Source organism: Martinezella lusitana (assembly GCF_900094565.1).
In the GTDB taxonomy this organism is placed as follows: domain Bacteria; phylum Pseudomonadota; class Alphaproteobacteria; order Rhizobiales; family Rhizobiaceae; genus Rhizobium; species Rhizobium lusitanum.
The window spans coordinates 1-46,389 of the sequence record NZ_FMAF01000039.1 but is presented as its reverse complement, the minus strand read 5'-3'; the positions used below and the strand labels follow the sequence as shown (position 1 = coordinate 46,389).

Here is a 46,389-nt window from a genome sequence, read left to right as displayed (position 1 = left end):
CGAAGGGCCGATCCGGCTCTATCGCTCTCGGTTGTGATTTTCTCCCTGTCCTCCTTGAAAAGACCGACAATCCGAGTGGCAGCTTCAGATGCTTGGTTGGCGGTGTCGGCTACACCTGTCAGGAAGAAGTCTAGCCAAGCCTCCCAGTTTCCATGTTCACGGACCTCTTGTAGTAATCGATAATATTCCCTTCGATGGGCCTTGAGGTAAAGACTGAGGTATAGCAGTGGTTTGCGTAGAACGCCGTTCATGCAAAGGTACAAGGTCACAAGCAAGCGACCTATACGGCCATTGCCATCGAGAAATGGATGGATCGTTTCGAACTGGACATGTAGTAGGCCGGCTTTGATCAATGCCGGTAACCGGGATCGATCATCGTGCATAAAGCGCTCGAACGCATCCAGGCAGCTCGCCATTTCCGTCACGGGTGGCGGCACAAAGAGCGCATTACCGGGTCGTGTGCCTCCAATCCAATTCTGTGAGCGCCGAAATTCTCCGGGATCTTTGGTGCCCCCCCGCCCGCTTTGAAGCAGTCGTGCGTGCATCTCTCGGATCAGGCGCAATGACATTGGCAGCGTTTCCAAACGCTCCAAACCGTACATCATCGCATCAACGTAGTTGGAAACCTCACGAATATCATCGACCGGTTGCCCCGCTTGAGCTTCGGTTTCAAATCGCAAAAGATCCGAAAGCGTCGACTGTGTCCCCTCAATCTGCGAGGAAAGAACTGCTTCTTTTCTCACATACATGTAAAGGAACAGCTCCTGGCGCGGGAGCAGCATTGTGATACCATCCAGACGGCCGAGCGCACGCTCGGCCACACTGAGGCGCTCCAGTAGCGAAAGCACATCGATGGGTGGCTCGGGCGGCAATGGCGGAGGCACAAACGCCCGCACTGTCTCGCTTGCTGCTGATGTTTTGACAAAATGGCCGAGGCGCGGGTTAGGACTGGAAACAGACATATGCTTAGTATGATTTCCATCCACTATTTAAGCAAGTGGCACTTTTTTTAAATAACAAACGACCTTAGATAAGCGCCCTTAATTAGTGGAGATCGTCCTCTCGACCTCAAGAGCAGACGCCAGATTCCGTGCCCACCATGCAATCTTGCTGACGATCGATATAGCCAACGTTGAAATGCCGCCTTCGCCATGCATATTTTGTTAATAGTCCGCTCCAATTTCCGCTCGCCCTCGGCATTGGTGCCTGGTGATGGAAGTGTCGAAATCCAAGGCATGTTGGCCCCGGCACCAGAGAATTTGCCTTCGGCTTTGATATTTGAGCAAAGCTAATGCTTAGCGTCCTCGGTCCTAGGACAACGGACGGAGATAAACAGTCAAGATATACAACATATAGTTGTCAAAATGAAGCTGATCAGCCTGCAAGATCAAAAACTCGCAAAGGGGACAGTCAGTTATCTATGATGGCGGCAATTGCGGCTTCTTGATCCGGATTCCATAGCCATCGCCGTCTTCCAGAATGAATTCTATACCAGCATCTTCCAACACCTGCCTTATGCCGTCCACAGTGCCATTTCGTAATTGTTCTCCTCGTTCCAACCGACTTATTGTCTGGGTTGAAACATTTGCTGCCTGCGCAAGTTCTCGAACTCCCCAGCCTAATGCTATACGGGCTAGTTTGCACTGAATGGCGTTCATTTCACAACCCTGTTGTGATTTATCTTGCTCAGTTGCACCGGCAACTGTACCCTCCTAAGCTGCTGTCGGCTGGCCTTGGTGTTTGCACCACCTCGGCCAGCCTAACCACAATCTAGCTATCTGGAGCTTGGATCATGGCTGATTCTGAGAATAGCAGAACTTTGCCTGCAGTTGCCTGCGGAAAAATAAAGTCATCCACCGGACGGCGTGGAAACATCCCGTACACCATCGACCGAAGAAATCTCCTCTCCGTCGCTTCACGCTTACTGAACTCTCGCATCGAAGATCCTGACGGTCCGCGAACAGAGCCAGGCCCGACGCCCGTCAGAGAAATGTGGCCTCGCTGGTATGCGCGCCACCAGCAGCGCGTGAGAGCCACCCGTCTTAGAGAAAAACTGGAAAAGCAATTGCTCGAAGAGGCCGGTGGTCTCCCGGTCGCGATGCTGCGGAATGTCGGAAACGATGGCACCGTCGAGGTTCACTCTTTTGCCGACATCAATCGAATGGCCTCTCAGCTCGATGCCGAACACCTGTCTCAGGCCCGAGCCGAGCTTCGATGGCGCCGGAAACGATGGAAAGAAGCGGATCGGCGTTTGGGATACAGTGCCGCAGTCGCTCTGGAACGGGAGCTCGTGGAACAAGCCGGTATATCCGGACGTGTCATGTGGATCACACGGCCCTCGTCGCTGACCGAAGTCACCGCGAAGCTCCATTGCCTCATCGTCATGCACGATCCCAGCCTGAAGTTCGAAGATGCACCGTGGCCCGAGTTGCGGACGATGCTGAAGGATCTTATCCGCGTTGCGGAGAAGCACCGGCAGAAACCATGCAATGGACCTGCATATCCTGGTAAAGCAGCAGGCGTACGTGGCATTCTAAATTTGGCGATGCAGTACCAAGACGCAGCCAACAAGCTTGGCCAGGGCTCGTCCAAGCCCAACGAGGCACCACGGCGTCTTCTGGCGCTTCATGCGATGGAGCTTTATCTGAATGCATTCTTGCTCGCCAAAGGTGTGGACCCCGCAACGATCCGCGGTTTTCGGCACGACCTCGGCGAGCGGGCGCGTTTGGCGTCTGAAGCTGGCCTTGTCCTGCGCAAGCGTACGATGGCGCACCTGGCAACGCTCTCTGAAAGCACCGAGTATCACGTCATCAGCCATGTCCCAGAGCTCATGTCCACGCTGTCACAGGTGAACCGAATGATGGCGACTGTCGATGAGCTCTCACGGAAAGTGCGAAAGGCGTTGCGGGCATCGTCGTGATTACGCCTTACCCAGCCGGCGCTAGCTGGGTTTACCTCACGCCTGCAACATTTGGGTTGCTCTTGATGGGGATCGAACCAGCGTCGCTCCGACGGATAGAGTTGTTTCAATCACTTAGATGCCCGGCAAAGAGTTTGGCTATGAGAGCGATCTCCACCCGTGAACTCGCGGCGGCAAGCGTTCGGTGGCGCCATAAACGCTAGGCTCTTACGAAAGCGCCAATTCAAATCCGGCAAGACCGAGAGCCTCATCGGAGAACGATGGGCGTCCGCAGATGGTGTTAGCAACCTTGGTCCATGTACGAAGCTCGCCGTGGCAGGACGTTTGCCACGGTGAGTGAGGCGAGCACTCACTGCTGAATGCTTCTGATGGGATCTTTTGGGGCGGGATTGAAGCCGACCAGATCGGTGGTGAGCTTGGCATAGGTGCCATCCGCAATCATGTCGGCGAGAGCCTTGTTGACGGCCTTGACCAGCTCCGGCTTGCCCTTTTTGACCGCAAAGCCCTTCTGGATATGGCTGACGAATTGAGGAAGAACATGAAGCGGCATGTTCGCTGACTTGATCATGTAACCGGCACCGATCGCATCGGTGATTTCGGCATCGATATTGCCGTTGACTAGATCCTGGATACCATCCGTCTCGGCCTTGTAATCCTTCACATTGGCGCCCCTGTCCTGGGCGAGCTTGGTAAAGGTCGAGGAGGCCAGCGCGCCGACGGTCTTGCCCTTCAGATCGTCCGGGGTCTTGATGGAGGAGTTGTTCGGAACGACGACGACACCCCCGGATTCCAGCCAGCCGTCGGCAAAGACGACCTGTTTCTGACGCGGGGGCGTGATGTCCATGGCATCGCTTGTTATGTCGTATTGATCTGCCTGAAGCCCGATCAGCAGCGATTCCCATTTGATGATGACGGGTGTGTATTCGAGGCCGAGGCGTTTGGCGACTTCCTTCATCACGCGGATCTCAAGCCCGTCCAGGCTTCCATCGGCTGCGCGCATGCTGAAAGGCGGGAAGGTGCCTTCGGTTGCGACGAGCAGCTTGCCGGGCTGCAGCAGTTCGAGGCCGGCGGCGGAGGCCGGCGCCTGGCTGGTGGCAAAGGCAGCGGCGACGGCAAAAGCAAAGGCGATTATCTGACGTTTCATGTCTGTTCCCTTTTCATTTTTGTTCGAGATGCCCTGTCGCCGAAGCGGCAGGAGTTCAGTTTCTTCGGGCAGGACGCGCGAGGAATAGGGTCAATCGGTTCAGCTGTGCACCGCGTAGCGGCGCTCCAGCCAGGCTGCGAGCTGCGTGAAGATCGTCGTCAGGAGCAGATAGATCACGGCGACGGCGATATAGAAGTCGAACGGACGGAAGGTCATTGCGATCAGCGTCTGCGCATAAAGCGTCAGTTCGACGACGGTAATGGTCGACAAGAGCGAGGTGTTCTTCAGCGTCGAGATCGCCTCGTTCGTCAGCGACGGGAGCACGATGCGGAACACCTGCGGCAGGATGATGCTGCGCATCGTGGCTGCGTGGCTGAAGCCGATCGCAAGGGCCGATTCCATCTGCCCGCGCGGGATCGCCGACAGGCCGCTGCGGATGATTTCCGCGACATAGGCGCCGCTGTTGATGCCGAGCGCCAGAACGCCTGCCGTAAACGGCGAAAGCCTGATGCCAATCTGCGGAAAGCCGAAATAGACGATGAAGACCTGGATGATCGTCGGCGTGCCCCGAATGAACCAGATGTAGAAGGCAGCGACAGCGCGGACCCCGCGCCAACTAGACCTCTGGCCGAGGGCCGCAAGGAGGCCCGAAATCCAGCTGACGACGATGGTGAGGATCGTCAGCCAGAGCACGGTCCAGGACGCCACCAAGAAGCCGGGGCCGTACAGGCTGACATCCGTCAGAAAATTCGTCGGCATGATCATGCTCCCTAGGCAGTCTTGGCTGCCGCGGCGCCATAGGCCAGCCCGTCGTGCAGAATACGGTGGAGGAATTGCCGCAACCGGTCGCTCTGGGGGTTGCGTAAGATCTCGGGCGCGCCAGATTCGGCCATCACGCCCTTGTCGAAGAACAGAACGCGTGAAGATACGTCGCGGGCAAAAGCAATCTCGTGCGTCACCAGCAACATGGTCATGCCTTCCGATGCGAGCGAGGCCATCAGAACCAGCACTTCATGGACGAGCTCGGGATCGAGCGCCGAGGTCACCTCATCGAACAGCATCAGCCGGGGCTTCATGGCAAGCGCCCGTACGATCGCCACGCGCTGCTGTTGTCCGCCGGAAAGCCGGGTCGGATAACTGTCGCGCTTTTCATAGAGGCCGATGCGCGACAGAAGCGCCCCGGCCTCTTCGATCGCCTGCGCCTTCGGCAGCTTCAGCAGTTTCATGGGCGCATGGATGACATTCTCCAGAACCGTCATGTGCGGCCAGAGGTTATAGCTCTGGAAGACCATACCGACCCGCTTCCGAAGCGACTGCATCTGCGCCGGCGTCGGCAGAAAGCGGGATTCCGCGTGAAAATCGAAGGACAGCTCCTCGAATTTCAGGAAGCCGGACTGCGGCATTTCGAGGCCGTTGATTGAGCGCAGGAAGGTACTCTTGCCGGAACCGCTGGCGCCGATGATCGACACCACCTCGCCGGGCTGGACTTCAAGCGAGACACCCTTCAGGACTTCGTTTTCGCCAAAACTCTTCCTGATGTCCTTGAGAGCCAGAAGCGGCGGGGTCATGCGGAGACCTCCGGATAATCCGTGACAAACCGGATTGTCACGTCCTGCGGCGTGCGGTCATCGCCGTTAATCACGGTGATATCCTGCGGGCAGGCCGACAGCACCAGAACCAGGTCCATCTCAGCACGAAGCGCCACGAAATCGCCTGCCTTCGATGCCGGCGCGTGGCGCTCCAGGCTCCCGTCGGCATGAACCGGGACGTTCATGAAGAGATTGAGCGAGGCGGGCGTGAACGGCAGATCCTCAGCCTTTTCCGAGAGCGCCTCGTGAAAATTGTCGGAGCAGCTACGGTGATAGCCATCGCAGCCGAGCTGTTGATAGAGTTCCGCATTGCAGGGGCAGAGCAAGGTGTCGTGACGCAGCGAAGCGCTGTCGTCGATCAGCGTCATCATCGGCCGCCGGCGATTACTGACGACAGCCATCCCCTTTTCGAAATAGATGCTGCTGTTCACCGAGCGGGTGTGATCCATGGAGGTGAACTCGCCGGCGTCGGCGACTCCCAAGGCCCAGGTGTCCACCACCTGATTTCCATAGAGGTTGGTGATGACGGCCACCTGCCCCGCTTTCATCTGATACCCGCGGCCGTGGCTCGCGGGCACCGTGTCTGAACTTACAGTCATTCTTTCCGTATCCGTTGATGCCCAAGCCAGTCGATGCCTTGGCGCCCAGACGAGTTTTCGGCCTCGAGTGCCGCGTTCATCAAAAAATCCTATTCAGTATACCACTGGAATTCAAGCTTTAATTTCAGTTATTTATGGCAATATAATAATCAATATCGGCTGCAATTTCTCAGCAGATGATGATTTTTTAATCAGAATCACTTTTGTGAGCAGGCGCAGATGCATCTACGTTGACCTCGGAACACGATTGGTGTACCGAAATTTTCGTCCAATACGGGAACCCGAAATGACCGATCCGCCGACCCCGTGACGATCCATCTTCCCTCTCGGATGCGGCAATTGTTTCCGCTTCGATCGAGGCCTTCAGGAGACGAGAATGACCCGCTATTTTCCGCAGGAAGAATATGAGAACCGCTGGGAAAAGGTTCTCCAGGAAATGCGGTTGCGCGGGTTTGAGACCGCCGTCGTTTTCGGCCGCGGCGGCGGCACCACGGACAATTGCGGCGACGTCCTTTATCTCTCTAACCATTATGCCATCAGCGGCGGCCTGGACTCGCTGATCTGGTCGGCACGCTCCTTCTCGGGAATCATCTTCCAGCAGGGCAGAGAGCCGCAGCTTCACATCGATGAGCCCGAGGTCCGCACCGATCTCGTTTTTATTTCCGATGCGCGCTGTTCCAATCATCCGTTCCGCAGCGTCGCAAAGGCGCTGAACGAAAGGGGAATCACCGGGCGCGTGGCGCTGGTCGGCACGCAATTCATTCCCGTGAAGTTCTACCAGCAGCTTCTTGAGGAAGCACCGGATATTCAATGGATCCCGGCCGACGACCTCGTCCGGTCGGTGCGGCGGATCAAGAGCCCCCGCGAGCAGGATTGCTACCGCATCGGCGGTGAAACCGCGACGGTCGGCCTGAACCGCCTGATGGAAGGGCTGATCAGCGGCCTTTCCGAGCGGGAAGCCGCCGGCGAGGCCGCCCGGGAAGTGGTACGGCGTGGCGGAAGGCTGCAGATGATAGGCACCAATCATGGGGAAACGCTCGGCTTCGACCAGCGCTTTCCGCTGACGGGATACAGCGCCGATAAGCCGAAGCCCGGCGATATCGTCACCGGAACGCTCCACGGGGCGTTCTACCAGGGCTACTATCTCGATCCCGGCCGGACTGGCGTTCGGGGCAAGCCGACGGCCGACCAGAAGCGGCTGATCGAAGCGGCCGCCGACATCGTGCATCGGCTTTCCGATATGGTGCGCCCCGGAGCGAAGCTTCTGGACGTTGCCGCAGAGGGGGATCGGCTGACGGCGGCCTTCGGAGGTTCGGTATCGCCGATCATGAAGAACTTTCCCTTCTACGGCCACGGCATCGGGCTTGGCTTCGAGCAGCCGCGCATTTCCACCGTGATGTCGCTTCCGGAAGATACCGTCGAAGAGAACATGGTGTTCGGCGTCGAAGCCTTCCTCTCCCTCGATGGCGTGGGAGCGGCCTTCTACGAAGATATTCTCATCATCGGCAAGGATGGCAACGAGCTTCTGACACGCTCCCCCAGCCAGTGGTGGTGAATTGCGGGCGAATGCCTGCGTGAAATCGCAATAGTAGAAAGCCGGCGGCCGACAGCCGCCGGTTTTCAGTTAGTGCGCGAAGACGCCGTCGAAATCCTTGAAGCCCTTGACCTCGATCGGATTGCCGCTCGGGTCGAAGAAGAACATCGTGCGCTGCTCGCCCGGCTCGCCCTCGAACCGCACGACCGGCGGAATGTCGAACGCGATGCCTGCGTCCTGCAGACGCTTCGACAGGGCAAACCAGTCGTCCAGCGGCAGGACGACGCCGAGATGCGGCATCATTACCATATGATCGCCGACCTTGCCGGTGCGGGCGACTTCGAAAGGCTTGCCGAGATGCAGCGAGATCTGGTGGCCGAAGAAATCGAAGTCCACCCAGGTATCGGTCGACCGTCCCTCTTCACAACCGAGAACGCCGCCATAAAACTGACGGGACTGGTCAAGATCGGTCACATGATAGGCGAGATGGAAAAGCGAACGCATGTTAGTCCTTTGCGATATCAGGTTTGAGAGATTGGAAACAGATTTCATCGGACGATCAGATCACGAGGCAGGTCGGATAGCAGTTCGGTGCCATTCTCGGTTACGATGACCGTCTCGGAAGCGCCGACGGTCCAGACGCCGTAGCTGCGCAGGGTCGCCGGCAAATGGAACACCATCCCGGGCTCGATGATGCGCTCGACCCCGGAAAATAGGCTGAGTATGCCGCCCTCGCCCCAATCCGGCGCAAAGGCGATGCCCATGGAATAGCCGATGCGCTTGCGGAAGGCCGCCGTGTAGCCCGCCGCATCGATCACTCGCTGGGCGGCCTCGTGCGGCACAGAGCAGGGAATGCCCGGCCTGATCTCGCGGAGAGCCGTGTCGAGCGCCATAAGCGAACAATCCATCATCCGCCGGGCTTCGACCGCCGGCTCACCTATCCAGACCGTGCGCATCAGCGCGGCATGATAGCGGGCATGGCTTCCAGCCAGTTCGAGAAAGACGGGGTCGCCGTCTTCGAGCCGACGACGGCGCCATGTCATGTGGGGCAGACCGCTGCGCCGCCCCGAGGATACCAGCGGTTCCATCGCCATCACCTCGGACCCGGCCTTTGTCGCAGCATCCAGCATGGCGGCAGCGATGGCGTTCTCATCCGTGCCGGCCCGGCAAGCTGAAATGCCGGCGATAAGCCCTTTCTGAGCATAGCTGGCGGCCAGTCTGATGGCCGCAAGTTCGGCAGGCGACTTCACCACTCTGAGCGGAGGAAGAATGGCGGAGCCATCAGGCATGGCTTCGACGCCGGTCTGCGCAGCGATCCGTTGTGCAAGCATCGGCGAAAGGAACCAGCCTGCAAGCTCGATTGCGGGCCGCGCGATCCCCCGTTCCTGCAAAAGCTGTGCGAGGGCGGAGGCCGGATCCTCTCCATCCTGGTATGCAACAATGTCGTCAATCCAGGTGTTGGCGATCGATCCGGCCAGTTCCAACTGCCGGACCAGCATCGTCAGCTCGCCCTCCACCGGCATGATCAGCGCCTGAAAGGCAAAATAACCCGCTGTCTGACGGCCGGTCAGCCAATAAATATTTTCAGGGATGGTGACGATGAGCGCTTCGTATCCGGCCAGCCCGATGGCTGCGCGGGCACGGTTCTGCCGCTGCTTGAACTCGTCCTCAGGGAAAGCCGCCTCGTAGCCTTTGAATTCGGCAAACTCATGCATCTGGCATTACTCAACTTCGGCATTAGCGTCTCATGATCGAGACGAAAACGGACAACCGTCCGGAATGGATAAATGCGAAAAGCGGTGCCTCCATCGGGAAAGCGCATCGCAGTTTCGCAACGAACGCTCTAGGGCCGGGCGAGCCACCCCAGAAACCGGCTGCGTACGCTGTCGAAATGCGCTTCCATCGCAGCGACGGCGGCGGCGGGATCTCGCGCTTCGATGGCGTCGATCACCGCGATATGTTCAGCGGCCTGCTCTGCAAAGCGATCATGGGTGCGGGTGATAGTGCATCGGCGGGCGATGCTGCGCATCTCCCTCAGCATGGCGGGCAGAAGATGCAGATCCGCCGCTTCAGCAACGGCTTCGTGGAAAGCGTCGTCGTCCATCCAGAAACTATCGAAAGCCACATCTTTTCCTTCGACATAGGCCTGCATGATCTGCCGAGATTGATTGAGCGCGGTCGTCATCGGCCGTTCCGCCGCTCGGGCGGCAGCGGCCCCTTCCATCAGCCGGCGGACCTGGACGATCTCCAGCAGTTGCTCCACGGTCACGGGCAGGACCATCAACGTGCCGTTGGTGAGCCGCGAGACGACGCCCTCTTTCTGAAGCCGCGAAATGGCGGCGCGAAGCGGTGTGCGGGAAATGCCGGATTCGATTGCGAGCGTCCGCTCGGTCAGTAGATCGCCGGTCTTGATCGTGCCTTCCAGAATGCGCTGCTTTAGGTCCTTATAGGCCTGCTGGGCCAAGGTCTCGCTCATGTTACCACCTTCACCTTCTCGACCACGTGCGATGGAGGACCCGCACGGCCTGCACGAGATCAGCCGGGCTCATCGCCTCGTCCGGATTATGGCTTCCGTTCCAGTTGCGCAGAAACACCATGACCGATTCCCAGCCAGCCTGAGCGAAGGCGGCAGCGTCGTGCCCCCCGCCCGACAGCATGAATCGCGGCTTCAGATCGAAGGCGGCCGCGGTAGCGGCTATGTCGTGGCCAAGCTTGGAGGACAACCGTGTCGGCTGGCTGCGCGACTGCGCGCCGGTGACAACACGCACGCCCCTCGCCTTCTCGACTTTCGCAATCTCGTCCCGGAACATTCCGTCGACGCGTTCGAGAATGGCCATATCGTCGCTGCGGATATCGATGCAGAAATCGACACGGCCCGGAACCTTGGCAAAGGCATGTTCGGCTGTCGCCGCATCGACGCGGCCGAAGGTGACCGCAAGGTCATGCCCCTCGTCTAGAACTGCACCCCAGGCCTTGTCCATAGCGACGATGAGATCGGCTAAGGCAAAGACGGCATCCGATCTGGCGGCGCGTGGCGCTCCGCCGGAATGGGCCCATATACCCTCGATACGCGCATCCCGATAACGCAAGCCACCGCGCACGCCATGAACAATCCCGAAGGCTTCGCCCGCTTTGTCGAGCACCGGCCCCTGTTCGATGTGCAGCTCGACGAAGCGGGCAGCCGCAAGTCCTGGATTGCGCAGCACGGCATCGGGATCGCCGCCCAGTTCGAGCATGTGATCGGCAAGAGTGCGGCCGCTGTCGGCGCGCTTGGCCTGCATTTCCGGTGCCGTCAGGCGACCGAGCGCTGCCCGTGAGCCGACATAGGAGACGGGAAACCACACGCTTTCCTCGGCCCTGGTCACGGTCACGACGATATCGGTCGGCGGCGCTTCGCCGCTCTTTACGAAGGCGGTTGCCAAGGCCATGGCGCCGACCACACCGGCCGCTCCGTCGTAGGCGCCGCCCATCGGAACCGTATCCAGATGCGAGCCGATGTGAAGCGCAGGCGCGTTCCGATCCAGACCCGGCAGGCGGGCAAAGAGATTGAGCGCCGCGTCGCGTGTGATCTCAAGGCCCAGCGCCTCGGCCTCTTCGATAATAACGCGATGCGCATCGCTTTCTAAACTGCTGTAGGACGGTCGAGTATATCCGGGACCCGGGGCGGAAATGGCATTGATCTTTTCCAGCAACCGCTCGACGGTTTCCCTGATCAGCGTCTCGGTCATGCGGCTATCTCTGCGGGGTTGTTAAGTGCGGTGGCCGGGCGCTCGCCGGATAGAGCAGTCAGCACGTTTCTGGCCGAGCCAACCGCGACGCGGCGCAAGGCCTCTTCGGTCGCGCCGCCGAGATGCGGCGTGAAAATCACCCGATCGGACGCGGCCAGCGGTCCTCGCGGGGCGTCGTCGCTGTAAACATCGAGACCTGCCGCGGAAATCCGGCCGACCTCGATGGCGGCGGCAAGCGCCGCTTCGTCGACCAGGCCTGCGCGCGCGGTGTTGACGAGGATCGCTCCGTGCTTAACAACGGAAAGCGCCTCTTCGCCGATCAGGTGCCGGGTCTCAGGACGCAGCGGCGTATGCAGCGAGACTAGATCGGCCCGCGACAGGCCGGCGCCGAGGCTGCCGGCCCGTTCGAAGCCTTGAAGGTCGGATATGCGCGGCGAATACACGAGTACTCGCATATTGAGCGCGGCCTTGAGCATATGCGCAAGGCCGGCGCCCGTGGCGCCGAAGCCGATGATGAGGGCGGTCTTGCCCGAAAGCTCGGAGAAGGTCTCGCGTTCGCGAAGGCCGTGAAGGCCGGCACGCTCGCTGCGATCGGCGGCGGAAATACGACGGGCAGCAGCAAGCGCCAGTGCCAGCGCCAGCTCAGAGACGGAGCGTGCATTGGCGCCCGGCGTATTGCAGACGAGGACACCTTTCCTCGATGCCGCATCCTTGTCAACGGCATCGTGGCCGGCGCCATGCACGACGATGACACGAAGGCAATCGCTGGCCTCAATTGCCGCGCCGGACAAGCCAGCATCGCGAGTGATCGCGGCATCGCAGCCAACGATCATCCGCGCAACGGTCTCCGTATCCGGCTTCGGGCACAGGACCGGCTCGACGCCGGCTTGGCTGAGCAGGTCCAGCCCGTCGGCATGAACCGGCTGAACGATGAGGCATCTCATTCGGCCGTCCTTTCGGGAGATAGCGCCAACCTTTCCAGAATGGCATCGCGCGCACGGGTGATGTGTTCGGCCATCAGGATACCAGCTCTCCCCGCATCGCCGGCTCGTACGGCGTCGAGCATTTCCAGATGTTCCTCGCAGCTTTTCAGAAAGCGATGCGGCAGGTTGCTGTGGTCGAACATGCAGGTGCGGCGGCGTAGATCGGCGATGGTGCTGACCATCACCTCGCTGCGGCTCGAAAGCGCAAACGTTCGATGCAGGTCGTCGTCCACCCGGCGCTGCTCGTCCTCTTCGCCCGGACCGTGGCGCTGCAGATGGCGAACCCGTTTCTCCAGCTCATCGAGCAAGGTAACGGGAACCGACGTCGCCTGCCTGATGCAGTAGGATTCCAGCACACCGCGCAGAAAAAAGATTTCCTCTACCTCGGCGGCAGTCAGCGTCCGCACCTTCAGAAAGCGGCCATCCTGTTCGGCAAGGCCCTCGGCCTCGATCCGCTTGATCGCCTCGCGCACCGGTGTGCGCGACATGTCCAGGGTCTCGCCCAGCTTTGCTTCCTGCAGCGCATCGCCGGGCATCAAGGTGCCGGACAGGATCATCTCGATGATCTTTCCATAGGCCTGTTGAGCAAGCGGCTGGTTCAATGCAGTATCTCTCCCCGTTGATTGTCGTTTCTCGGCTTTGCCACCAGGTTTGCAAGGATACCCCGTAAAGCTTGCCGTTCGCCGATCAGCAGTTCCTCAGCCCGTTCCTGTGAAACCCGGGCAAAGCGGATCGCCCGTCCGCTCACCACTTGCGCCAATCGAGGCAGGTCGACGGACGCTACTGTGGCGATCTTCGGATAGCCGCCGGCGGTCTGCCGCTCTGCCATCAGAACAAGCAGCCGTCCTGAGGCCGGCACCTGAATGGAGCCGGGGCGGGTGCCATCAGAAACGATGTCGTGTCCGGCGACTGCCCGGATCGGCGACCCGTCGAGCATCTGCGCCATCCGGTCGCGGCGAGCAGAAACGGTGAAAGGCGTCCCCAGAAGCGTCTCCTTGACGTCCGCGGAGAAATAATCGTCTTGAGGACCGTAAATGACCTGAATGGGTCGCGCGCTTCGTCGCCATGGCTGCCGCAGGGCGAGATTAGCCGATGCGGTTGCCTCGCCGAGCGGCAGGTGGTCGCCGGCCTGCAGTCGACGTCCCTCGTGACCACCGAGCCCCGTGCCGAGATGCGTGGAGCGCGAACCCAACACCGGCGTCACATCCACGCCACCCGAGAGCGCGAGATATCCCCAGACACAGTCCCGCAAGGCGCCGATCGCCAGCGTCATCCCCGGCAATAGATCGTAACTCTCCCAAGGATAGACTTTCGTTCCATCGAGCCGTATGTCGACGTCACCGCCGGTCACGGCAAAGCGTACCGGTTGAGTGACCGTAAAACTTCCGCCAACGCCTGCAAATTCCAGCGCCGCAGACATCGGCTCGTTGCCGACAAGAGCGTTGGCAATCCGGAAAGACGGCATATCCATCGGGCCCGAACCGGATACGCCGGCATGCTGAAGGCCCCTTCGGCCCAGATCCTGAACCGTTGCCATCGCCCCTATCTGCTGGATATTCAGGAAGATCATTTCAACACCGCCTCCCGGTCCATCTCTCCGGCGCCCATCGAACGGGCAACGATCGCGGCCTCGTCTTCGCTGACGGGGCGGAAACTTACCCTGTCGCCGGCCCGAAGCAGGAACGGCTTGGGCCGCGCCGGATCGAAAAGCCGCAGCGGCGTCCGGCCGATGAACCGCCAGCCGCTTGGGCCCGGAACGGAATTGATGCTTGCCTGCTTGCCGCCGATACCGATCGCGCTCGCCTCGATTCTCTGCCGGGGCGCAGCAAGACGCGGCGTGTGCAGTATCTCCGGCAGCCCGCCGAGATAGGCAAAGCCGGGTGCAAACCCGATCATATAAACTCGATATTCCACCGACGAATGAAGCTCGATCAACTGAGAGGTCGTCAGATCTTTCATGGCCGCGAGCGCTTCCAGATCCATCCCGACCGCTCCGCCATAAACGACCGGGATGTCGAAATGTCTCGAATGGCTGTCGCCGACTGCGAGGTCCTCCAGCCGGTGCTGCAGGCTGATTGCAAGATTGCGCCCGCGAATGATCTCCGGATCATAGACGACCATCAGCGAGCGGTAGGTCGGCACAAGCTCTTCGACGCCGTCGATGGGCGTATCCGTCAGGCTCTGCGCCAGCGCGATGACCTGCCCACTGATCACCTCGTCGATAATGTCTGAAAGCTCGACGCACAAGGCGCTGTCGCCGCAAGCAAGAATGCGCGGAAACATTTTGGCCATTGCGCGTCGATCCCTTTCATCCGTTACAAGCGGGTGCGATTCTCACCTGGTTTTGGCTATTGCTATTTCAGTATACCAACTGTATGTCAACTAAAACTGCTGTCAACTTGACGCTGCGGGACGGCACAGAAATTGTCTTATTGCCGGAAAGCAAGCTTACCCCGCAAGGAGTTCTTTCGGATGGTAACCATCGATCTCAATTGCGACATGGGGGAAAGCTTCGGCGCCTATACAATCGGCGACGACGAGGCGATGCTGGAGCTGATCTCTACCGCGAATATTGCCTGCGGTTTCCACGCAGGCGACCCCGTGGTGATGCGCAATACGATCCTGGCCGCCAAGGCCAAAGGCGTGGCGATCGGCGCACATCCGTCGTTCATGGATCTCTATGGTTTTGGCCGCCGGCGCATTTCCGGCGAGCGCCCGGAAGACCTGGAAGCACAGATCATCTATCAGATCGCAGCTATGCAAGGCATGGCGTCGGCTCTTTCCTGGCCAATGACTCATGTCAAGACCCATGGATCGCTCGGCAATATGGCGGCTGTCGATCCCGAGCTGGCCGCGGTCTGCGTTCGCGCCATCAAGACGGTCGATCCGACGCTTGTGTTCATCACCCTACCCTATTCGGAAACGATGAAGGCTGCCGAAAGGGCCGGCCTTCGCGTTGCCTGCGAAGTCTATGCCGACCGGACCTACGACGACAATGGCATGCTGACCTCTCGCCAGATGGAGGGATCGGTCATTCACGATCCACAGCAGAGCGTCGATCAGACCTTGTCGATGATCCGGGAGGGCTTCATCCCGACCGTAGGTGGAAGTAAGCTGCCAGTCGATGCGGCAACGATCTGCGTCCATGGAGACAACCCCGCCTCCGTTGCGACGGCACGCGCCTTGCGCACGGCGCTCGCCGCACACGGCATCGCCGTCGCTCCCTTTGCAAAGCCTGTTTCTGACTGAGGACAACCTATTGACCCGCACAGTTTATCTGAATGGCGCCTGGCTTCCCGAAACCGAAGCGAAAGTTTCCGTTTTTGACCGTGGCTTCCTGTTCGCCGATGCAATCTATGAAGTGACGGCGGTGATCGGCGGTAAACTGATAGATTACTATGGGCACGCGGCTCGACTACAGCGGTCGCTGTCGGAACTCGGCATTGCCTGCCCGCTTTCCGAAGAGGCGCTGCTCGACGTCCACCGGGACATCGTCCTCCGCAACCATCTGGACGAGGGCCTGATCTACCTGCAGATCAGCCGCGGCGCCGACGATCGTGATTTTGCATATCCGGTGAAGGCAGAGCCGACGCTGGTGCTGTTTACCCAGGCGAAGCCGGTGCTGAACAATCCTCGCAGCCAAACCGGCCTGTCGATCGCCACCGTACCGGACTGGCGCTGGGAGCGCCGGGACATCAAGACAGTCCAGTTGCTCTATCCGTCGATGGCGAAAATGGAAGCCATAAGGCGCGGTGCAGACGATGCATGGCTCGTTGAGGACGGGTTCATCACCGAAGGCAGCGCAGCGACCGCCCATATCGTGAAGGCGGATGGCACCCTGGTGACGCGCGGCCTGTCCAATGCACTGCTGCACGGAATCACTCGGGCAAGCATTATCGATCTCGCTCGTGGTGCCGGAATGACCGTCGAGGAACGTCCATTCTCTGTCGAGGAAGCCCAGGAGGCTGCGGAAGCCTTCATCACCTCCGCCACCAATTTCGCAACTTCAGTGATCAAGATCGATGATGTCGTCATCGGCGACGGTAAACCGGGACCCATCGCCGGGAAATTGCGAAGGCTTTACAGCGAGACACGGCTTGCCTCGGCGATCTGAAAGATCAAAGCGATCATGCAACAATTAATGGCTACGTTCAAATCTCTGTTTGCGTGCGTGTTTTTGCTGCACAGGGACTGCCACCCATAATTGTATTCAGTCCTGCAGCTATGTACGAGATATCTGTGAGGTCATACCGTCAGAGATATTTCGTAATGGTTTTGAATTCGCCGATCGACTGCCGCTTGTCCCGCGAAAGTGGCCCCACGGTCTCCTCGAGACAATGATCAAGATGATCCTGGATGAGCGTCCGTTTTGCGTTGACGATCGCTTTCTCAACAGCCGATAGCTGCCCGAGGGGTCTACCAGGCAAAACCTATCCATGTATTTGATCTTGAAGATATTCAGGCAGCACACGTGCTAATGGAAACAAATGAGGCGGGCGGAAAGGTCGTCGTGCGCATTTGAAGTTGAACAATAGCGCGTTTGACGATGCATCAGATCGTCCTTGCTTATGCGCGCGAGCCTCAAAGCCCGCGCGAAACGGGCTGAGCGTTCGATTTGGCGATGTTTTGCCTCCGGATAGCTTGACCTAGGTCTCAGGTCCGCTGCACGAAATCCGCAATCAGGCGCGAGATCATCTCCGGCGCATCTTCGAAGCAGTAATGGCCAACGCCTGGGAGACGCTCGATGGGTGCTGACGGGAACAGCGCGGAGAAGAGCGGCAGGAAATGCTCCGCATGCAGTGTTCTGTCCGCTTCGCCCCATATGGCGAGAGCTGGTTTGCCACGGATGATGCGCTCGGCGGCCGGATCGGGTATCTCGAATTGGTGGGAGCCGGTCGCAAAGCCCTTGGCCCAGCCAAGTGCGCCAAGACACTCGGCCGCCGTGGCAAAGGGGGCAATATAGGCATTGAGCCAGGAGTCGGTGATGACGGTATTGTTTTCGAAGCCGTTGAGCTTGAGCGTGCTGAGGATGTTATAGCCGAGATTGTTGAGTACCGGCTCCAGCGTGCCGTCGGCCTCGGCCTTGATGATCCATTGAAACCATGGGGACAAGGCGGCGTTTGCCATCACCTGATCGCCAAGATCCGGCTGACCAAACGGTGTCGGGCCGTTTGCCGAGATGATGCGGCGGATGCGGTGTGGATGACGAGCCGCAAAGCCCATGCCGACCGGGCCGCCGAAATCGTGCATGACGAGTGTGATGTCGGTGAGGCCGAGCGCGAGCACGAAGGTCTCCAGATTGGCGATGTGGTCCTGCAGCCAATAGCTGCGCCCTTCAGGCGTCTCGCTTTTGCCAAAACCCATGTGGTCGGGAACAACGACGCGGTGCGTCTGGTTCAGCGTCGAGATCAGATGGCGAAAGAGATAGCCCCAGGTCGGCTCTCCATGCAGGCAGAGGATAACCTCGCCGCCGCGTGGTCCCTCGTCCACGTAATGCATGCGAAAACCCGGAGCATCGGTGAAATGCGGAGCGAAGGGGAATGTGCCGGCGAAGGTTGCGTCAGAGGGAATCACGCTGCTCTCCTATTGCGGTTGCAGTTTAAAACCACAAGATAGATATCTCTTGTGGTTTTAGTTTGCAACCGTTATATGGAACGGATGCCCAGGATGCCCGTTTGCGCTCTCGAAACGGCATCGCCAGAGATGCGAAAGCAATTAAGGAAGGATCGGATGGCTAAGAGAATAAGCCACAAGGGTTCCTTGTGCGGGGTCGCGCGGCCGCTGGATGCGATCGGCGACTGGTGGTCGCTGCTGATCATCCGTGACGCCTTCGATGGGCTACGCCGGTTCGGCGAATTTCAGAAGAGTCTCGGCCTTGCCAAGAACATCCTGTCCGCCCGGCTGCGCAGTCTCGTCGCCCACGGCATTCTCGACACCGTGCCCGCCTCCGATGGCAGTCCCTATCAGGAATATGTGCTGACACAGAAGGGGCGCGGCCTGTTTCCCCTCTTGGTCGCGCTTCGCCAATGGGGCGAGGATTTCTTTTTCGGGCCTAATGAGCCGCACGTGATGCTGGTCGACAAGGCAAAACATCTGCCGGTACGGCGGCTGGAGCTGCGGGCACAAGATGGGCGCATGCTTATGGCGGAGGATACGGAGGTCATTCCGCCAGCGCAGGTGGACTAGCATCTTTTTGATTTGCTTCAAGCGTCGGGAAGGCAAAGGTCGCACAAAGTGGGCGGAGGGTGGCGTCGCCTGTCCGATATGATTCACGACCAGGGACCCGATTTTGTGCTGGAACAGCGCGTCGCTGTGCGTCCAGCATCGCTACATCGGAAGGATTGAAGCATGGCAAGCGGACATCCTGCTAGGCCACTATACCCTATTCGCCCGCTCCAGCCTATCGATACCCGAGCGAGCCCAAGATATTGCATTGTCACTATGAACTTTCTCACCTGATTGTGGATCAACAAGCAAACCGCCTGTTAAGGACGCAAGCGTGCCGGCTGCAGCAAAGGCGGCGATCAACTCCCTGAACTGATTACGAAGCGCGCAAAAAAGGACTGATTGATCCGCTTTCCCATTCTCACCGACTTCAGCTAACTCTTCCTGTGAGGCCGAGGTATAATAATACTCAAAGCCAGCTGTGAATCCGTCCACTTTAACCGGGAGAAAGCCAGTCATTGCGCGAGGATCGAAATCTTGGGAAAGCTCGATTGGAAATGAAAATGACGCTTGGGCTATGCGCGTTTGCCACGCTGAGGGTGTCGGCATTTCAATGTCACGTAGATACACAATAAGATCGTAACTCATCGTCGCCTCAACGAAGCCAAAACGGCTTACCTTCCAGCGTATCATACTCCGCCAGCGGCTTATTTTGATCGCGAGCGAGGCCCGGTAGATCTGCGATCACGATGCGAACGGGCTCGTATGAGTAGTTTGGGTAATTCTTGAATGCCTCGTAGTTCAATCGCGATGATTGAACGCAGTATGTGAAGTGTTCGAAATATTTCTCGAATAGATCCGCTAAAGTCGGTAGCTTCGGATTTAAGAAAGTCTTTTCTCGATTGCCAACAAGGTCGGGATCCCACGCTATTCCAGATGCTGTCGGCACTGCTGCAAAGATCGATTGAACTTGCTTCATAAGCGCGCTGGCTTGATCCAAATCCTCAAGACGAAGATAACGGCGATACAAGCGATCCGTCAACAACGCCCAATCTTGCTCTGGATGGGCGGCCTCGACATGAATCCTCAAACAATCAAAGAACAAAGAGACATCCGATATCGGGCCGAGCTCCCGTATAGAGCTTCCGCCTGCTAAGCCAATCGTTCTCATTTCGTTTTAAACCTAATTGCGTTTGGACTGATTATACCATTCGTTCTTTCAACTATAGCCTGTCTAATTGCAAGCTCCTGTTCCGGCGTTACGGTTTGACCACGGGTATCGATGACGAGCTGCTGCTGCATCCCCTGGGGTAGGTTGACCGAACGTTGAACTGCCTGCTTTGCAACATTGTTGATAAGGCCATCCGAATTTGTTGTGATATTGAAGTTCTTCACTTCAAACGCAGCGCTGCCATCGTCGGCGATGAAGTCCGGCCGAACGCTACCGGACGTTCCGTAAGGAACTTGCTGACCATTGATATAGCTAACCTGTGGCGTATAGCCCTCTCCTAGATCATCACCAACATCAAGTTCCGACTGGCGCGGTGTTGGCCGAATTGTTGGGCCGCCCTTGAGGTTGCCGTAAGGACCTACGTCGTCCGCGAGAGAGCCTTGTATCCCCTTTCCAATTGGTCCGTACATTTGCAGAATGCGGTCTGCCTCACTTTCGGATTCCTCCTCCTCGCCCGCTGCCTGCCCCATCTGAATGACAAGGACCTTGTCTTCCTCACTGGTAACAATGAGCTTGGATCCGGGGCCGACAATGCCAAGAATCTTTTGTGCAAGATCGGACGAAACTGCGCCGTATGCTGCGTCGACACCCGAGCAAGCGGTGCCGGCGCCTTGCTGCGCGCAGCTGATCAACGCCGCGCGTAGCTGAGGGTCCTTGAGGTTTAACAGGATGTTGCGCGCCGTCTGGCCGTCACCCGACGACATCTGTCGATCGGCGACCATCTTGTCGAGTGCGTCACCAATCGCCTGCAGGACGGTCTTGCCGGCGCTAACAGCTGCGCTGAGGCTTTGTACCGAGACGTAAGGCTCGAGATCGATATGCTTGTCTTTGGTGATCACGTTCTGCTTGGTGGGATCGGTGTTGATCTCAGTCACCGGCCGGGTCTGACCGCGCTGCTCGAGCGAAGCCTGTTGGTCGGGATTGCGAACGGTAATATTGCCGGCCGCGCCACCGCTCGAGATCGTCGCCTTGACGGACTGCTCGACGTCATCGAGCTGGTATTTGCCGCTGGCGCTCGAATTGTTCCGCGTCTTGCCGTTGGCGTCCGCGCCGGAATAAAGGTCGATGTTGGCATTGACCTCATAGCCCTGATATTTCTGCGTGCCGACGAAATCGGACCAGGTCAGCGTGCCGGTGTCGAGATTGACCTGGCCGTCAGTCGAGATCAGGCCGGATGCGGCAAGATTGGTGTTGCCGCCGACGGTGATATTCTGATCGCCCGTGGAGTAGAGGCCGGCAGGCGTATCGATCCAGTTGGTCGAGCCCTTGCCTGAGCCGAAGCCCGGCTGCACACCGCCGAGCGTCAGCCCTCCAAGTGCCGTACCGACATTGCCGGCTGTCAGCAGATCCTGTCCGGCAGTGCTGCCGACCGTCGGCCCGGTAAACGAGAAGCCGAGCGAGGACGAACTGTTTGACTGGCTGCCGGTATTCGGCGTCGAGACGATATTGAGATTGCCGCCAACCTTGCCGTTGATCGTGTCGGCGGAAAAGACGGTGTTGTTGAGGGTCGTGTCGCCCTTCGAGATGAAGGTGATGTTGTCCGTGGCGCTTACGGTCGAGATCACCTGTGTCGTCGACGAACTAGAAGACTTCGATTGGCCGGCCGAGACACTGGCCGTCGGCGTGATGCCGGTGGCCCCGCCCATACCGACGCCGACCGACACGCCGATGCTGGCGCCCGCAGACTGGCTGCTGGACGAAGCATTGGATGTCGCCTGGGCACCGGCCATGTCGATATTGTTCGCGGAGATCAGCACGCTGCCGTTCATCGGATCGTCGGCATGGTCCGGATTGGCAGTTGCGGAGATTTGTAGGCCTCGGCTGGTGAAGTCTCCATTTGTCGAGATATCAACCGAGCTGCCCGAGATCGTCGGCAGCACTGGTGTCGAGGTCGAAACCGAGGTCTCGTTCTTGGAATAGCTGAAGCCGGCGGTCAAAGAGACCGAAGCGAGATTGCCAGCATTGATGCCATTCTTGAGGCTGGAGAGCGCATCGTAGGCCTGCATGCCGGCAAAGGCGACATTGGCCGCCGAATAGCCGTCCGTGACTTTGCCGAGTTTGGAGGCGAGGTTCTCTATACTCTGGCCAGCGCCGACGAAGCTTGAGGAAACACCGACACTGACGCCAGCAAAGAAGCTGGTGGCGACCTCATCAAAATTGGTAATGTCATTGCCGGAGAGAATGTTGACGCCGTTCTGCCCGAAGATGGTGACGCCACCGCCTGCGGTGATCTGACCGGCCTGGTCGTTGAAGGTGTTGCCGGCGGTCAGGTTGATGTCTCCACCCGCCTTGATCGTCGACACCGCATTGGTGTCGGCGCTTTGATTGACCTGATCGGTGAAGCGCCCTACCCCGATGCCGATCGAGGCACCGCCACCGTTGGTCGAGACCTGGATACCGAAGCCGGAGCGCTTGTCGCTCTTCGAGGTGTCGTCGCTCTCATGGCCTGGCAGGATGTTGATATCGCCGGTTGCCTTGCCCGTGACATCACCGTTTGTCGCCGAGATCGAGGACCCAATGATGTTGAGATCGCCCTTGGTGGCATTGAGCGTAATGTTGCCGTTGGCGGCAGAAAGCGTCGAGCCGATATTGTCGCTCGAACTTTCGCTGATCGTCTTGTCATGGCTGCCATAGATCGAGATGAACCCACCGCCGGAACCGACGCCGATGCCCGACTTCTTTGTCTGCTTATCGCTCTCGTGTTCTTCCTCGGCCCCCATGACGGTGACGGTTGAGCCGGAAAGGCTGAGACCATTGCCCGCTGCTATTTCCGAACCCGAGACCACAGCCTCGCCACCGGCGTTGACAGTGATATTGCCGGACGCGGAAATCGAGGAGCCGACCGTATCTTCGTCGTAGGTGTGCGTGTGGGTCTTCGAAGACGACAGGAAGCCGCTCTTTTTGCTGTCGGAGGTGGTCTCGTCCGTATCCTTGCCGGAGGCGATGACGATGTTGCCGGCCGCCTGGAGATTGGCGTTCGCTGTATGCGTCGCATCGCCAGCCGTGACGTCGGAGGCCGAGATCGTGACGTTGCCACTGCTGGAAGCGATGTCGACGCCGGTCTGGCCGGAGATCGACGAACCTTCAGCCGTCGTTGTCGCGTCGGTTGACTTTTTCGAGCCGGACTTGCTGGAAGAGGAAGCGCTGTTGGTTGCTTCACCGATGGTGACGTCGCCCTTGGCAATCAGATTGGCCGTGCCACCCATCGCGTTAACGTCGGAACCGATGACGCTGATGTTGCCGGTGTCGGCCTGGACCGTCACATTGCCGTTCTGCGAGGTAATCGAGGACGCGTTGCTGGTGACCGAGGTCGAGGATGACTGGCCGCCCTTGTAGCCATTGGCAGCACCGGCAATCGTCTTCGATTGGCTCGTGGTCTGATCCTGCGAGGCCGTGATGGCGATATTGCCGTTCGTCGAGACGATGCCGAGATTACCGCCGGCCACAAGCGACGAGCCGCCGATCAGCACTCCCTGGCTGCCGGATATGAGGGTGGTGCCACCTGATGTGAGCGACGAGCCCTGCTGGATCTGGCTGGTCGTGGTCGTGATCGTGCCGCCCTGAGACAGGTTCAGACGGTCCTTACCAAGAACGGTATTGTCGACGCCGGCCGAGATGATGCTGACGGAACCGTTCGAGGACAGAACCGATAGGTCACCGCCGACCTTGGCGGAGCTAGCGATGATGTTGACGCCGCTTGCGCCGGCGATGCTGAGATTGCCGCCGGTGGTTACGGTGGTCCCAACAAGCGTCTGAACCCCGCCATTGTCCTGTTTGACGGCACCGATCGTGACGGTCTGGCCGGAAAGCTGGGCGCTACCGCCGGCGGCCACTTTCGTCCCGCTCAGCATCAGACTACCCGCGCCGGCATCCATCTTCAGGTTGCCGCCGGCCGTGACACCGCCATTGGCGGCAACCACGGTCTGGCCGCCGATGCTCATCGTCTGGGCGGCCAGCGTGATGCCGTTTTCGGCATTGAGGTTCATGTTGCCGCCGGCAAGGAAGGCCCCGCCATTCGCCTTGATGTCGGTGGCGTTGATGGTCATGCCGTCGGCCGCGGCGATCGCGCCGGAATTGTCGACGGAGCCAGCGTCGATGCTGACGGTATTGCCTGACATGGTGGCCGCGGACGTGGTTTTGGCCCGATCGGCGGCGGAGAGATAGACGACGGGCACCAGCACCGATGCGCCATCAACGACCTCGGCCTGGTAGATCACCATCGACTCGGTAAGATTGGCCGCCTGCTCGGGAGTAAGCGCCTGGCCGAGGGCAAGACCATGCGCCTCGGCGTATGCCACGCCATTGTCGAGCAGCGACTTCATCTGATCGGTGGCGTTATCGCCTGGAACGAAGGAGCCGGCACCAAGGCCGTTGCCGACCAGCTGCCGCATCTGCTCGTCGACGAGCTGATTGTCGAAATAGGCGTCGCCCAGGAAGGGAACCTTGGTCTCGGGCGTATAGCCGATCCGGTCGATAAAATAGCCGGAACCATAGAACTTCGACACGTCGAGGAAGGCTGCTCGTGTCTCGAACAGGAAGACCTGTCCCGGAACCGTGCCGCCAACACCTCCGGATTGCGGCTTGGCAACCGCTGCGAGCTGAGCACCGTTCGTCTGCAGGATCTGGGTAAGATTACCACTATTGCCGATAGCAGCGGTGAGCTTGCCCATCAGGCTATTGGGGTTGATCGAAGCGCTGCCAGCCGTCAGGGTGTTCGAACCGATCGAGGGGCCGGTCGCCGCCGTCACGCCGTTGCCACCGACCGAGGCGCCGGCGGCGGCCGTCAGGCTGCCGCCACTGATCGAGGCACCGCCAGCCGTCAGGTTGCTGCCGTTGACTGAAGCGCCGCCAGCCACGGTCAGACTATTGCCGCCGATCGACGTCGCGCCGGCGATCGCCAGGCTATTACCATTGATGGCCGGCCCGGAACCGATCGTCGGGCCGCCGCTTGTCAGCGTCGGGCCGCTGCCAGCTGTCGCACCGCTATTGGCGACCACGCCCGTAAGAGCAGCATTGACATTGAACAGGGCACCGCCGGCCGTCATGCTGTTCAAGGCACCAAGCGGATTGTTCGTAGTCGCTGCAGCGTCAATCACCACTTGCCCTGCGATCGAGCCGTTGGAAGCGACGTTGTTGACCGCGCCGGCGGAAACATTGAGTGCGCCCCGCGCCTGGATGACACCCGACAGGACGCCAATGGCCTGGACACTTACCGTCGTCCCGGCCGCCAGATCTTTTGATGGGTCACGTGTGCCGTTGGGGTTGTCCGAATAGGTGAGCGCGGGGTCGCCGCCGCCGATGCAGGGGCGATTGGGACCGCTGCAATCCGGACCGCCCTGCGTCGTGTCGGAAGAAACAACATCCGGGTAATATTGGCAGGGAGTGGAGCTGTCGCAGACGGTCTGGGTGATGCGGTTCAGGGTCGCGCCGTCATTGGTCAGCGTGCCCGCCACCGTAAGCAGCATATTGCCGTCCGACTTGATCGAGCTGTAGGCGTTCCTCAGGTTGGTTGCGTCGATGGTCAGGTCCCTGCCCGCACGGATCTTCGCGGAGGCGCCGGCACCACTGATCAGTTGATCCTCCGAGACGATCTGGGTGACCAGCTGGTCGATGGTCTCCGTCCAACCGTAGGTCGGCTCATGCTGTCCCGAACCGGTTCCACAGCGCGTCTGGCACTCGTAGGTCCTGGTGATGAGATCGTAGGCGCTGAGGACGGCGTTGGAGATCTGCACATTGCGCTGGATCGCCGGTGCCGAGGTCTTGGTGTTGATCAGCGTGTTGGTCAAGATCGACATGCTGCCGCCGGACTGTATGAGCCCGGCGGAATTGACGACAGCGCCATTGCGCTGACCGCCGCCCGGTCCGGCCATGGTAAGGCCGGTGCCGGAAAGGATGGCACCCTGATCGTTGGTGAGTATGCCGCCGACGAAGAGGTTGGCGTTGTTGCCGGCGAAGACGAGGCCGGAAGGGCTGTTGTAGAAATCGCCTGATATGTTGAAGGTAAGGCTGTTGCCGGCAGCGAGCTGACCGGTATTGGCAAGCGACGGCAGGCTGAGCGTCAGGTCATGCGCGGCAAGTAATGCGGTATTGGCGTTTGTCGTCAAACCTGCGGCGGAGATCGAGATATCGCCGGAACCACCCGCATTGGTAACAGTGCTGACTTGCGCGTTGGAGAGATCGGCACTGCCGGAGAGGTTGAGCGCCAGGCCGCCGAAGACGAGATTGCTGCCCGACAGGTTGGCCAAGGATGCGTTGACGATCAGCGTGCCGCCGCCCGCTATGCGGCTGCCTCTGGTGCCGGACAGATCCAGCGCACCGGTGTTAAGCGTCAGATTGCCGCCGACGCGGGTAGTGCTCGTGTAAGCAATGGCGCCAGGCGCCGTGAGCGTGGCGTTGCCAAGGCTCTGCAGGCTGGAATAGCCGATGTTCTGCGTTGCACTTGCAGCAAGATTGCCGCCTGACAGCAACGAGTTGGCGTTGATGCTGCCGTTCGAGGCGGCAAGCGTCATCGTGCCCGAGCGCTGCAGCATCAGGCTTCCGCCAGCCGCGGCATTGGTGGCGGCAAAGTCGACGCCGGAAACCAGCGTATCGATCGTCATCGACCGGGCATTGAGATTGATATTGCCGGTCCCCAGCGATTGGCCGGTGAGCGTGATGGCGTTTCCCGCGGCCAGGGCCAGGTCGCCATGGGCGACGGCATTGGCGCTGATATTGTTCGCCGCATTGGCCGTGATGGTCCCGGCAGCAAGGAGGCTGTTGAAAGAGATGTCGCCTGCGGTAGCCGCGAGCGTGAGATTGCCGGCCGAGCCTAGGATGACATTACCGGCTCCCGATTGGTCCATCGCCGCAAAATCGACACCGGCCGCGATAACGTTGCCGCTGACGGCAGATCCGGTCATCGAGACGTTGCTGGCGCCCAGCAGTTGGCCGTTGATCCTGACTGCACCGGGACTGGTGGAAGAGCCGATCGCGACCGCACCGTGCCCCGTGATGTTGCCGCCCGTAAAGGCACTCGCGGCCACATTAAGGTTGCCGGCGACGATCAGCATGCTGGCCGACGCACTTCCGGCGTTAATGGTCAGATCGCCGCTTGGTCCGAGAGCGATGGCGCCGTTTGACGATCGCGCAGTGGTCGCGAAATCGACGCCGGTGACTGCCTGGCCCAGTTGGACGCTCGAACCGGAGAGCAAGACATCGCCGGCACTGAGGAGCTGGCCCGTGACGTTGACGCTGTTGCCGCCCGCAAGGGTAATGTCGCCATGCCCGGTCACAGCGTTGGCCGCAATCGCAGACCCGCTGGCGGCGATGGCGCCGGCTGATAGCATGGTCTGGGCGGTGATGCCCGCAGACGCTGTCAGATTTATGTCGCCGGCGGTTCCGAGCACTATACCGCCGCCGCGGGCACTGGTGGCAGCGAAATCGACACCGGAAATCAAGATGGGCGCATTGATGCTGCCGCCGCTAAATGTGAGATCGCCCGCAGAAATCACCTGATTGGTGGCTGCGAGACTGCCGAAAATATCGACTTTGCCATGACTGGTGATGCTGGCAGCCGCCAGATTTGTGGCTCTTGCCGCGAGATCGCCAGCAGAAAGGATCGTGCCAACCGTGATATTGCCGGAGGCCGTCAGATTCATGGCTCCCGACGAAGCCAGCACGATATTGCCGCCGGCCGCATTGGTGGCTGCAAAGTCGATGCCGGAGATCAGCGTGGGCGCGCTGATGCTGCCGCCCTTGATCGCGAGGTCGCCTGCGGCCAGGATCTGGTTGCTGACATCGACGTTACCGACAACACCGACTTTGCCATGGCTGGTAATGCTGCTTGCCTGCAGATTGCCGGCATTCGCCGTGAAATCGCCAGCCGACAGGATCGTGCCGGCCGCGGCATTATCCACAACGGTAAGGTTCATGGCGCCGGACGGACCGAGGACGATGTTACCCCGTGCCCTGCTGGTCGCCGTGAAGTCGACCCCGGAGACTAGGAGACCGGTGTTGAGGCTGTTGGCGTTGATCGTGAGTTCACTGGCCGACAATATTTGGCCACTCACATTCACGCGGCCGCTTGCGGCCGTACCGCTTGCCTTCAGATTGGTTTTGCCATGGCTGGTGATGCTGCTTGCCGTCAGATCCGTCGCCTGAGCGGTAAGATCGCCGGCCGACAGAAGCGTGCCGACGGTGAGGCCACCCGTCGAGGTGAGCGAGATATCGCCAGTTGATGTTTGCACGATGTTGCCGTTGGCGACAGCCGTTGCGGCGAAGTCGACACCGGAGACGATCGCCCCGGCCGCGATGCTCGGGCCTGAAGCGCTGACGGTTCCACCGCCAAGGATTTGGCCATTGACTGTTGTCGCACCAGCAAGCGCGATATCCTTGTGGCCGGTGACGGTATCGGCCGTCACGGTGGCGGCATTGACGTCGATGTCGCCGGCAGCTTGTATCGTCGATGCAGAGAACCCGCCGCTGAGCTGGGTCGTCAAATCCCCAGTCTGGCCGAGAACGATATTGTCTCCTGCCCTGTTGGTCGCATCGAAATCGATACCGGCGACGATCGTCTGCGCCTCCAGGCTCTGGCCAGTGATCAGGATGTTGCCCGCGCCGAGAACCTGGCCGGCAATGCTTGTGGCACCATTGAGCGTGATATCGCCACGCGCTGTGGCGGCATCCGCAGTCACGGTCGCACCGCTGGCCGAAAAACTGCCGGCCGAGAGCAATGTGCCAGTATTGATACCACCGGTCGAAGCGAGCGTTAGACTGCCGCTTGTCGTCTGTACGATGTTCCCATTGGCGGCTGCCGTTGCGGCGAAATCAACGCCCGAGACAATAGTTCCAGCCTTGATGCTCGAGCCGGAGATGCCAACATTACCGCCACCGAGGATCTGGTGATTAACGGTCGTTATCCCGGAAAGCGTGATGTCCTCATGACCAGTAACGGTATCGGCCGTCACAGTCGCGGCATTGACATTGACGGCACCGGCGGCTTGTATCGTCGATGCAGAGAACCCGCCGCTGAGCTGGGCCGTCAGTTCGCCAGTCGTGCCAACAACGATATTGCTCCCTGCCCTGTTGGTAGCATCGAAGTCGATACCGGCGCCAACCGTTTGTGCCGACAGGCTCTGGCCAGTAATCAGCACATTGCCGGCGCCAAGGATCTGGCCAGCAATGCTGGTGGCGCCATTGAGCGTCACATCGCCATGGGCTGTAACGGCATCCGCATTCACGGTCGAGCCGCCGGCCGACAGCGCACCGGCCGAGAGCAGAGTGCCAGCATTGATAGCGCCGGTCGAAGCCAGCGTCAGATTTCCGCTTGTCGTCTGAACAATATTCCCATTGGCAGCTGCCGTTGCTGCGAAATCAACGCCCGAGACGATAGTCCCAGCCTGGATGCTCGTGCCGGAGATGCCAATATTGCCGCCGCCAAGCACTTGGTTGGCGATATTCACACCTCCGACTGCCGTGCCGGAAAGGCTAATATCCTTGTGGCCGGTAATCGAGGCTGCTGTGACGGACGCGCCGCCGACGTCGATGGCGCCCGCCGCCTGTATGGTCGGTGCCGCAACGGCGCCATTGACGGCCACGGTCAAATCGCCGGTCTGACCAAGGACGATATTGCCGCCGGCGGCATTGGTGGCATCGAAGTCAATGCCGGAGACAAGCATCTGCGCTGACAGGCTCTGGCCGGTAATCGATATGTTGCCCGATCCGAGGATCTGGCCGGCAACGCTGGTCGCACCATCCAGCGTCACATCACCGTGCGCGGTGACGCCGTCGGCCGCGATGGTCGAGCCGGAGGCGTTCAGTTTGCCAGCTGAGAGCAGTGTGCCGGCATTGATCGAGCCGGTCGACGCAAGCGTCAAGTCGCCGCTTGCCGTCAGAACGATGTTGCCGTTGGCAGCAGCAGTTCTGGCGAAATCGACACCGGAAACCACAGTGCCGACCTTGATGCCTGGACCGGAGATGGCGATGTTACCACCGCCAAGGACTTGACTGGTGACGGTGGTTGAGCCGGACAAGGTGATGTTGCCATGGCCGGTGACGGCATTGGCATTGATGATCGCCCCGCCGGCATTGATGCTGCCGGCGGCCTGCATCGTCGGCGTCGCCAAGGTACCGCCGACCGAAATCGCGAGATTGCCAGACTGGCCAAGGACAATATTGCCTCCTGCCCTGTTGGTCGCATCGAGGTCGATACCAGCCACGACGGTTTGGGCGGAAAGGCTCTGGCCGGTGATCGATACGTTGCCGGAACCCAGGATCTGGTCTGTCACGCTGATCGCGCCGCCGAGCGTCACGTCGCCATGCGCCGTGACGCCATCAGCGGTGACCGCCGAACCGGAGGCGTGCAGATTGCCAGCCGATAGCAGTGTGGCAGCACTGATGGCGCCTGGCGACGTCAAGGAAATATCGCCGCTCGCCGTTTGGACGATATGTCCATTGGCGGCCGCTGTCCGGGTGAAATCGACGCCGGAGATAATCGCGCCGGCCTTGATGGCAGAACCGGAGAGATTGATGTTGCCGCCACCCAGCACCTGGTTAGTGATGTCAACCGGACCGCTGGTGTCCGCAACGGTGATGTCCTTGTGGCCGGTAATCGCATCGCTGGTGACCGCCGCGGCGCGGATATCGGTGGTGCCTGCAGCTTGAATCGTCGGTGCTGTCACAACGCCGCTGGTCGCGACCGTCAGGTCACCGGTTTGACCCAGAACGATATTGCCGCCGGCGGCGTTGGTGCCGCTAAAGTCGATGCCAGCGACCAAAGTCTGTACCGACAAGCTCTGGCCGCTGATCAGTACATTTCCCGAGCTCAGGATCTGGCTATTGACGTTGATCGCTCCCGCAAGCGTCATGTCCCCATGTGCTGTCATAGCAATGGCGGTGACCGTGGTTCCTGCAGCGCCGAGACGGCCGGCCGAGAGCAGCGTACCGGCATTGATATTACCGGTCGAAGCAAGTGTCAGATCGCCGCTTGTCGTCTGAACAATCTGTCCGTTGGCCGCAGCCGTCCGGGCGAAATCGATGCCGGAGATAATGGCGCTGGCGTTAATGGCGGAACCCACGAGATTGATGTTGCCACCACCCAGCACCTGGTTGGTCACGTTAACGGGACCGCTTACGGCCGAAACGGTGATGTCCTTGTGACCGGTCATCGCGTCGCTGGCGACCGATGCGGCGCGGATATCGACGGTGCCAGCAGCCTGGACCGTCGGCACTGTCACAACGCCGCTTGTTGCGACCTTCAGATCACCGGTTTGACCAAGGACGATATTGCCACCGGCAGCATTGGTGGCGCCGAAGTCGAGACCTGCCACAATAGTCTGTGCGGATAAGCTCTGCCCACTGACCAGTACATTGCCGGCGCCCAGAATCTGGCCGCTGACACCGATGACGCCGCCGAGCGTCATGTCGTGATGAGCGGAGATATTGCCGGCGGTGATCGTTGCGCCGTTCGCAATGAGATCGCTCGATGACAGCAATGTTCCGGCGCTGATGGCGCCAGCAGCCGTCAAGGTCAGATTGCCGGTTCCCGCTATCGTCGGGCCAAGGGTGATGCGCCCGCCCGCCGCATCGGTGGCGGCGATATCGACGCCAGAGACAATAGCATCGGCCGCAATGCTCGAGCCGATGATGCCGACATTGCCGCCACCGAGGATCTGGCTCGTGACCTTTACGCCGCCGCTTCCGGCCGTCGCGCTGGTGGCGCCGGAAAGCGTGATGTCCTTCTGGCCGGTGATCGTGTCGACGGTGATGGTCTGGCCGGTGGCGTTGATCGCGCCGGCCGCAAGCACGGTGCCTGCCTGGATGGCGCCAGCGCTGTCGTTGATCGTCAGATCGCCGCTGCCCGCCAGCACGATATTGCCGCCGGCAGCCTTGGTGGCGGCGAAGTCGACGCCCGAGGCAATCAGACCGACGCTGACACCATAAGCGTTGCCATTGATGGTAGTATTGCCGGAGCTGAGTAATTGATTGGCGACGTTGACGCCGCCGACAACGCCGACAGCGCCGTGGCTGGTGATGTTATTGGCCTGCAACAGGGCGGCGTTGACCGTCAGGTCACCTGCCGACAGCAATTTGTCGGCAACGATATTGCCCGCCGTGGCGGTCAAGCCGAGCGTGCCGGACGGACCGAGAACAATGCTGCCGCCGTTCGCATTGGTGGCCGCAAAGTCGACGCCAGCGGCGATGGCGCTGGCCTGAAGGGCAGACCCCGAGATCAAGACATTGCTTGCAGCGAGAATTTGGCCGCTGACATCAACACGACCACTCGCCGTATTGACCGCAAGCGCGCCATGGGAGGTGACGCTGCTAGCCGCGAGCGATGCAGCGGCGATTTTCAGACCGTTGGTCGATTGGATATTGCCGGCCGTGACATTGCCTGTCGCGCTCGCATTGAGGCTTCCAGCCGACACGAGATTGCCGGTCGCGATATTGCCGGCGGTCGCCGTTAGGCCGAGATCACCGCCGGCTGTACCGAGCACCACATTGCCCCTCGGATCAGCACTGGTGGCGGCGATATCGATGCCGGAGATGACCTTGCCGGCTGAAATCGACCGGCCGGCGGCGCTGACGTTACCCTGCGCCTGCACGTTGCCGGCAACGGCAATATCGAGAGCGGCGTTCACGGCAATATTCTGGCTGCTCTGCAACGAGGCGGCCGAGATCGCGCCGGAGGTCGCGGTGAGATTGAGGCTGCCTGCGCTGGTGGTCACGCCGGCAATCGCGATATCCCCCACAGTCGTCGAAAGCGACGCCCCACCACTGCCAGCCGTAACGCTTCCGGCAACAATACCGCCGTCCGAACTCATCTGTACGGTCGTAGCGCTGTTGACATCGCCTGACACGCTCAAGAGGCCAGCGCCACTCGAAAGAACAATGTCGCTATCGGCTGCGACCGTCTGCAGCGTGACACCCTGGTCAGCTTGAATGGCAACCTTCGCCTTCGAAGTCACCTTAGCAGCTGTCACCGTCTGTTTCGACTTGATGCTGACGCCCTGGTTCCCCGACACATTGCCGATCGAGATCTTGCCATCGGCCGATAGCGACAGCTCATCGGCATTGGCGGCCATGTCACCGCTCATTTTGACGCCGGCACCTTTTTCCGTGACGACGACCTTGATGCGGTCCGCTTGCATGGCGCCGAGTGCGGTGCCGTCGATGGCATATTCCGGCGTGCCTGACGTTGCCGTCAGCGCCGTCGACTCACCAGTGGCGTAATTATACTGGCTGGCGCCACCCGTAAGCCGGATGGTCTTGCCGTAGACCGGCGCATTGACATGGATCTGGCGCGAGACGACATCGAACAGATCGACGGCGCCGGGAGCAGCCGCAAAGTTGCCGCCGGTACCTTCGAAGGTGACGTCGCCGCCATTGACGGTGAAGCCGGTAAGGCTACCGTCGGCGCCGATATTCGGCACGCCAGTCGTGAGCGTCGCATGCGGCGTGTTGATGAAGCCGCAGCCGTTGCAGGTTACACCGTTTTGGTTCGCTATAATGACATCGGCCCTGCCCCCAAACACTTCCGTCGGCCCATTCAGCGCCGAGCGGTTGCCTGATGTGACCTCATTGAGAATGACGGAAGCCGGGTTCGAGGCATTGAGGTTCGGATTGCCCGGTGTCACTCCGCCGAGGTTCGAGGTGCCTTGCTCGCCCTTGAAGTTGTTGAGGATCAGACCCTGGGTGCCGACATTGAAATTATCGTATTTGTTGTGTGACAGGCCGGCGGCGTTCGGCGTGACGATATCGATGAGCGGAACGCCATTCGGGGCAGCGCCGACGCTTGGCTGGTTGGCGGCAGGCGCCGATCCGGCGGCGGAGACGGATTGCGCGTTGGCAATTGCGGGCTGAAGAAAGAGAAGCAAGCTTAGAGTGACGGCAAGCGACTGCCGCCCAAGGCGCAGAAGCTGGCTTCGCAGATCAAATGCGACCTCCCCGTCCTTGGCTGCAAGTCGTGATCCAACCAATGCGATCTTCTTGCTCATCACACGCCTTCACTGTGACTGCGCGGCAAGCTGAACTTGCCGCAATTGAAACTAAGCTTGCTGATCGATCGCGACATCCATGGCCACGTGATCAACGCGATTTCCGCTTCTGGCTCATCCGGTCTTTATGACCGGCATCGGCCGTTCACTCTGAATCCTCTCGGAAAGCCGACTTGACGGCCGGCATCCCGCTATTTCTTCGTCTGCAACCACTGTTTGACCTGCTGAGTGAAGGCGTTCGACAGCCGTTGCGCCAGAATGTCGTCGGGCCCTGCGGCCGAAGCTGCATTGACGGCCATGGCCACAAATATGCCGAGCCCCTCCCCGCGCATGCCACTGTTACCCGCCGCAATGGGCTGCTCGGCAATGAGATGCCCTGTCTTGGCGTCTTCCAGCCGAACCATCCCCGCAATCCGGCTGTCGCTGTGAATAAGAACACGTCCAGCCTTCGTGGCCAGATCGACCACATGGAGGCTGACGACCAACCGCGCTCGCGTTGGACCACCGGGTAACCCGATCAGCTCCTTCTCCATGGTCCCTTTCAACACGCGTACGACCGTGGCCAATTGTGGATCGGGTTTACCTTCCGTGAAAAGGCCTGTCATTTTGACATCAGGTGCTGTCTCGATGCGGATTTCGCGCACGGAGGTCTTTTGAAGAGCGGCCACAAGCCGTGGATCCGTTGTGACGCAGGATGCGAGCAAGATCATGAGAACAAGGGCGATACCGCCGGAGAGATATCGCATCAGCTGAGCCCCTAAGGCACCGGTTGCAGATAGCAAGCGCAGTTCCATCGTCATCTCCTCAGCCCCCTCTTGCGGCCGGCGCGGTCTTCACGCCGCCGTCGAGCTTCTTGTAGAGTTCGCCCAATTGGGATTTTGGCGTCGCGCACCCTCGCGAACGGGCAATATCCGTCAGTACCTGATTGCGATTGCGCAAGGCGTCGATCTCGATCTTCTCCGGCGATTTAGGATCCATGAAAAACAGGGCCGGCCAGAACAGAAGAACACCCGTGGCGCCGAGGATGACGTTCTTGCCCTGGGCCTGCGAACGCTCCTTGACGGTCGAGAGTATCTGGCGTTCGTTCGCCGCAAATTCGCGATTGATGCCGCTGCACTGCAGTCCGGTATCACCCGCGGTGGTCGATGCGATCGGATGCGCCTCGCGGCCACCGCAACCCGACAGTATGATTGAACAGCTCAAAAGCACTGCTGTGGATAGCGCGAGAGCTTTTCGGTCTTTCATCATTGCGAAACTCATGGTTTTACCCCGTTACACCTTTACCAACGTATTGAAGTACTTACGAAAAGAAGCCCGGAGTCGCGCCGGCTGACCGTGCCGCCGAGAACATCGGAATAACCCATATCGAAATTGACATTGCCGCCGGCGAGCTTGGCGCCGACCGTCCAGCCAAGCATGTCGCCGCCTGCGATCTGGTAGCGGGCCTGGCGTGCGATCCGCCCGTAGTCGAGACCGACATAGGGCCTGAACTCTCCAAGCATCTTCGCCAGTCCGGCATTGTCAGCAAAAGGCTGTGTCCGCCAGACGAGATCGTTGCGGATGAAGAAGCCGTTATTGCCGTAAAGCATGGTCTCGCGCGTGCCGCGCACCGAGGAATAACCGCCGGCCGAGATCTGCTCCGCTCCGAACAGATTGTCGGGCGAATATTGGCCCGTCACGAGCGAGTTGATCTCGAAGTGCTGCTCTGCGATTTGGAACGGCTTCGTGACCGTGATCGTACCCGTGAACTTCGAGAAGCGAGGATCGGCATCCCCCGCCCCGGGATCTCCTGGCGCAACTGCGTCAAAGAGATTGAGCCCCTGGCTGTAGGAGAAATCGAAGACCCAGAGGCCACCGAGCATACGGCGCGAATGCGAGAGGCCGAGATCGCCGACCGTGTATTTGCGGCTGCCGACCTCGATCCTGTTGCCGAGCAGGAAGTTGTTGGTTTCCTTGTAGGTCAGCCCACTGTTGAAGGTGGTGATCGAATCCTTGTCGCGAAGGATTACGCGATCCGCACCGATGCCGACCTGCTTGCTGTCGCCCGACGTCTGCAGCGTGCCGAAATTGCCGGGCACGGAGCTATTGTATTCATACCAGGAGCCGTTCGCCGAGAAGGTCCAATAGCCGTAGGGCACGCTGACATTGCCGGAATAGCTGTTGCTCTTGCCATGGCCGTCATCGCGCCAGGGATAGTCCGGGCCGGTATGTTCGTAGCTGAAATTCCACTGGTCGTTGATGCCGAAAAGATTGTCGTAGCCGGCATTGAGCGACGACTTGGAGTATCCCGTCTGCTCCTGACCGAGATTGCTGTTGCCGAACGAGAGGTGCCAGGGGTGGCTGGGCTTGTTCTCGATATTGAGGATCGAGGTGCCGTCCGTCTTGCCCGGCAGCATCGCCGTCTTGGCATTGTTGGAGGTGAGACGATTGATCTGGTCGAGACCCTGCTCGATATCGCGCAGATTGGTGATCTCGCCCTTCATGCCGGGAAAAGCCGTGGCAAGCACGCCGGAGCCCGCCGCACCGAAGCCCGAAACTGGCTTGCCGTTGATGTAGATGTCAGCAAGCGTGCCTTCGACGGCAACGAGGCGCAGCACTTTGGTCCTGGCGATATCCTGCGCCGGCACATAGACGCGGGAGCTCACAAAACCTTTGTCGAGATAGAGATGCGTCAAGTCGCGCAGCAGCACATTGATCTCACCGACGCCGACGCAGCGGTTCGCGTAAGCCGCCGTGACCTTGTCGATCGCGCCGGCGGAAAACTGCCTGACGCCTTCGACCTCGATGCGGGTAATTGCAAAGCAGGGACCGGCCCTCTTGCCGCCGACCGCCGCCGGCTGCTGAACTTCGGCCGCAGATGGCTTCGGCGTCATCTGCCCCAGGCCCTGCAGCCGCTGCTGCTCAGCCTCCTGCGCTTGCCGGCGCGCGAAGTCGTCGTTGGGCGTCTGAGCGGCCGCCGTGGAAGCCGCGAGAACCGCTGCCAGAAGCCCACCTATGGCGGTCGCCGCACGCGAGATCGACGTCATAGGCTCGCCTCGGTCAGTTCGAAGCGGGCTTTTGCAGTGCGTCCAGCGCCGCCGACAATCCCTTCAGCGAGAACTTGATGTTGACCTTCTGGCCATTCATCATCTGGACGTGCCCGGTGCCATCAGCCGCCTTTAAAAGGGCCGACACCATCTTGGCATCCAGCTTCTGCTGCGCCCAGCAGCCAGCCTGGTTGCAGTTGCGATAGGCAAGCTGCACCACCTGCTTGTCGCCGGCGTCGATGCTGATGCCGGCTGGCAAATACATGTTGAGCGGCACGAGCGTGGTCAGCACCAGTTCACTGGCAGGCTGCTTTGCCGCCTTCTTGTCCGTTGCGGTGGGAGCAGGCACCTTGGCAACCGCCAGCGTCAATATGTTCACATCCTGGTCACCCTGCTTGACTGTCGCGATCTGCGCGACTTCGCAGTTCGTTGTCGCCGAACCGTCCGCTGGCTTGCCATCGATGCAGCGATAGTACCAGTCGTCGAATTTCTGAACGCGTGCCTGCGGTGCTGGCTGCTGTTCGCCTGCCTGGGGAGCTGTAGCCTGAACGGCTCCGCTGCCTGTGGCGGTATTTGCGGCCGGAGCGGGCTGCTCCTGCGCCGCCGCCGAAAATGCAAGCAACGCCGAAGAAAGGAAAACTGCTGAAGTCAGGGTCTCGAAGGAAAAGGTCTTATTGGCGGGGGACATACGAATTACCCAAAGTCAAAGCCATTCGCTTGGGCAAGGCGTACCTTGCTCAATCGGCATATCGGTCAAGAATCAGGAAGATTCACCACAGGGTGGCGTAGCCGATCATGGGCCTGATCCGCTCAATAGCAGATTTCTAAAAAAGTACAGCAAAAAGTAGCAAGAGCAGGAGTGATTCACACGCTCGTTTTCAGATATGCGTGTAAAATCTGCAACACCAACGCTCAATAATTGAATAAAATTGTCGCTCTTGAGGGGAGCTGAACCGACGACCCCGTTATTTCGATTTCTGTTCGTGATGGATTATGTAGCAAAGACAGAGACTTAGCCTGATCGGCATCGCAGTTGGCGGTCTACAACCGGCAGATGGCCCTCGAGTGTCGAGTTTCAGAGGTTCTGACCCGTGTTTTCTCTTGACGTTGATCCATTCAGTCATCGTGAACCAATTGACGAATTTGCTATATCGATATCGTTAGAGGGTCTCGGCGGAATGCAAAACTGGGTGAAATCGCGACGCAAATAAACACGTGGTGCGTATTAACTGATGCTGCATTATCGACCGTTCGGTTCACAATCCCCAGCCAATTATACAGTGTTAACGAGGCAACCGAATGATCTTAAAAATGCGTTTTCTGATGTTCATTGTCATTACCCTATTTGGAAATGCCAATGCTTTTGCGGGTTCGGACGACCTGCCGACCCCGCAAATATGCCCCACGATCGCCGATTGCACCAAGGTGATTGTCGTCGTGAAGGATCCGGTTCAACTCGCGCAGGCGCTTGCTGATCGTTGCGGTATGCAGTTCCACGTGGTTCCTTCACGCATGTCCACCGGGGATTGCGACAAGGCCATCGCGATCGATCCTCGGCTCGTTTCCGCCTATGAAATTCGCTCCCGAATCAGTGGCTATATCGCCCTGACGACGGCTGACCCCACCATCAAGCAGACGGCCGCCAGGCTGGAAGAGGCGGATCTCGACAAAGTTGTCGAACTTGCACCCAACCAAGCCCGCTCGTATTTGCTGCGAGGCCGGAACATGGCATTCACAAAGCACTATGATCTGGCGTTGCAGGATTTTGACAGGGCAGCTTCCCTAAATCCTAAAGACCCCCTCGTCTATCTCTACAGAAGCAGTACTTACAAAGATCTCGGCAAGGACGATCTTGCTCTAAAAGATTGCGACAAATTTCTCTCCATCGCCGCGCCCCGCGCCGACGTGCTGACAATGATGGCCGAGATTCATTTTGAACGCCATCAGCTTGAGCAGGCTCTGGCACTTGCCGATCGCGCGGTAAAACTGAGCGAGGCCGATACCACAGAATTCAAGTTCGATCTCAACAAATCCCTGACGCTCCGCGGTCGCATATATCTTGAGATGGGCGACCAGGAGATGGCGAAAAAGGATTTTGTCGCGGCCGTTGCCGCCGCTCCCAGCGTGGACGAAGCCCGACAGGCACTCGGAGCACTCCTCAATAAGCGTGTTCCATCGGATATGGATTGCCTTTTTGCTGCAGTGAACCCGACCCAAGAATCGCAATTGAAGGCGATCGAAACTTGCACGGATCTCCTCAATGTCGCTGAGAGTACATTGGCAAGAGATCAACGCGCCAGACTTTATATGGCAACAAAACAATATGGTCTTGCGGTCGCCGATTTCAGCAAGCTCATCGAGACTGATCCCAAAAGTAATGGCAACTACCTCTTCAGAGCGCAAGCTTATCACGGCGCCGGCAGGCAAGACCTCGCGTTGGCGGACATAAACAGGCTTATAGCGGCGGGGCATAACACTTTGGATCCGGAGGCATCCCGGCGTGTGAATTTGATCCTCAGGGCCGAAATCCAAATGAGTTTGGGGCAAGATGCGCAGGCGCAGAACGATATTTCCGAGGTCCTGGCAAAGGCACCCCAAACTCCCGACGCACTGGCGATTCGCGCGTGGTTGAAGACACGGCAAGGTAATCTGGCGGGAGCAAAGGACGACCTGGACGTCGCAATTTCCTCAAAGGCATTTATCTTTCGGGGACGATTCACCAAGGTGCAAGATGCATTGGCGCGAGGATTGCAAGCAGAAGCAGATGCCGCGTTCGCAGACGCGTTTCGTGACATCTAGGTGCGACTGCGGGCTATCTACGGCATCCTGTGGTAGTTCCACATCATCACTCAGTCGTAACGATCATTGAATTGCTAGTCGAAGGCGATTGCTTCTTCGAACGTCGGAAATCACGATGATCGAAGGATCCGATTGTGGAAAACCATAAACGCTATTGGCGCTCCTCTTGATGGTAACCGAACTGCGGCCACCTTATTGTGAGGTTCAACGTCCCTTCCCTTTCGATCCGATTGTTGATCGCGGCGGCGCTTGATCTCAGCAGTTCGACCTCCGAATCGTCAAATGTGTCAGCGCCAATTTTCCACGCCGAAACGTGGGACCGCATTGCTTCCGTGCGGCCTGAAAACAGTCTTCGTGCCCGACAGGGAGAGAAAGCTGGTGTCGTCCCCGCACACTTGCGATTTGTGCCCAACCTGGCGCTTAGAGCGCGTCCATATGGCCAACGATCACGGCAACCTCGTCGGCGAAAGGTAAAAGGACTTCTGAACAAGGTCCGATGGTGCCGAAAATTTATGCGATTTAAACCAAGATCAACTACTTAGATTGCTAGTTCCCAGAGATGTGGGATGGAGAAGGCATATCGTGAGTTTCCTGAGGTTTGGAAGCAAGTGGCTTGGGCTAGAGGTCTTTGGACGCAAGGGTCTGGATGATCCGCAGACGTCGGGGCGCGGTTTTGACGAAAGACCTTCGGCCGGCGACAATTCGCCGTTCCAGCGATTCTTCGAGCAATGGGAACGCGAACGCGATCTCAACAAGGTCGCGTCCCACCAACATTACGCGACCTCCAAGGCAATAGAAATCCTCTCGCCCGAGGAACGAGGAGAACTGCTCGCCGACCTTGCAGACAGGCCAGGAATCCATGACGGTAACCGCGATGACAAATCGCCGCGCGAAAAAGCCGCCTACAACGCCACCTGGAATATCTGGCGCCACGATGTCGAAGTACGCAAGGAACACTTGGGTGCGTTGCTTGCTTACCTGCTTGGCAACCCCAACTTTCGCGATAAAAACTATTACGAAGAACAGTTCGGCAAGCTGATGCAGTTGATTGACAGTGCCATTAAGCATGGAGCCTATCTGTCAAGGGGTGATTGCGAAGCCTTGGTCCAGATGGCTGCCGCTGTCCGTAACGGGCACAAAGCCTACGGCAAGGCAGACAAGAAGAAAATGATCGCCCGCGCCGAAAAGCTAGAGAAACTGGCCGGCGTCAAGATCAGCGCCACCGAGTTCTTGATGCAGCGCTGCGAAGGGGCGGAAAACCCTTGGGCGATCGCGAATCGTGACCGCCCGAACGCGCAATTCTGGGCCGACCTGCTTGCCGAAATCACCATTGCGTTGGAAGAAATCCGCGGAGCCACCAAGGGCAACAAGCATCGGTGGCTGCGGGATATCACGGCTTTCGCCGCAGCATGGCCGACAGTAGGAGAGGTTGCCCCCCGGTTTAAGGCATGGGACGAAGGCGGCAAGCCGTTCGCCTCACTCAGCCAGCACAATGGCAAGCGTACTGGATTTACCAACCCAGACGCCTATCGCGACCTGCCGCGGATGATCGCACTTGCTCAGGCCCATTCGCGCTACAACTGGAAGAGCGATCAAATTCCGGGGCTCGACGTGCTTGCCGATCTGGAGAACCCCCAATGGACCGCACTGGTCGAACAATTGATCACCCAGCGCCGCGCCACCCAAGCAACGAAGGCGTGGGAAAGGGATATGCTGGCGCTGTGTCAAACGTTGGGCGTTGAAACGGTCGAGATGAAGCTGCATGATTGGTTGGCACTGTTCCACACCCCCGCGCTTGACATGGCAGTCTATACCGATGTCTGCAATGGCGAACGCTTCGCCGCTGCTATCGATCGTCTCGATGAGGCGCATCCAGACTGGCCCGCACGCCATGCAGGAGAGATCGCTGCACTGGCCCGCGCAGTGGCAATGAAGGTCGCCAGCGGCGATGGAAAAGGAATCTGCGGCGCGCTGCAATCACAGCTGATCAGGCTTGATGACCATGTCTACAAGAACACCCGCGTCACCGACGGCATACTGGGCCTTGCAAAGCCGTCATACAAGCATTCGGACGGGCGCAGCACATACGAATCGCTCACCACTTGGATGCGGCTGAGTGTCGAGAACGAGGAATTTCTGCGCGGCGCGGTATGGCTGGTAGCGCTGATGCCCGATCGGGCGCGAGCCGTCGACGCTTTGGAAAAGGTAGCACAGACGGCGGCGACCTATGTGTGGACCGGCGATGATGGCATGCGGTCGAATATTGTCGCCAACGCCGCCGTCGCCACGTTGATCGCGATGGGCGGAACCGACATTGGCCCGGCAGTGCTACGCCTTTCCAAAGCGATCGAGAACCGCTCGATCAACTCGCCATTGTTCAGGTACCTCAACGGCGACGCCTGAAACTTCAGCGTAAGCGACAAGCTGGGGCCACTCAGGCGGTATAGTTCCACGGCATGAGGGCTTCGATTTCGGTGTTGGGCCATGCCTTCGCAAGGCGCTCAAGCGTCTGTCTGAGCCAGGCCTGCGGATCGACGTTGTTCATCTTTGCAGTTTATGCCGACCGTCGAACTATGCCGAACGAGCAGGTTTATGCCAACGTTTTTCGTGACAAAGCAGTAGCAGGATCGGCATAGCTTAGGCTCTCTCCGTCGCAGTTGACGCAAAGGAGAGCCCTATGAACGCAAGTGACTATTTGAAGCGCAGCACGCTGTATCGAAAGCTGATCCACGGGCCGCATGGCAAGTTTGCCCAAGTTTACGCCGCCAGGTTGTCGAACGAAGGCTTGGGTCGGCCATGTACCTGGCGATCGCTGAGCCTGTTTCGAGAGCTGATGGACTGGCATGTTGGCAGCGGACATGAGCCCCAGGATTTAAGCGAAGGTCACGTTAGTCGGTTTTTCGAGCACCGTTTCAAACACTGGAGACCTGACGCGGGCGACCGATCAGCTCTCCGCCGCTTACTCTCTACATTGCGGCAAGAAGGTTTGATATCAGCCGCCGTTCCGATTGAGCGCACGGAGCACGAGCAGATTGTCGATATGTTCGCAGCTTATCTCTCGAATGAGAGAGGGCTCGCCGCCTCAACGGTGGAAAGTCACAAGCTGCTGTCGCATCGATTTCTGATGGAGATCTGTCCGGCCGGCGCAGACGAGTTTGCAGCGCTCACCCCGGAGATCGTCATCGGCTATGTCGAACGACATGCGCTTGACGGTTCCGCCGACAGTGGCAAAGCCATGTGCGGAGTTGTGCGTGCGTTCTTGCGCTATTTGCATCTGAAGGGTTTCATCTCGACGCCGCTCGCTGACTGTGTGCCGTCCATCCGCCGCTGGCGACTTGCCGGCCTTCCAACATTCCTGCCGCCCGAGAAGGTCCAGAAGGTTCTCGATGCCTGCGATCGGACGACGGCAATGGGCCATCGGGACTATGCGGTTCTGATGATCCTCGCCAAGCTCGGCTTGCGCGCCAGCGAAGTTGCGACCCTCAATCTTGACGATATCGACTGGCAGTCGGGCACGATTCTCGTACACGGAAAGGGGCGGCAACAAGCAACGATGCCGCTGCGTCACGACGTCGGAACAGCGATCGTGGCTTATATCCGGCATGGGCGCCCCGCTTCGGCGTGTCGGCGAGTTTTCTTGCGAACTCTTGCGCCGCATGTGGGTTTTGCCTCCGGCTGCGCCATCACGATGATCGCAAAGCAGGCACTCGAACGGGCGGGCATTGACGGCTATGCGCATCACGGCGCCCATCTTTTCCGCCACAGCCTTGCAACCGACCTTTTGCGGTCGGGCGCCAGCTTTGCCGAGATCGGTCAACTGCTCCGCCATCGAAGCATCGACAGTACAAGGATCTATGCCAAGCTCGATGTTGAGAAGTTGCGCGAACTGAGCCTCCCCTGGCCGGGAGGTGTCCAATGAGCCGGCTTCGCACCGCGTTTGAGCGCTACATCGGCATGCGCCAAGGGCTGGGATACAAATATGACGGTCCGGCAAAACGATTGTCGGGGTTCGTCGCTTTCATGGAGGCCCGCGGCGCCGAGACCATTACGGCGGACCTGGCAATGGAGTGGGTCACCTCGATGGGCCGGCAGCCGAGTTGGTCAATCCGACTGGCTGATGTGCGCTGCTTTGCCCAGCACCTCAGTCATTTCGATCCTCTGACGGAAGTGCCACCGAGCGACGCAGTGCCGCCGGCACGGCGCACAAAGCCCTACATCTATAGTGAAGTCGAGATTCAGGCGCTTCTGGCGGCAGCACTGTCGTTGCCGCCGGCCAACGCCCTGCGGCGCTGGACATATCACTGCCTGTTCGGGCTGATAGCGGTCGCCGGACTGCGCCATTCCGAAGCGCTCGGCCTACGCCGGGCCGACGTCGATCTCGACCAGGGCGTCCTCACCATTCGCGAGACAAAGTTCGGCAAGACAAGGCTGGTGCCGCTGCATGCCACGACAGTCGCTGTATTGTTGGACTATGCCGCCCGACGCGATGCACACCTTCGTACGCCTCGTAGTCCCTATTTCTTTGTCGCCGAACAGGGCGGCAGATTATTGCATCAATACGTGCACCGCGTGTTCTGGCGACTATCCCGGCAAATCGGATTACGGCAGGAGGGGAAACGAGATGGTCCACGGATTCATGATCTTCGCCACCGTTTCGCCGTCCAGACCCTGATCAACTGGCATCGGGCTGGCGAAGATGTGGAACGCGAGCTGCCGGTTCTCTCAACCTTCCTAGGCCACGCCAATGTTCGCGACACCTACTGGTATCTGTCCGCCGCGCCGGAACTGATGAACCATGCCGTCCGGCGATTGGATAAGCGCTGGGAGGCTCGGTCATGAGACGCACGAACGACCTGGCCGTGCTGATCGAGCGGTGGTTCACAGATCGGCTCATGAAGCATCGAGGTGTCAGTCCCAACACCATCGCCTCCTACCGCGACACCTTCAGGCTCCTGTTTGCGTTCGCACAGACGCGCCTTGGCAGGTCCCCATCTCAGTTGACACTACGGGATATAGACGCTCCTTTCATCGGCGCATTCCTGGAGAACCTTGAGACAAAGAGATCCGCCTCGGTGAGGACCCGGAATCTCCGCCTTACAGCCATCCGATCCTTCTTCCGATATGCAGCGTTCGAGGAGCCGGCACATAGCGCTCATATTCAGCGTGTGCTCGCGATCCCCAGCAAGCGATGTGATAAGCGGCAACTTCAGTTTCTAACCGGGCCCGAGATTGAAGCGATCCTGGACTGCACTGATCGAAGCACGTGGCTGGGACGCCGCGACTACACTCTGCTATTACTGGCCGCCCAAACCGGGCTTCGGGTCTCGGAGATCATCGACCTTGACCGAGATTCGGTAATGCTCGGCCGCGGTGCGCATGTGCAATGCATCGGCAAGGGCCGCAAAGAGCGAAGTACGCCGCTCACAAAGGTTGCCCAGCAAGCCCTCCGGTATTGGCTCAAAGAACCAGGGAAGCGAGGCGCAACGGCTCTCTTTCCAAACATGCACGGTGGCCGGCTCAGCGCCGACGGCGTGCAGGCACTGCTGAACAAATATGTCGCCAAAGCGCGCGAGCACTGCCAGTCCCTTCGCTCAAAGCGGGTGTCGCCGCATGTCTTACGGCACTCCGCTGCCATGGAGTTACTGTCAATCGGCGCGGAATGTTGACCCCTTATCGGCGTCCAATCTTCACCCCCCTGTAGACGACGAGCGCTTGGCCTGCCCGGCGCTGGCCGGGGTTGCAGAGGGTAGGCCAAGTGCGGGTGATGGGTATCTTCGGCTTTAGCTTTGAGAGCGGTTTTTGAAGCGCCAGGATTCGTTTCCGGTCTCAGCGATCTCGCAATGGTGGGTCAGCCGGTCGAGGAGCGCCGTCGTCATCTTGGCGTCGCCGAACACCGTCGGCCATTCACCGAAGGCCAGGTTTGTCGTTACGATGATTGAAGTGCGCTCGTAGAGCCTGCTGATCAGGTGGAACAGGAGCTGGCCACCGGCTTGTGCGAACGGCAGGTAGCCGAGTTCATCGAGGATGATGAAGTCGAGGCGATTGAGGTAGTCCGCTGTTCGTCCCTGCTTTCCGCTGCGCGTTTCCATTTCCAGCCGATTGACCAGATCAACGACATTGAAGAAGCGGCCACGCGTTCCGTTGCGGATGAGAGCACGGGCAATTGCAATGGCCAGGTGGCTCTTGCCTGTTCCCGTGCCGCCGACGAGAACGACGTTGCGCTGATCGGCGACGAATGTGCCGGTAGCCAGCTCTCGCACCAGGGATTCATTGACGGGCGTATTGGTGAAGTCGAAGTCATCGATGTCCTTGGCCAGTGGCAGCTTGGCGATACTGAGCTGGTAGCGAATGGACCGGGCCTGCTTCTCGGCGATCTCCGACTGCAGGAGGTCACCGACGATGCGCGGCGGTTCGTGTTGCCGTTTGATGCCATTGCCCATGACCTCGTCGTAAGCGCTGCGTATTCCGTAGAGCTTCAACGTGCTCATCAGTTCGAGAACCTGTGTGCGTTCCATCAGCTTGCCCTCCTGAGCCTGTCGTAACGGGCGCAATCGGCGACCGGCTCATGGGTCAATCGAAGCGCATCGGGGGTTTGAAGAGTGATGGCAGGCGCAGGGTCACGACTGCGAGCCAGGATATTGATGATCACCGAGGCAGAGCAGACGCCGTGATCCACCGCCTCCTGGCAGGCCGCATCG

33 protein-coding genes and 3 pseudogenes are annotated in these 46,389 nt (G+C 59.4%); 10 read left to right on the top strand and 26 right to left on the bottom strand.

The genetic code is table 11. From position 1 onward, the window contains the following. Nucleotides 1-962, bottom strand: a 962-nt coding sequence (locus GA0061101_RS34995) for a Fic family protein (protein WP_092577084.1), incomplete at its 3' end; no start/stop codon positions are given. A gap of 456 nt (nucleotides 963-1,418) precedes the next feature. Beyond that, complete coding sequence (locus tag GA0061101_RS34990) at nucleotides 1,419-1,658, bottom strand: helix-turn-helix domain-containing protein (RefSeq protein ID WP_081938754.1); 240 nt, start codon at nucleotides 1,656-1,658, stop codon at nucleotides 1,419-1,421. A gap of 134 nt (nucleotides 1,659-1,792) precedes the next feature. On the opposite strand from GA0061101_RS34990, the gene GA0061101_RS34985 reads away from it, so the two are divergent. Further along, nucleotides 1,793-2,920, top strand: a complete 1,128-nt coding sequence (locus GA0061101_RS34985; protein ID WP_245297643.1) for a hypothetical protein — start codon at nucleotides 1,793-1,795, stop codon at nucleotides 2,918-2,920. Between the two features lie 349 nt (nucleotides 2,921-3,269). Here GA0061101_RS34985 and GA0061101_RS34980 read toward each other — a convergent pair whose 3' ends face one another. From GA0061101_RS34980 to GA0061101_RS34965, 4 genes are all read right to left on the bottom strand, one after another. After that, the gene (locus GA0061101_RS34980; RefSeq protein ID WP_092577081.1) at nucleotides 3,270-4,064 is read right to left on the bottom strand and encodes a transporter substrate-binding domain-containing protein; all 795 of its coding nucleotides are present in this window, start codon (nucleotides 4,062-4,064) and stop codon (nucleotides 3,270-3,272) included. A 99-nt stretch (nucleotides 4,065-4,163) separates the two neighbouring features. Beyond that, complete coding sequence (locus GA0061101_RS34975; RefSeq protein ID WP_037197874.1) at nucleotides 4,164-4,823, bottom strand: amino acid ABC transporter permease; 660 nt, start codon at nucleotides 4,821-4,823, stop codon at nucleotides 4,164-4,166. A gap of 11 nt (nucleotides 4,824-4,834) precedes the next feature. Continuing rightward, nucleotides 4,835-5,632, bottom strand: a complete 798-nt coding sequence (locus GA0061101_RS34970; RefSeq protein WP_037197876.1) for an amino acid ABC transporter ATP-binding protein — start codon at nucleotides 5,630-5,632, stop codon at nucleotides 4,835-4,837. Continuing rightward, complete coding sequence (locus tag GA0061101_RS34965; protein ID WP_037197878.1) at nucleotides 5,629-6,252, bottom strand: DUF1989 domain-containing protein; 624 nt, start codon at nucleotides 6,250-6,252, stop codon at nucleotides 5,629-5,631. Before GA0061101_RS34965 ends, GA0061101_RS34970 begins: the two co-directional genes overlap by 4 nt. Nucleotides 6,253-6,628: 376 nt before the next feature. Between GA0061101_RS34965 and GA0061101_RS34960 the strand changes: the two genes are divergently transcribed. Further along, entirely contained in the window at nucleotides 6,629-7,807 is a 1,179-nt protein-coding gene (locus tag GA0061101_RS34960) for a M24 family metallopeptidase (RefSeq protein WP_037197879.1), read from the top strand. A 69-nt stretch (nucleotides 7,808-7,876) separates the two neighbouring features. Here the strand turns inward: GA0061101_RS34960 and GA0061101_RS34955 are convergent, their stop codons facing one another. The 8 genes from GA0061101_RS34955 to pxpB all read right to left on the bottom strand — a co-directional run bounded on the left by GA0061101_RS34955 (nucleotide 7,877) and on the right by pxpB (nucleotide 14,789). Then, nucleotides 7,877-8,290, bottom strand: a complete 414-nt coding sequence (locus tag GA0061101_RS34955; RefSeq protein WP_037197880.1) for a VOC family protein — start codon at nucleotides 8,288-8,290, stop codon at nucleotides 7,877-7,879. Nucleotides 8,291-8,334: 44 nt separating this feature from the next. Beyond that, nucleotides 8,335-9,501, bottom strand: coding sequence for a M24 family metallopeptidase (locus GA0061101_RS34950; protein WP_092577078.1), 1,167 nt, complete (start codon nucleotides 9,499-9,501; stop codon nucleotides 8,335-8,337). A gap of 128 nt (nucleotides 9,502-9,629) precedes the next feature. Beyond that, complete coding sequence (locus GA0061101_RS34945; RefSeq protein WP_092577074.1) at nucleotides 9,630-10,262, bottom strand: GntR family transcriptional regulator; 633 nt, start codon at nucleotides 10,260-10,262, stop codon at nucleotides 9,630-9,632. A 10-nt stretch (nucleotides 10,263-10,272) separates the two neighbouring features. Further along, a complete protein-coding gene (locus GA0061101_RS34940) occupies nucleotides 10,273-11,514 on the bottom strand; it encodes a Zn-dependent hydrolase (RefSeq protein WP_037197884.1) in 1,242 nt (413 codons plus the stop codon). After that, nucleotides 11,511-12,458 carry an NAD(P)-dependent oxidoreductase gene (locus GA0061101_RS34935; RefSeq protein WP_037197885.1) on the bottom strand — a complete coding sequence of 316 codons (948 nt, stop codon included), beginning with the start codon at nucleotides 12,456-12,458 and terminating at the stop codon, nucleotides 11,511-11,513. The genes GA0061101_RS34940 and GA0061101_RS34935 overlap by 4 nt, the downstream gene beginning before the upstream one ends. After that, entirely contained in the window at nucleotides 12,455-13,099 is a 645-nt protein-coding gene (locus GA0061101_RS34930) for a GntR family transcriptional regulator (protein WP_037197886.1), read from the bottom strand. Before GA0061101_RS34930 ends, GA0061101_RS34935 begins: the two co-directional genes overlap by 4 nt. Next, nucleotides 13,096-14,067 (bottom strand): 5-oxoprolinase subunit C family protein, encoded by a 972-nt coding sequence (locus tag GA0061101_RS34925; RefSeq protein ID WP_037197887.1) that lies wholly within the window; start codon nucleotides 14,065-14,067, stop codon nucleotides 13,096-13,098. Before GA0061101_RS34925 ends, GA0061101_RS34930 begins: the two co-directional genes overlap by 4 nt. Then, the gene (pxpB, locus tag GA0061101_RS34920) at nucleotides 14,064-14,789 is read right to left on the bottom strand and encodes a 5-oxoprolinase subunit PxpB (RefSeq protein WP_037197888.1); all 726 of its coding nucleotides are present in this window, start codon (nucleotides 14,787-14,789) and stop codon (nucleotides 14,064-14,066) included. Before pxpB ends, GA0061101_RS34925 begins: the two co-directional genes overlap by 4 nt. A gap of 180 nt (nucleotides 14,790-14,969) precedes the next feature. Here pxpB and GA0061101_RS34915 point away from each other — a divergent pair, with 180 nt between their 5' ends. Beyond that, nucleotides 14,970-15,746, top strand: coding sequence for a LamB/YcsF family protein (locus GA0061101_RS34915; RefSeq protein ID WP_037197891.1), 777 nt, complete (start codon nucleotides 14,970-14,972; stop codon nucleotides 15,744-15,746). A 10-nt stretch (nucleotides 15,747-15,756) separates the two neighbouring features. Further along, a complete protein-coding gene (locus tag GA0061101_RS34910; RefSeq protein WP_037197897.1) occupies nucleotides 15,757-16,611 on the top strand; it encodes a D-amino-acid transaminase in 855 nt (284 codons plus the stop codon). A gap of 139 nt (nucleotides 16,612-16,750) precedes the next feature. Here GA0061101_RS34910 and GA0061101_RS34905 read toward each other — a convergent pair. Then, a pseudogene (locus GA0061101_RS34905) lies at nucleotides 16,751-16,903 on the bottom strand (metal-sensing transcriptional repressor); the annotation flags it as partial. Nucleotides 16,904-17,150: 247 nt separating this feature from the next. Further along, on the bottom strand, nucleotides 17,151-18,071 hold the full coding sequence (locus GA0061101_RS34900; protein WP_092577071.1) for an alpha/beta fold hydrolase: 921 nt from the start codon (nucleotides 18,069-18,071) through the stop codon (nucleotides 17,151-17,153). A 156-nt stretch (nucleotides 18,072-18,227) separates the two neighbouring features. Between GA0061101_RS34900 and GA0061101_RS34895 the strand changes: the two genes are divergently transcribed. Beyond that, a complete protein-coding gene (locus GA0061101_RS34895; protein WP_092577068.1) occupies nucleotides 18,228-18,683 on the top strand; it encodes a winged helix-turn-helix transcriptional regulator in 456 nt (151 codons plus the stop codon). Between the two features lie 189 nt (nucleotides 18,684-18,872). Here the strand turns inward: GA0061101_RS34895 and GA0061101_RS34890 are convergent, their stop codons facing one another. The 7 genes from GA0061101_RS34890 to GA0061101_RS34860 all read right to left on the bottom strand — a co-directional run bounded on the left by GA0061101_RS34890 (nucleotide 18,873) and on the right by GA0061101_RS34860 (nucleotide 37,580). Next, nucleotides 18,873-19,310 (bottom strand): hypothetical protein, encoded by a 438-nt coding sequence (locus tag GA0061101_RS34890; protein WP_092577065.1) that lies wholly within the window; start codon nucleotides 19,308-19,310, stop codon nucleotides 18,873-18,875. A 7-nt stretch (nucleotides 19,311-19,317) separates the two neighbouring features. Then, nucleotides 19,318-19,833, bottom strand: coding sequence for a hypothetical protein (locus tag GA0061101_RS34885; protein WP_037197900.1), 516 nt, complete (start codon nucleotides 19,831-19,833; stop codon nucleotides 19,318-19,320). After that, entirely contained in the window at nucleotides 19,830-33,866 is a 14,037-nt protein-coding gene (locus GA0061101_RS39955; RefSeq protein WP_092577062.1) for a hemagglutinin repeat-containing protein, read from the bottom strand. The genes GA0061101_RS34885 and GA0061101_RS39955 overlap by 4 nt, the downstream gene beginning before the upstream one ends. 191 nt (nucleotides 33,867-34,057) lie before the next feature. Then, nucleotides 34,058-34,660 carry a hypothetical protein gene (locus GA0061101_RS34875; RefSeq protein WP_092577060.1) on the bottom strand — a complete coding sequence of 201 codons (603 nt, stop codon included), beginning with the start codon at nucleotides 34,658-34,660 and terminating at the stop codon, nucleotides 34,058-34,060. Nucleotides 34,661-34,670: 10 nt separating this feature from the next. Further along, nucleotides 34,671-35,126 (bottom strand): hypothetical protein, encoded by a 456-nt coding sequence (locus GA0061101_RS34870; protein WP_092577057.1) that lies wholly within the window; start codon nucleotides 35,124-35,126, stop codon nucleotides 34,671-34,673. A gap of 20 nt (nucleotides 35,127-35,146) precedes the next feature. Next, the gene (locus tag GA0061101_RS34865) at nucleotides 35,147-36,892 is read right to left on the bottom strand and encodes a ShlB/FhaC/HecB family hemolysin secretion/activation protein (RefSeq protein ID WP_092577054.1); all 1,746 of its coding nucleotides are present in this window, start codon (nucleotides 36,890-36,892) and stop codon (nucleotides 35,147-35,149) included. A 13-nt stretch (nucleotides 36,893-36,905) separates the two neighbouring features. Further along, on the bottom strand, nucleotides 36,906-37,580 hold the full coding sequence (locus GA0061101_RS34860) for an invasion associated locus B family protein (RefSeq protein WP_092577051.1): 675 nt from the start codon (nucleotides 37,578-37,580) through the stop codon (nucleotides 36,906-36,908). A 611-nt stretch (nucleotides 37,581-38,191) separates the two neighbouring features. Here GA0061101_RS34860 and GA0061101_RS34855 point away from each other — a divergent pair. Together GA0061101_RS34855 and GA0061101_RS34850 are read left to right on the top strand one after the other, a co-directional pair. After that, nucleotides 38,192-39,691 (top strand): tetratricopeptide repeat protein, encoded by a 1,500-nt coding sequence (locus GA0061101_RS34855; RefSeq protein ID WP_092577048.1) that lies wholly within the window; start codon nucleotides 38,192-38,194, stop codon nucleotides 39,689-39,691. 582 nt (nucleotides 39,692-40,273) lie between these two features. Further along, entirely contained in the window at nucleotides 40,274-42,094 is a 1,821-nt protein-coding gene (locus GA0061101_RS34850; protein WP_092577046.1) for a hypothetical protein, read from the top strand. Between the two features lie 31 nt (nucleotides 42,095-42,125). Here the strand turns inward: GA0061101_RS34850 and GA0061101_RS34845 are convergent. Further along, a pseudogene (locus GA0061101_RS34845) lies at nucleotides 42,126-42,245 on the bottom strand (transposase domain-containing protein); the annotation flags it as partial. Nucleotides 42,246-42,731: 486 nt separating this feature from the next. On the opposite strand from GA0061101_RS34845, the gene GA0061101_RS34840 reads away from it, so the two are divergent. From GA0061101_RS34840 to GA0061101_RS34830, 3 genes are read left to right on the top strand one after another with little or no spacing between them, the layout of a single operon-like run. Beyond that, nucleotides 42,732-43,610, top strand: coding sequence for a site-specific integrase (locus tag GA0061101_RS34840; RefSeq protein WP_245297642.1), 879 nt, complete (start codon nucleotides 42,732-42,734; stop codon nucleotides 43,608-43,610). Continuing rightward, nucleotides 43,607-44,530, top strand: a complete 924-nt coding sequence (locus GA0061101_RS34835; protein WP_092577041.1) for a tyrosine-type recombinase/integrase — start codon at nucleotides 43,607-43,609, stop codon at nucleotides 44,528-44,530. Before GA0061101_RS34840 ends, GA0061101_RS34835 begins: the two co-directional genes overlap by 4 nt. Continuing rightward, the gene (locus GA0061101_RS34830; protein ID WP_245297641.1) at nucleotides 44,527-45,357 is read left to right on the top strand and encodes a tyrosine-type recombinase/integrase; all 831 of its coding nucleotides are present in this window, start codon (nucleotides 44,527-44,529) and stop codon (nucleotides 45,355-45,357) included. Before GA0061101_RS34835 ends, GA0061101_RS34830 begins: the two co-directional genes overlap by 4 nt. Nucleotides 45,358-45,471: 114 nt before the next feature. Here GA0061101_RS34830 and istB read toward each other — a convergent pair whose 3' ends face one another. After that, entirely contained in the window at nucleotides 45,472-46,206 is a 735-nt protein-coding gene (gene istB, locus GA0061101_RS34825) for an IS21-like element helper ATPase IstB (protein ID WP_092577038.1), read from the bottom strand. 5 nt (nucleotides 46,207-46,211) lie between these two features. After that, nucleotides 46,212-46,389, bottom strand: a pseudogene (locus tag GA0061101_RS34820) (IS21 family transposase); the annotation flags it as partial.

What these genes read in the sequence shown, in the direction of transcription:
- istB (WP_092577038.1), bottom strand. Translation starts at nt 46,206, where the DNA reads ATGGAACGCACACAGGTTCTCGAACTGATGAGCACGTTGAAGCTCTAC.
- GA0061101_RS34925 (WP_037197887.1), bottom strand. Translation starts at nt 14,067, where the DNA reads ATGATCTTCCTGAATATCCAGCAGATAGGGGCGATGGCAACGGTTCAG.
- GA0061101_RS34860 (WP_092577051.1), bottom strand. Translation starts at nt 37,580, where the DNA reads ATGTCCCCCGCCAATAAGACCTTTTCCTTCGAGACCCTGACTTCAGCA.
- GA0061101_RS34835 (WP_092577041.1), top strand. Translation starts at nt 43,607, where the DNA reads ATGAGCCGGCTTCGCACCGCGTTTGAGCGCTACATCGGCATGCGCCAA.
- GA0061101_RS34895 (WP_092577068.1), top strand. Translation starts at nt 18,228, where the DNA reads ATGGCTAAGAGAATAAGCCACAAGGGTTCCTTGTGCGGGGTCGCGCGG.
- GA0061101_RS34870 (WP_092577057.1), bottom strand. Translation starts at nt 35,126, where the DNA reads ATGAGTTTCGCAATGATGAAAGACCGAAAAGCTCTCGCGCTATCCACA.
- GA0061101_RS34875 (WP_092577060.1), bottom strand. Translation starts at nt 34,660, where the DNA reads ATGGAACTGCGCTTGCTATCTGCAACCGGTGCCTTAGGGGCTCAGCTG.
- GA0061101_RS34960 (WP_037197879.1), top strand. Translation starts at nt 6,629, where the DNA reads ATGACCCGCTATTTTCCGCAGGAAGAATATGAGAACCGCTGGGAAAAG.
- GA0061101_RS34955 (WP_037197880.1), bottom strand. Translation starts at nt 8,290, where the DNA reads ATGCGTTCGCTTTTCCATCTCGCCTATCATGTGACCGATCTTGACCAG.
- GA0061101_RS34965 (WP_037197878.1), bottom strand. Translation starts at nt 6,252, where the DNA reads ATGACTGTAAGTTCAGACACGGTGCCCGCGAGCCACGGCCGCGGGTAT.
- GA0061101_RS34865 (WP_092577054.1), bottom strand. Translation starts at nt 36,892, where the DNA reads ATGACGTCGATCTCGCGTGCGGCGACCGCCATAGGTGGGCTTCTGGCA.
- GA0061101_RS34950 (WP_092577078.1), bottom strand. Translation starts at nt 9,501, where the DNA reads ATGCATGAGTTTGCCGAATTCAAAGGCTACGAGGCGGCTTTCCCTGAG.
- GA0061101_RS34935 (WP_037197885.1), bottom strand. Translation starts at nt 12,458, where the DNA reads ATGAGATGCCTCATCGTTCAGCCGGTTCATGCCGACGGGCTGGACCTG.
- GA0061101_RS34885 (WP_037197900.1), bottom strand. Translation starts at nt 19,833, where the DNA reads ATGAGAACGATTGGCTTAGCAGGCGGAAGCTCTATACGGGAGCTCGGC.
- GA0061101_RS34990 (WP_081938754.1), bottom strand. Translation starts at nt 1,658, where the DNA reads ATGAACGCCATTCAGTGCAAACTAGCCCGTATAGCATTAGGCTGGGGA.
- GA0061101_RS34945 (WP_092577074.1), bottom strand. Translation starts at nt 10,262, where the DNA reads ATGAGCGAGACCTTGGCCCAGCAGGCCTATAAGGACCTAAAGCAGCGC.
- pxpB (WP_037197888.1), bottom strand. Translation starts at nt 14,789, where the DNA reads ATGGCCAAAATGTTTCCGCGCATTCTTGCTTGCGGCGACAGCGCCTTG.
- GA0061101_RS34975 (WP_037197874.1), bottom strand. Translation starts at nt 4,823, where the DNA reads ATGCCGACGAATTTTCTGACGGATGTCAGCCTGTACGGCCCCGGCTTC.
- GA0061101_RS34985 (WP_245297643.1), top strand. Translation starts at nt 1,793, where the DNA reads ATGGCTGATTCTGAGAATAGCAGAACTTTGCCTGCAGTTGCCTGCGGA.
- GA0061101_RS34915 (WP_037197891.1), top strand. Translation starts at nt 14,970, where the DNA reads ATGGTAACCATCGATCTCAATTGCGACATGGGGGAAAGCTTCGGCGCC.
- GA0061101_RS34830 (WP_245297641.1), top strand. Translation starts at nt 44,527, where the DNA reads ATGAGACGCACGAACGACCTGGCCGTGCTGATCGAGCGGTGGTTCACA.
- GA0061101_RS34970 (WP_037197876.1), bottom strand. Translation starts at nt 5,632, where the DNA reads ATGACCCCGCCGCTTCTGGCTCTCAAGGACATCAGGAAGAGTTTTGGC.
- GA0061101_RS34940 (WP_037197884.1), bottom strand. Translation starts at nt 11,514, where the DNA reads ATGACCGAGACGCTGATCAGGGAAACCGTCGAGCGGTTGCTGGAAAAG.
- GA0061101_RS39955 (WP_092577062.1), bottom strand. Translation starts at nt 33,866, where the DNA reads ATGAGCAAGAAGATCGCATTGGTTGGATCACGACTTGCAGCCAAGGAC.
- GA0061101_RS34980 (WP_092577081.1), bottom strand. Translation starts at nt 4,064, where the DNA reads ATGAAACGTCAGATAATCGCCTTTGCTTTTGCCGTCGCCGCTGCCTTT.
- GA0061101_RS34855 (WP_092577048.1), top strand. Translation starts at nt 38,192, where the DNA reads ATGATCTTAAAAATGCGTTTTCTGATGTTCATTGTCATTACCCTATTT.
- GA0061101_RS34890 (WP_092577065.1), bottom strand. Translation starts at nt 19,310, where the DNA reads ATGAGTTACGATCTTATTGTGTATCTACGTGACATTGAAATGCCGACA.
- GA0061101_RS34840 (WP_245297642.1), top strand. Translation starts at nt 42,732, where the DNA reads ATGTTCGCAGCTTATCTCTCGAATGAGAGAGGGCTCGCCGCCTCAACG.